The organism is Clostridium sp. 10cd* (assembly GCF_044336395.1).
GTDB classification, from domain to species: Bacteria; Bacillota_I; Bacilli_A; order Erysipelotrichales; family Erysipelotrichaceae; genus Clostridium_AQ; species Clostridium_AQ innocuum.
Genome location: NZ_CP172347.1, coordinates 2,245,785 through 2,303,455 on the forward strand (window position 1 = coordinate 2,245,785; position 57,671 = coordinate 2,303,455).

The 57,671-nt window shown below is 45.7% G+C and carries 52 protein-coding genes (2 of these 52 cut by a window edge); 40 read left to right on the forward strand and 12 right to left on the reverse strand.

Going from position 1 to position 57,671, the window contains the following annotated elements:
- The 15 genes from ileS to pheT all read left to right on the forward strand — a co-directional run.
- A protein-coding gene (ileS, locus tag ACG3M1_RS11120) for an isoleucine--tRNA ligase (RefSeq protein ID WP_008817425.1) crosses the window boundary here: on the forward strand, positions 1 to 1,097 show its end. It extends 1,630 nt beyond the left edge of the window; 1,097 of the gene's 2,727 nt are visible here — the last part of the coding sequence; the start codon falls outside the window, past its left edge; the stop codon is at positions 1,095 to 1,097.
- 197 nt (positions 1,098 to 1,294) lie between these two features.
- Entirely contained in the window at positions 1,295 to 2,026 is a 732-nt protein-coding gene (locus ACG3M1_RS11125) for a TrmH family RNA methyltransferase (RefSeq protein ID WP_008817424.1), read from the forward strand.
- A 384-nt stretch (positions 2,027 to 2,410) separates the two neighbouring features.
- On the forward strand, positions 2,411 to 2,746 hold the full coding sequence (locus tag ACG3M1_RS11130; protein ID WP_008817423.1) for a prepilin-type N-terminal cleavage/methylation domain-containing protein: 336 nt from the start codon (positions 2,411 to 2,413) through the stop codon (positions 2,744 to 2,746).
- 183 nt (positions 2,747 to 2,929) lie between these two features.
- Positions 2,930 to 3,697: a prepilin peptidase gene (locus tag ACG3M1_RS11135; RefSeq protein WP_395815397.1), complete on the forward strand. Its 768-nt coding sequence runs from the start codon at positions 2,930 to 2,932 to the stop codon at positions 3,695 to 3,697.
- A 24-nt stretch (positions 3,698 to 3,721) separates the two neighbouring features.
- On the forward strand, positions 3,722 to 4,918 hold the full coding sequence (locus ACG3M1_RS11140) for a type II secretion system F family protein (RefSeq protein ID WP_002608803.1): 1,197 nt from the start codon (positions 3,722 to 3,724) through the stop codon (positions 4,916 to 4,918).
- A gap of 12 nt (positions 4,919 to 4,930) precedes the next feature.
- On the forward strand, positions 4,931 to 5,842 hold the full coding sequence (pilM, locus tag ACG3M1_RS11145; RefSeq protein ID WP_008817421.1) for a type IV pilus biogenesis protein PilM: 912 nt from the start codon (positions 4,931 to 4,933) through the stop codon (positions 5,840 to 5,842).
- 10 nt (positions 5,843 to 5,852) lie between these two features.
- Positions 5,853 to 6,590: a hypothetical protein gene (locus tag ACG3M1_RS11150; RefSeq protein ID WP_008817420.1), complete on the forward strand. Its 738-nt coding sequence runs from the start codon at positions 5,853 to 5,855 to the stop codon at positions 6,588 to 6,590.
- A gap of 37 nt (positions 6,591 to 6,627) precedes the next feature.
- Positions 6,628 to 7,185, forward strand: coding sequence for a hypothetical protein (locus ACG3M1_RS11155; RefSeq protein WP_233104994.1), 558 nt, complete (start codon positions 6,628 to 6,630; stop codon positions 7,183 to 7,185).
- An 18-nt stretch (positions 7,186 to 7,203) separates the two neighbouring features.
- Complete coding sequence (locus tag ACG3M1_RS11160) at positions 7,204 to 8,247, forward strand: hypothetical protein (RefSeq protein WP_008817418.1); 1,044 nt, start codon at positions 7,204 to 7,206, stop codon at positions 8,245 to 8,247.
- A 17-nt stretch (positions 8,248 to 8,264) separates the two neighbouring features.
- Positions 8,265 to 9,194: a type II secretion system protein gene (locus ACG3M1_RS11165; protein WP_395815400.1), complete on the forward strand. Its 930-nt coding sequence runs from the start codon at positions 8,265 to 8,267 to the stop codon at positions 9,192 to 9,194.
- A 21-nt stretch (positions 9,195 to 9,215) separates the two neighbouring features.
- Complete coding sequence (locus ACG3M1_RS11170) at positions 9,216 to 10,706, forward strand: type II secretion system protein (protein WP_009269195.1); 1,491 nt, start codon at positions 9,216 to 9,218, stop codon at positions 10,704 to 10,706.
- 23 nt (positions 10,707 to 10,729) lie between these two features.
- Positions 10,730 to 12,403 carry a GspE/PulE family protein gene (locus ACG3M1_RS11175; RefSeq protein WP_009269194.1) on the forward strand — a complete coding sequence of 558 codons (1,674 nt, stop codon included), beginning with the start codon at positions 10,730 to 10,732 and terminating at the stop codon, positions 12,401 to 12,403.
- A gap of 11 nt (positions 12,404 to 12,414) precedes the next feature.
- Positions 12,415 to 13,470 (forward strand): type IV pilus twitching motility protein PilT, encoded by a 1,056-nt coding sequence (locus ACG3M1_RS11180; RefSeq protein ID WP_009269193.1) that lies wholly within the window; start codon positions 12,415 to 12,417, stop codon positions 13,468 to 13,470.
- Positions 13,471 to 13,784: 314 nt separating this feature from the next.
- Entirely contained in the window at positions 13,785 to 14,825 is a 1,041-nt protein-coding gene (pheS, locus tag ACG3M1_RS11185; RefSeq protein ID WP_008817413.1) for a phenylalanine--tRNA ligase subunit alpha, read from the forward strand.
- Positions 14,826 to 14,837: 12 nt separating this feature from the next.
- On the forward strand, positions 14,838 to 17,240 hold the full coding sequence (pheT, locus tag ACG3M1_RS11190; protein ID WP_395815403.1) for a phenylalanine--tRNA ligase subunit beta: 2,403 nt from the start codon (positions 14,838 to 14,840) through the stop codon (positions 17,238 to 17,240).
- 365 nt (positions 17,241 to 17,605) lie between these two features.
- On the opposite strand, the gene ACG3M1_RS11195 is transcribed toward pheT, so the two are convergent.
- The 3 genes from ACG3M1_RS11195 to def all read right to left on the reverse strand — a co-directional run bounded on the left by ACG3M1_RS11195 (position 17,606) and on the right by def (position 21,122).
- Positions 17,606 to 18,481 carry a metallophosphoesterase gene (locus ACG3M1_RS11195; protein WP_009269191.1) on the reverse strand — a complete coding sequence of 292 codons (876 nt, stop codon included), beginning with the start codon at positions 18,479 to 18,481 and terminating at the stop codon, positions 17,606 to 17,608.
- Positions 18,482 to 18,559: 78 nt separating this feature from the next.
- Positions 18,560 to 20,398, reverse strand: a complete 1,839-nt coding sequence (rnjA, locus tag ACG3M1_RS11200; RefSeq protein ID WP_002608816.1) for a ribonuclease J1 — start codon at positions 20,396 to 20,398, stop codon at positions 18,560 to 18,562.
- 169 nt (positions 20,399 to 20,567) lie between these two features.
- Positions 20,568 to 21,122 (reverse strand): peptide deformylase, encoded by a 555-nt coding sequence (gene def / locus ACG3M1_RS11205; RefSeq protein ID WP_008817411.1) that lies wholly within the window; start codon positions 21,120 to 21,122, stop codon positions 20,568 to 20,570.
- A 139-nt stretch (positions 21,123 to 21,261) separates the two neighbouring features.
- On the opposite strand from def, the gene ACG3M1_RS11210 reads away from it, so the two are divergent.
- The 3 genes from ACG3M1_RS11210 (at position 21,262) to coaD (ending at position 23,659) form a co-directional block, all read left to right on the forward strand.
- Positions 21,262 to 22,494: an FtsW/RodA/SpoVE family cell cycle protein gene (locus ACG3M1_RS11210; RefSeq protein WP_008817410.1), complete on the forward strand. Its 1,233-nt coding sequence runs from the start codon at positions 21,262 to 21,264 to the stop codon at positions 22,492 to 22,494.
- A 128-nt stretch (positions 22,495 to 22,622) separates the two neighbouring features.
- Complete coding sequence (gene rsmD / locus ACG3M1_RS11215) at positions 22,623 to 23,192, forward strand: 16S rRNA (guanine(966)-N(2))-methyltransferase RsmD (protein ID WP_227761503.1); 570 nt, start codon at positions 22,623 to 22,625, stop codon at positions 23,190 to 23,192.
- A complete protein-coding gene (coaD, locus tag ACG3M1_RS11220) occupies positions 23,189 to 23,659 on the forward strand; it encodes a pantetheine-phosphate adenylyltransferase (protein ID WP_008817408.1) in 471 nt (156 codons plus the stop codon). The genes rsmD and coaD overlap by 4 nt, the downstream gene beginning before the upstream one ends.
- 401 nt (positions 23,660 to 24,060) lie before the next feature.
- On the opposite strand, the gene ACG3M1_RS11225 is transcribed toward coaD, so the two are convergent.
- Positions 24,061 to 25,719 (reverse strand): hypothetical protein, encoded by a 1,659-nt coding sequence (locus ACG3M1_RS11225; protein ID WP_009269190.1) that lies wholly within the window; start codon positions 25,717 to 25,719, stop codon positions 24,061 to 24,063.
- A 324-nt stretch (positions 25,720 to 26,043) separates the two neighbouring features.
- On the opposite strand from ACG3M1_RS11225, the gene ACG3M1_RS11230 reads away from it, so the two are divergent.
- A complete protein-coding gene (locus ACG3M1_RS11230; RefSeq protein WP_008817406.1) occupies positions 26,044 to 26,919 on the forward strand; it encodes a hypothetical protein in 876 nt (291 codons plus the stop codon).
- A gap of 102 nt (positions 26,920 to 27,021) precedes the next feature.
- Here the strand turns inward: ACG3M1_RS11230 and ACG3M1_RS11235 are convergent, their stop codons facing one another.
- The 3 genes from ACG3M1_RS11235 to ACG3M1_RS11245 all read right to left on the reverse strand — a co-directional run bounded on the left by ACG3M1_RS11235 (position 27,022) and on the right by ACG3M1_RS11245 (position 29,373).
- Positions 27,022 to 27,414, reverse strand: coding sequence for an HIT family protein (locus ACG3M1_RS11235; RefSeq protein WP_002608825.1), 393 nt, complete (start codon positions 27,412 to 27,414; stop codon positions 27,022 to 27,024).
- A gap of 68 nt (positions 27,415 to 27,482) precedes the next feature.
- Complete coding sequence (locus ACG3M1_RS11240) at positions 27,483 to 28,361, reverse strand: peptidyl-prolyl cis-trans isomerase (RefSeq protein ID WP_008817405.1); 879 nt, start codon at positions 28,359 to 28,361, stop codon at positions 27,483 to 27,485.
- A gap of 13 nt (positions 28,362 to 28,374) precedes the next feature.
- The gene (locus ACG3M1_RS11245; RefSeq protein ID WP_008817404.1) at positions 28,375 to 29,373 is read right to left on the reverse strand and encodes a peptidylprolyl isomerase; all 999 of its coding nucleotides are present in this window, start codon (positions 29,371 to 29,373) and stop codon (positions 28,375 to 28,377) included.
- A gap of 280 nt (positions 29,374 to 29,653) precedes the next feature.
- Between ACG3M1_RS11245 and sufC the strand changes: the two genes are divergently transcribed.
- The 12 genes from sufC to ACG3M1_RS11305 all read left to right on the forward strand — a co-directional run bounded on the left by sufC (position 29,654) and on the right by ACG3M1_RS11305 (position 41,467).
- Positions 29,654 to 30,469 (forward strand): Fe-S cluster assembly ATPase SufC, encoded by an 816-nt coding sequence (gene sufC, locus ACG3M1_RS11250; RefSeq protein ID WP_009589108.1) that lies wholly within the window; start codon positions 29,654 to 29,656, stop codon positions 30,467 to 30,469.
- A 1-nt stretch (position 30,470) separates the two neighbouring features.
- Complete coding sequence (locus ACG3M1_RS11255) at positions 30,471 to 31,259, forward strand: SufD family Fe-S cluster assembly protein (protein ID WP_008817403.1); 789 nt, start codon at positions 30,471 to 30,473, stop codon at positions 31,257 to 31,259.
- Positions 31,252 to 32,484 (forward strand): aminotransferase class V-fold PLP-dependent enzyme, encoded by a 1,233-nt coding sequence (locus ACG3M1_RS11260; RefSeq protein ID WP_002608830.1) that lies wholly within the window; start codon positions 31,252 to 31,254, stop codon positions 32,482 to 32,484. Before ACG3M1_RS11255 ends, ACG3M1_RS11260 begins: the two co-directional genes overlap by 8 nt.
- 12 nt (positions 32,485 to 32,496) lie before the next feature.
- Positions 32,497 to 32,946: a Fe-S cluster assembly sulfur transfer protein SufU gene (gene sufU / locus ACG3M1_RS11265; protein ID WP_002608831.1), complete on the forward strand. Its 450-nt coding sequence runs from the start codon at positions 32,497 to 32,499 to the stop codon at positions 32,944 to 32,946.
- Entirely contained in the window at positions 32,939 to 34,339 is a 1,401-nt protein-coding gene (gene sufB, locus ACG3M1_RS11270) for a Fe-S cluster assembly protein SufB (protein WP_002608832.1), read from the forward strand. Before sufU ends, sufB begins: the two co-directional genes overlap by 8 nt.
- Positions 34,323 to 34,850, forward strand: a complete 528-nt coding sequence (locus ACG3M1_RS11275; RefSeq protein ID WP_008817402.1) for a 5-formyltetrahydrofolate cyclo-ligase — start codon at positions 34,323 to 34,325, stop codon at positions 34,848 to 34,850. Before sufB ends, ACG3M1_RS11275 begins: the two co-directional genes overlap by 17 nt.
- A gap of 228 nt (positions 34,851 to 35,078) precedes the next feature.
- The gene (locus ACG3M1_RS11280) at positions 35,079 to 35,822 is read left to right on the forward strand and encodes a GDSL-type esterase/lipase family protein (protein ID WP_009269189.1); all 744 of its coding nucleotides are present in this window, start codon (positions 35,079 to 35,081) and stop codon (positions 35,820 to 35,822) included.
- Positions 35,819 to 36,277, forward strand: a complete 459-nt coding sequence (locus ACG3M1_RS11285; RefSeq protein ID WP_009269188.1) for a DUF4358 domain-containing protein — start codon at positions 35,819 to 35,821, stop codon at positions 36,275 to 36,277. Before ACG3M1_RS11280 ends, ACG3M1_RS11285 begins: the two co-directional genes overlap by 4 nt.
- Positions 36,278 to 36,284: 7 nt before the next feature.
- Complete coding sequence (locus ACG3M1_RS11290) at positions 36,285 to 37,667, forward strand: MBOAT family O-acyltransferase (protein WP_008817399.1); 1,383 nt, start codon at positions 36,285 to 36,287, stop codon at positions 37,665 to 37,667.
- A gap of 12 nt (positions 37,668 to 37,679) precedes the next feature.
- Complete coding sequence (locus tag ACG3M1_RS11295) at positions 37,680 to 38,822, forward strand: DHHW family protein (protein ID WP_009589094.1); 1,143 nt, start codon at positions 37,680 to 37,682, stop codon at positions 38,820 to 38,822.
- Between the two features lie 58 nt (positions 38,823 to 38,880).
- A complete protein-coding gene (locus tag ACG3M1_RS11300; RefSeq protein WP_008817397.1) occupies positions 38,881 to 40,284 on the forward strand; it encodes a GntR family transcriptional regulator in 1,404 nt (467 codons plus the stop codon).
- 556 nt (positions 40,285 to 40,840) lie between these two features.
- Positions 40,841 to 41,467: a GDSL-type esterase/lipase family protein gene (locus ACG3M1_RS11305; protein ID WP_008817396.1), complete on the forward strand. Its 627-nt coding sequence runs from the start codon at positions 40,841 to 40,843 to the stop codon at positions 41,465 to 41,467.
- Positions 41,468 to 41,602: 135 nt separating this feature from the next.
- Here ACG3M1_RS11305 and ACG3M1_RS11310 read toward each other — a convergent pair whose 3' ends face one another.
- Positions 41,603 to 43,144, reverse strand: a complete 1,542-nt coding sequence (locus tag ACG3M1_RS11310) for a nitrite/sulfite reductase (RefSeq protein WP_008817395.1) — start codon at positions 43,142 to 43,144, stop codon at positions 41,603 to 41,605.
- A 182-nt stretch (positions 43,145 to 43,326) separates the two neighbouring features.
- On the opposite strand from ACG3M1_RS11310, the gene hemA reads away from it, so the two are divergent.
- The 9 genes from hemA to ACG3M1_RS11355 all read left to right on the forward strand — a co-directional run bounded on the left by hemA (position 43,327) and on the right by ACG3M1_RS11355 (position 53,769).
- Complete coding sequence (hemA, locus tag ACG3M1_RS11315) at positions 43,327 to 44,538, forward strand: glutamyl-tRNA reductase (RefSeq protein WP_009269186.1); 1,212 nt, start codon at positions 43,327 to 43,329, stop codon at positions 44,536 to 44,538.
- A gap of 2 nt (positions 44,539 to 44,540) precedes the next feature.
- Positions 44,541 to 45,440 carry a hydroxymethylbilane synthase gene (hemC, locus tag ACG3M1_RS11320; RefSeq protein WP_008817393.1) on the forward strand — a complete coding sequence of 300 codons (900 nt, stop codon included), beginning with the start codon at positions 44,541 to 44,543 and terminating at the stop codon, positions 45,438 to 45,440.
- A complete protein-coding gene (cobA, locus tag ACG3M1_RS11325; RefSeq protein WP_008817392.1) occupies positions 45,437 to 46,897 on the forward strand; it encodes a uroporphyrinogen-III C-methyltransferase in 1,461 nt (486 codons plus the stop codon). Before hemC ends, cobA begins: the two co-directional genes overlap by 4 nt.
- Positions 46,890 to 47,861, forward strand: a complete 972-nt coding sequence (gene hemB / locus ACG3M1_RS11330; protein ID WP_008817391.1) for a porphobilinogen synthase — start codon at positions 46,890 to 46,892, stop codon at positions 47,859 to 47,861. The genes cobA and hemB overlap by 8 nt, the downstream gene beginning before the upstream one ends.
- A 1-nt stretch (position 47,862) precedes the next feature.
- Positions 47,863 to 49,152, forward strand: a complete 1,290-nt coding sequence (hemL, locus tag ACG3M1_RS11335; protein WP_009269185.1) for a glutamate-1-semialdehyde 2,1-aminomutase — start codon at positions 47,863 to 47,865, stop codon at positions 49,150 to 49,152.
- Positions 49,149 to 50,393 (forward strand): precorrin-2 dehydrogenase/sirohydrochlorin ferrochelatase family protein, encoded by a 1,245-nt coding sequence (locus tag ACG3M1_RS11340; RefSeq protein WP_008817389.1) that lies wholly within the window; start codon positions 49,149 to 49,151, stop codon positions 50,391 to 50,393. Before hemL ends, ACG3M1_RS11340 begins: the two co-directional genes overlap by 4 nt.
- Positions 50,394 to 50,694: 301 nt before the next feature.
- Positions 50,695 to 52,128: an aspartate ammonia-lyase gene (locus ACG3M1_RS11345; protein ID WP_008817388.1), complete on the forward strand. Its 1,434-nt coding sequence runs from the start codon at positions 50,695 to 50,697 to the stop codon at positions 52,126 to 52,128.
- Positions 52,129 to 52,342: 214 nt separating this feature from the next.
- Positions 52,343 to 53,530, forward strand: a complete 1,188-nt coding sequence (locus ACG3M1_RS11350; RefSeq protein ID WP_008817387.1) for a D-alanyl-D-alanine carboxypeptidase family protein — start codon at positions 52,343 to 52,345, stop codon at positions 53,528 to 53,530.
- A 77-nt stretch (positions 53,531 to 53,607) separates the two neighbouring features.
- Positions 53,608 to 53,769: a hypothetical protein gene (locus ACG3M1_RS11355; protein WP_002608849.1), complete on the forward strand. Its 162-nt coding sequence runs from the start codon at positions 53,608 to 53,610 to the stop codon at positions 53,767 to 53,769.
- A 786-nt stretch (positions 53,770 to 54,555) separates the two neighbouring features.
- Here the strand turns inward: ACG3M1_RS11355 and ACG3M1_RS11360 are convergent.
- The 4 genes from ACG3M1_RS11360 to ACG3M1_RS11375 form a co-directional block, all read right to left on the reverse strand.
- Positions 54,556 to 55,140, reverse strand: a complete 585-nt coding sequence (locus tag ACG3M1_RS11360; protein ID WP_008817385.1) for an ANTAR domain-containing response regulator — start codon at positions 55,138 to 55,140, stop codon at positions 54,556 to 54,558.
- Between the two features lie 28 nt (positions 55,141 to 55,168).
- Entirely contained in the window at positions 55,169 to 56,380 is a 1,212-nt protein-coding gene (locus ACG3M1_RS11365; RefSeq protein WP_008817384.1) for a glutamine synthetase family protein, read from the reverse strand.
- 18 nt (positions 56,381 to 56,398) lie between these two features.
- Positions 56,399 to 57,121 carry a glutamate synthase gene (locus ACG3M1_RS11370; RefSeq protein WP_002608852.1) on the reverse strand — a complete coding sequence of 241 codons (723 nt, stop codon included), beginning with the start codon at positions 57,119 to 57,121 and terminating at the stop codon, positions 56,399 to 56,401.
- 112 nt (positions 57,122 to 57,233) lie between these two features.
- Positions 57,234 to 57,671: the 3' portion of a glutamate synthase-related protein gene (locus ACG3M1_RS11375; protein ID WP_008817383.1), read on the reverse strand. 1,068 nt of this gene lie beyond the right edge of the window; only the last 438 of its 1,506 coding nucleotides appear in the window; its start codon lies off the right edge, out of view — the gene reads right to left on this strand; its stop codon occupies positions 57,234 to 57,236.

Consider the following 57,671-nt stretch of genomic DNA (forward strand, 5'->3'; position numbering starts at 1 on the left):
GCTATCCTGCCGATCTGTATTTCGAGGGCAGCGATCAGTATCGCGGATGGTTCAATTCCTCCTTGATCATCGGTACAGCTGTGCATGGACACTCTCCTTACAAGCAGGTACTGAGCCACGGCTTCGTTATGGATGGCAAGGGTGTGAAAATGAGCAAATCACAGTGGAATGCGGTAGCACCGGGAGAAATCACGAAGAAATACGGTGCGGATATCCTGCGTCTGTGGGCGACAAGTGTCGATTACCAGGCAGACTGCAGTATGTCGGATGAGATTTTGAAGCAGATCAGCGAGCAGTACCGCAAGGTGCGCAATACGTTCCGCTTCATGCTTGCCAATGTCAATCCGGAAGAGGATTTCACAAAAGAGGACCTTGTGGATATCAACGAGCTGCCAGAGCTGGACAAATATATTCTGGTCCTGTTGAATGAAGTGAATGAAAAAGCAATGAAGGCATATAAGGAATACCGTTTTGCGGATATCACCAATATGCTGAGCAATCTGATGACGAACGAGCTGTCTGCCTATTACATGGATTATACAAAGGATATCCTGTATATTGAGAAAAAGGATGCGCCTAGACGTCGTCAGGTACAGACGGTGCTGTGGCATGCGGTCAATACGCTGGTTCGCCTGTGGGCACCCATCCTCGTGCACACCTGTGAGGAGGTCAACGACTTCTTCCATACCGAAGCAGAAAGTATCCATCTGGGAAGCTTTGCACAGGCACTGGATGTACAGGGTGCTGATACAATCAAAGCGGATATGGAACGCATGATGGCAATTCGCCAGGATATTTTCAAGGCCCTGGAGGAAGCACGTGCGGAAAAGGTGATTGGTAAGTCTCTGGAAGCACATGTGATGATCAATGTGAGCGATGAAGACCGTGCACTGATTGAGAAGCTGTGCGGAAATCATTTCAACCAGTGGCTGATCGTTTCCAAGGTCAGCTTCTCCGTGGATGAATTGAAGCAGTATGAAGTGTGTCAGGTAGAAGTTGAGAAGTGTGAAGGCAAGGTTTGTCCAAGATGCTGGAATATTACGGATTCCCATGCGGAGGATGGCCTGTGTGATCGCTGTGCAGAGGTGCTGAAATAGCTTACGACGTAAGTTTGGATAATTATGGAATGTTGACGACAGATGAACAGCAGTTTGTCTGTCATTTTTCATGCTTTTATAAAAAAGTTGCTGTTTTCTATGGAAAAGACATAAGAAATACAGTAAAATAACGGGGTGATTAAACAAAGGGAAGCCATACATGTATCGTACGGTGATTCTGATATAAGGAGAGCATTATGGAAATAACATCACTGACCAATGCAAAGGTAAAACAATGGGCAAAATTAAAGGAAAAGAAATATCGGGAAAAGGATCAGCGATTTCTGGTAGAAGGGGAACATCTGATTGAAGAAGCTGCGAGAGCCGGCTTGGTCGAGGCTGTACTTGTGGAGATTGGAAAAGCACATACATTTGTGGAATATCCGGTGTATGAGGTCACAAAGGACATTCTGCGGAAGCTGGAAAGCAGTGTATCCGGAACCTGGATTATGGCTGTATGCCGTATGCCGCAATACCATGATGCAGAATTTGGTAAACGGGTTATCGTACTGGATGATGTGCAGGATCCGGGGAATGTCGGAACCATTATTCGAACTGCCGTATCCTTTGGATATGATGCAGTCCTGCTATCTGCACACAGCTGTGATGTATACAATGAAAAGGTGATACGTTCCACACAGGGAGCCTTGTTTCACATTCCGGTGATTCGAGGTGATGTGCAGGCTATGCTGATGAGTTTGAAGCAGAAGGGTAACAGAATTCTTGCGACTTCTCTGCACAATGCCTCGGCACTTCGTGAAATTGCAGTGCCTGATGCATTTGCACTTGTGTTTGGCAATGAAGGAAAGGGTGTCAGCGAGGAGGTTCTGCGGTTGGCGGATACTCATGTGTTTATCGAGATGCATACCTTTGAATCCCTGAATGTTGCTGTTGCGGCAGGAATCTGCATGTATGCGTTTAAAAAATGAGGAACGCAGCTAAAATAATCGTTTTGGAATCGGAAGAGGTGTATGGTAATTATCACATCAGTATCACACGAAGTTTTAGTTTGAATGCTTATAGCTGAAAAATAATATAAAAATATGACAAAAAAAACTTTCCCTGTTTCTTCTATTAATATAAACGTTAAGATTTTGGCAATGCAGAAGGGCTTTTGTGGAAATTTGGCTGACTTTTCATACCTTAAATGTCTATGAACCTGAACTATTATGGAATGGGGGATTAGCATAATTCACAGGTGAGAATGGAGTTTTCTGCATATCCTGCATAGAAAACAGCTGATTATGAAAATTACCTGTTTCATAAAGTATAACTTGTGAAGCATTGCCTGCTGAAAAAAGGAGAAGAGAAAAATGAATGTTAAGAAATTGAAGAAGAACAAGAAGGGATTTACGCTGGTTGAGATCATCGTGGTTTTGGTAATCATCGGTATCCTGATGGCGCTGGCAGTACCGGCTGTTATGAAGTATATCAATGAGGCAGCAGATACAAAAGTGCAATCTCAGGTAAGAGCAGGTTATGTTGCAGCTCAGTCTTATGCGACAAGCCAGATTGGTGAAAATCCAGGTATTTCAAATGATGATTTGACAACAAAAGTTAATAATGCTGATGCCATTAATGGTGAATTAGGTCTTTCTAAAACCGGTGAAGGCGACGATGCTAAATATCCGGAAGGTGCTGTTAAATAGATTACATGTACGCTGACAGAAAAGAAGATAGATAAGTGTGAGATTCAAGTTGAAGGGTCTAATGATACGTACACTGCTACGCAAACAAAAATTGAAAAAGCTACAAAATAATCAAGTAGAATATAAAGCCTCTTCCAAGAGGCTTTATATTTACACTTTTAATTAAAGAAGGATGGTGAATAAATGGACGCTTTACTATTACTGCTATATCTATATGCATTCCTTATTGGAATTTGTATCACCAGTTTTTTGAACGTGGTAATATGGAGACTTCCTCAGGGCTTATCCTTTGTAAAGGGGAGATCCTATTGCCCTTCATGTCATCATAAGCTGCAGTGGTATGATTTATTCCCGGTGTTCAGCTATCTGTTTCTAAAAGGGAAATGCCGATACTGTGGTAATAAGATTTCAGCTCGTGAAACGGTACTGGAGTTTCTTGGAGGCTGTATCGGGATGTTTTGCTTTTATACCTATGGGTTTTCCTGGGATACTGTTCTTGTGTTTGCAGTATTCATGATTCTTTTCACAATTACCATGATTGATTTTGATACTATGACAATACCAAATGGTTTAATTATATCTTTAATTGTTCCTGTTGGCATTTTCACAGTATTGCATCCGGAAACAGCGTTAATGACAAGAGCTATCGGCTTTTCCATTGTCAGTCTTCCGATGTATCTGCTGACGCTTCTGATTCCGGACTGCTTTGGCGGCGGGGATATCAAGCTGATTGCTGTAGCCGGTTTTCTGCTGGGATGGAAGCTGACACTCCTTGCGTTTTTTATCTCCGTACTGATAGGAGGAAGCTATGCGGTATATCTGCTTTTGTCAAGAAAAACACAAAAGGGAGCACATATCGCCTTTGGACCGTATTTATGTGCAGGGATTATGATATCATTACTTTATGGTGAAACTCTGATACAGGGGTATCTATCGTTATTCGGATTATAAAACAGGCTTGGAGGGAATACAGATATGGCGGTTTATAAATATACGGCGAAGGATATAAATGCCAAAAGGATAACCGGAAAAATGGAAGTAAACAGCAGGAGTGAGCTTGCTGCTTTTCTGCGTTCCAGGGATCAGTATCTGATTGACTGTAAGGATGTGACAAACACACAGCAGAATACATATAAACTGACTCTGAAGGAGCTGTCTGATTTCTCTCGACAGCTGGGAGCGATGATTGGCTCCGGTGTCAGTCTGATACGTGCAATGTCTATTCTTGTACAACGAGAAAGCAAACCGAAAATCAAAAGTATTTATACGGATATGTACCGTAAGCTGCAGCAGGGACAGACACTGTCAATGGCTATGGAATCTGAAGGAAAGGCGTTTCCGGAGCTTATGATCAATATGTATCGAACCGGAGAAAGCAGCGGACAGATGGAAAAGGTTGCTATGACGATGGCTTTGCAGTATGAGAAGGATGATCATATCAAGCGAAAGATACGCAATGCCATGATTTATCCGATTATTCTGTTATGTGTAACCGTTTTTGTTATCATTGTTGTATTTACTTGGATTATTCCAAGCTTCTCGAGTGTGTTTGAAGGAATGGAGCTTCCGTTGATTACGAAAATTGTAAATGGTCTTTCGCAGATTATGATACATTATTGGTACTGGCTTCTGATTGGCATCTTATGTATATTTGCGTTCATCACAACGCTGCTTCGCATAGAGAAGGTTCGGTATCGGTTTGATAAACTGAAGCTGAATGTTCCGAAAATCGGTAAGCTGCTGTGTATCATTTATACAGCGCGCTTTGCCAGAAATATGTGCTCGCTTTATACAAGTGGTATTTCCATCATCAACGGTATGCAGATCATACGCAATACGATCGGGAATAAGTATATAGAATCTCAGTTTGACGGAGTCGTGAATATGGTGAGAAACGGAACCTCACTGTCACAGAGCATACAGAAAATTGACGGCTTTGATCCAAAGCTCGCAAGCTCCATTTACATTGGAGAAGAAAGCGGACGTCTGGAAACAATGCTGACATCTCTGGCAGATGATTTTGATTATGAATCCGAGGCTGCATCTCAGCGTATGGTCACACTATTGGAGCCGGTAATGATTATAATTCTGGCATTGATCGTATTGTGTGTCATGCTGGCGGTATTGCTGCCAATCTATCAGATGTATCAAAATCCAACGAGTCTAAAGTAAAGGGAGAAGCTTATGGCAAAAGAATATGTATTATTTATATCATCACATGCCGTACAGATGATTTACGGGTCATGTGATAAAAAAGATATGGTAAAGGTAGAAGCCTTTCATGAATATCCTCTGGAAGAAGGCGCAATGATCAATGGTGTGATTACCGATGACTCCTCCATCCTTGACATTTTGAAGGAGCTGCAGGAAAACGGCTTAAAGGAAGCCCGGTTTGTAATCGACAGCGGGCAGATTCTTGTGAAAAACATACGGGTTCCCCAGCTTTCAAGAAAGGAGCTGCTGAAGGTCGCAAAGGATGAATTAGCCGATATTGATGGCAGCTATGAGGATCTGATTTACGATTACAGTGTATTGCAGTCATCGTTTGAAGAGGAAGAGAAAAAGGGCGGAGAGATTTTATGCTGTGCTGTTGAAAGAAAATTGCTTACCAGCTATATTGAACTGTTTGATGCCACAGGTATCAGGCTGAAAAGTGTTGATATCTCCATTAATGCCTTGCATAAGCTAACGCAGGAGCTGGCAGATTTGAATGGAAAAACCTATATTGTATCGGTTCTGGACGGTAATAATGTATCCTCTTATCTGTTTGAGAAAAACCACTATACCTTTTCTAACAGAACAAGGCTGTTCTCAGAGCGGGGAACGCAGGCTTTTATTTCTGAAATGAACAGTAATATATCCCAGCTGATCCAGTTCAGCAAATCCAAGCAGAGTCCGTACCCTATTGAGAGAGCATATTTCTGCGGTCTGGATGATGCGGAGGAGCTGATGGTTTTTGAAAGTATACGTAGCAATCTGAATTTGCAGGCGGAACAATTTCCGGATTCCAAGATTGTCTATGTAACCGGGGATCACTATAAGGATTTCCATTTGCATGATTATGTGTTCCCCGTAGGGTGTCTGATCAGAAAGTGAGGTGCAGGAGATGTTTCAAAATGGATTGAAAAATAAAGATATTGATTTACTGAAGGTCTATAAACAGAAAAAAGAAGCCTCTCCATATGTCGGCACCTTGAAATATTTGGTGTTTCCCATCAGTGCAGCTGTTATCCTGATATCCTGGTTTGGTATTGTGACCTATCAGAACCATGCATTGGACTCTGATATTGCAGCAGCAAAAGCAGAATTGAAGCAGGTGCAGAAGCAGATTGCAGAGGATCCCAATTTAGAGAAATACCAGTCCTTGCAAAAGGCGATGAATGATGTAGAAAAGTATAAGACGCTGCATAAGGATATTCAGTCTTATCCGCAGCTGAGTCAGAATACATTCGATCAGATATTGATTGCTTCCGATGTGAATACTTCCATTGTATCATTATCTTATCAAAGAGAAACACAGGTGGTGACATTACAGGTGGAGTCGCTTACAGCGGAGGATACGGAGAAGTTTGTCAGAAGACTGAAAAAGAGCAAGACCTTTGAAACCGTTGATTATGCAGGATATGCGCAAACAGAGAAGACAACAAAGACTGCGGAAGCAAATGAAAAAGCTGCAGAAAATGTAAAAGATAATACAGAAAAGAATACGGATACAAAAACAGATACAGAATCCGCAGCACAGCAGCTGCTGGATTTATTGAATAAGACAAATGAAACGAATACACAGGCGGATAAGCAGACAACGACAGTATATTCGGCTACGGTCCTTTGTAAACTGAAGTAGGTGAAAGTATGCGACATTAACGAAGAGAGAAAAAATATTGCTGTATGTATTATTGTGTATTGTTGTTTTTGCCGGAGGGCTGTTCTGGATGCTATTGCCGGCATTGGAAAAGCATAACACACTGAAGGCGGAATATGATACTGCCCAGCTGGAGCTGCAGTCAGTGAAGGCATCGATGATTGACTATGGTGATTTGGATAAGCAGCTGAAGGAGACTTCGGAGGAGCTAAAGAATATCAAGAATAAATTTTATGAAGAAATGAATAAGGAAGATGTTGATAATCTTATCACCTCCATGACGATTGAGCATGGACTGACGCCTGTCAGCCTGAGTATCGCCGAGGCTGATCAGGAAAACATTCTGAGCTATACCGAATATCAGCTGCAGCAGAAAAAAGGTTCTTCCTCCAAGAACAAGGATGGAAAACTGAAGGTTTATAATGTGAATCTGAGTGTGTCCGGTGCAATTACGGATGTTCAGACACTTGTAGATGATGTGAGAACGACAAAGTCATTAAAAGTATCCGGTATTACATATTCGGAAGAGGATGATGAAAAAACAACAACGATTACATTTAAGCTGTTCATGATATAAAGATAGAGAGGTGAGAATATGAGAAGAAATCAGAAGGGATCGGCTTTGCTGTGGGCCATCACTGTCATCATGATTTTGATGATAACCGTTGCAGCTGCACTGGGTATTTCATATTCTTACTATAACAGAAGTGTAAACAATAACAGCAAGCGCCAGGCTTATCTGACCGCAAAGGGTGTTATTCAGAATTTTGTAGAGAAAATCGAGCTGGACAACAGTGATTATATCGCTATGATACCAGAAGAGGAAAACCAGTCAACACCATTGAATATAGATATTCCGGAAGCGTCCAATATCGGAAAGGTGACGGAAGCGAAAATTTCCCGTGTTGCGGTGGATAAGGATAAAGATATACGTGGCAAAATTACGATATCGGTTACTGTGGATTATGCAGAGCAGACAGAGACTGTGAATGCCGATATGCAGCTGGGAAGAACCGGAGATTTGAAAAAATGGCAGTTGTTAAAATACTATAAAGGACAGGGTGCTGAGGTACAGGAAAATATCAATATCAAGAATGCGAAGATTATGATGTCGCATTTAACACCTTTATATGAAGCAGCGTGCACAGGTAATAAAGTCATGCAGGAATATGTGAAAAGCGATGCTGAAATATATGAAAGAATGATTGCAGAGTATGGAGAAACATGGGAAAAATATGCCAACAATGGATATTATAGCAACGATCGTATGAGAGAATATCTTTACACAGGTGTTTATAACAGCAGCATACCGAAATTCGATAATAGTGCAGCATCAAATTTTCCGGAAAAATTTGAGGGTAAAACATTTTATATGAAAACCTATTGCTCGGATGGCAAGAAATTGTCATTTGTATATGCGAATGAAAAAAGCACTATGAATAATGGCGATTGGGAAGCTTCTATGATATTTAATGTTGAGGATGGGCATTGGTATGATGTAACGGAACTCAATGGCAATAAAATTATACCGCTTAAAATTTTAGGTGAGCTGGTAGATGGTAAAGAACCTGAAAATGAATTGCTTAAATGGGAAGCGTTTAAAAAGAAGTATTTTATACCGGAACGATGTGTTGATTAAAGATAGAGGTGATGGAAATGAATAAAAGGGGTATGACTTTAATTGAAATGATTGCAGCTCTAGCGATTCTTTCCATAGCCAGTTTAACGCTATTTGGAGGATTTTCTGCAGTATTAAAAATTATGGGGAATTCAAGCACAATGAAAAACAACAGTGATATGCTTCTTTCTTATGCAGAAGAAACAATGAACAATGATGTGCGAGATAATATTCAAATAGATACAGATAAAGTAACCTATACGATTTCATCTGATCGTGTAAGTGTACCTGTCGCTAGAAATATAGCAATACTGAATGTAAAGGACGATGACAGAGTACATCTAAAGGCACTGGAAGAACCGGGTAATCAGGAAAAAGTAAGGGATACATCCGTTTATAAAGAATTTAAATCAAATCTTGATGAATTTTATAAGTCAATTAAGAAAGCAAGAGAAGCACATGAAGAAATGGAAAACGGGGACTCCTATAACGCTTCTTTGAAAAATGTGCATATTCTGATGTCATCTAATTGGATACAGTTTCCAAAAGAGCTTCTTCCGGTAAGTTATCGCTCAAAGCTTGGAGCACAGGATGTTTACATTTTTCCATATTATCCATGGGAGATAAAAAAAGGCGATTTACAGCACGATCATGGTGGTCTTATAATCATGTTAAATCCAAGGAATGAATTAGTAGATACAGATATAGACTTCGATGATTATCTTTATATGATTTATGATTATGATAATGAACGCTGGTATTATTGTGATCAGGACACTTATAGAATCAAGGTTGTTTTTTCCTCTTCAGATGGAAAAGTGCTGTATGATGTGAAAAATAATGGCTATATCAAATCTTGGACAGATATGAAAGACATTGTTAAGAATCCGAAAAATGGATGGAAAGTATTGGATATCGATGCAGAATATAATACGAATACAGATTCTATGTGGAAGAATGTAAGCTGATGATGGAAGGAGGCGGCAGGTATGCACTTGAATAAAAAGGGAATGACGTTGATTGAAGTAATTGTAGTTCTGCTGCTGTCCTCCATTTTAATGGTAATTGCGGGTGGTCTGCTTTTGAATAGTATGGGGTATTTTAATCGTACGGCACAAAGCAATTATGAGAAGCAGGCTGTGGATGCTATTTCATCCTATGTAAGGGGGCAATTGGTTTATGCCAGTGAAGTACAGATTGCCACGCAGAAACCGGATAAATCTGATGACTGGCATTGGATTTCAGTAAATGACGATAATCGCCTGATGAAGGATGATACGCAAGTATACAATGCTGATTTTTATAGAGGAAGGAATTTGAAAATCACTGCAAAATGTTATAGTGATAATTATCGTTTGGATTTATCTTTCGCGTTTACTGATAATGAGAAGCAGGTTTATAAAACTGCTTCTACACTGGAACTAGTGAATATTAAAGCAAAGGATAAAAAAGGAGAAGCTATTGCTAATGCAGGAATAAAAGGAAAACAGGTGGATATTTCAGATCACGATCAGGCAGAAGCAGGCTATAAAATCTATTATAAAATAAATGGGGCATTGAAGATCGTGGATGATCCGGATTATCAATATCCGGATATCGATTATGATGATCCTGTATTTGAAGGTACCGTATACGATGAGCTGATGTGTAGAGATGCTTCCATTACCAAGCCGAATGAGGCAGGGAACAATAAGGGAACATGGCTTGCAAATCATGATTATAAAAAAGGGGAATTTGTTGATTATCTGGGTATGACATATCGTGCAGTAAAGGATGTTAGAAATGGAAATGATCCCTTGACGAATCATGGAAATGCATGGAAACCGGTAAATCCTCCATATTGGGTGAAGGGTGCCAGCTATGAAGCAGGGGATGTTGTTATATACCAAATCACAAACACATATTATCAAGCAACAGTGCAGATTCATAATAGCGTGGAGTCACCGGATAACGATAAGCAGAAATGGCATAGGTTAAATACGGCGGAATTGAATGAGATTATAGAAGAACATAAGAGTAAAGATTTTTGTGATATAGATAATAAAGATGAAGGCGATTGGACTGTCGGGGGAGAGAAAGCAAGATGCGATGCACCAGAAAAACAATGGAATGTTGGGCAGGTAATTGAGCCTGGAGATTATGTAGAAGACCCAATGAATCCAGGTCAGTGGTATCGTTATGTATATTCATCACCTTTACAGCCTAATGCTCAAGAAGATAACGCTTGGGCTCCAGGAGGCGTTGCCAGAAATTATTGGAAGAAAATTGATGAAGCTTGGAATACGAATGGAACATATTTTAAAGGAGATATAGTTTCATACACCGTGAATGGAAAAAAGTTATTTTATCAAGCTCTTCAACGAATAGATGGTGTTTGGAATCCTTCTACTATAAATGCTGGATGGTCCAAAGGTTTTGAAAGTATTGAAGAGTTGCTTGGAAATACTAATATATCTGTGACTTGTCAGACATATAGTTAATTTAAAAAGGATGTGTAGAAAATATGAAAAATATACCAATAGGTGAAGTGCTGAAGGATTACGGTTATATCAATGAAGAACAGCTGCAGCGGGCACTTGCAGAACAGAAAAAGGATCGTTCCAAACGGCTTGGACAGCATTTGATTGATTTAGGCTTTATCAGTGAGAATCAGATGCTGAAGGCACTGAGTGATAAACTGAATGAGCCGATGGTTGATTTGAACGAAGAAAAAATCGAAGTGGATGCTGTTGCGAAGATACCGAAAGCACTGGCGCAGAAATATAATTTGATTGCCATCAGCGAAAACAACGGGCGCCTGACGGTAGTAACAAGTGATCCTTTGAATTTCTACGGAATCGAGGATGTACGTCTGGTGACCGGCATGAATATATCCGTATGTCTGTGTGAAAAGGCGGCAATCGACCGTGCCATTGATTACTACTATGCGGAAATCAAAGCCAGAGAAGCAGCCAATGTGGCAAATGAAAACGTTGTATCCTTTGAATTCGATGATACCGAGCTTTATAACTCGGAGGAGGATGACACACCCGTTGTTAAGCTGTTCAACAGTCTTCTGACAAGAGGCTACAATGCCAATGCCAGTGATATACACATAGAGCCGTTTGAGGATAAGACAATGGTTCGTATGCGTATTGACGGTATGATCGTGGATTATGTGCAGCTTGCGAAAAATCTGCACCAGTCGCTGATTGTCCGAATCAAAATTGTAAGCAATATGGATATTGCTGAAAAGCGTGTTCCTCAGGATGGACACTTTCTAACCACGATTGAGGGAATTCGTATGAACCTTCGTGTCTCTGTGATTTCAACTGTATATGGTGAAAAAGCTGTTCTGCGTTTTCTGAACAGCAATACGCCGATTCTGAATGAAAAGCAGTACGGCATGAATACGGATAATTATGCGAAAATGTGTCGTATGATGGAGATGCCGCATGGAATCATCTATATTACAGGACCTACCGGAAGCGGTAAAACAACAACACTGTATATGATTCTGGAAACGCTGGCAAAACGGCAGGTGAATATAGCAACCATTGAGGATCCCGTGGAGAAGAATATCGAACGCGTGAATCAGATGCAGATCAATACCATGGCGGGACTGACCTTTGAGCGCGGACTGCGGGCATTGCTGCGGCAGGATCCGGATATTATTCTGGTCGGTGAAACACGTGATGCGGAGACGGCATCCATTTCTGTACGAGCTGCCATTACCGGACATCTGGTATTGAGCTCTCTGCATACCAATGATGCAATCAGCTCGATTGTCCGTCTGGAGGATATGGGAATTGAACCATATCTGATTGCGAATTCACTGGTTGGAAGTGTTTCACAGCGACTGGTGCGTACGATTTGTCCGCATTGCAGAGAAAAGCTGAAGGCGACAGAGCTGGAACGTCAGGTGCTGGGAAAAGAAATAGAATATGTATATCGCGGTGCAGGCTGTCATCATTGTAACCAGACAGGCTACAAGGGAAGAACGGCTGTGCATGAAATCATACTGATAGATAAGGAAATGCGGAGAATGATTTCTTCTCACAGAGATATTGATGATATCTATGCCTATGTGAAGAAATCACAGCAGCTGCATACCCTGAAGGATGAGGCTGTGGAGCTTGTAATCAATGGACAGACAACGATGGATGAACTGTATAAGATTACGGCTTACAGCGATTAGGAGGTCTGTTTATGAACGATTTACTGGAAGGTATGATTGCCTATGCCAGAGAGCATAACTGCAGTGATATCCATTTGAATGTCGGTGGTCCCGCCATGATTCGGGCAAATGGCGTGCTGCGGGAATATCCCGCATTCATCAAGGATACACAGACGACAGAGATGATCCTTTCTATGGTGGATGAGCGGTTGATGGAGGATTTTAAACAGGGGAAGGATCTGGACTTTACCTATGTCAGCAAGGGAGAGAACCGGCAGAGAGTGAATGTATACCGCCAGCAGGATAAGCTCTGTGCAGCGATTCGTATCATCAATAATACGATTCTGACACTGGATGAGCTGCTGATGCCGGATATTTTGAAGCAGCTCGCTATGGAGCCGCGCGGTCTTGTACTGGTGACCGGACCTACCGGCAGTGGTAAATCCACGACGCTGGCAGCTGTTATGGACTATATCAATGAACGCAGAAACTGTCATATACTTACGATTGAGGATCCGGTGGAATACGTGTATCAGCGTAAGCAGGCGCTTATTCATCAACGGGAAATCGGTCGGGATGTGGACAGCTTTGATACAGCGCTTCGCAGTGCCATGCGTGAGGATCCGGATGTCATTCTGGTGGGAGAGATGCGTGACTATGAAACAATTGCAGCCGTCGTTACACTGGCAGAGACCGGACATCTGGTGTTTTCCACTCTGCACACCATCGGGGCAGCAAAGACAATTGACCGTATCATCGACGTATTTCCACCTCACCGTCAGGAGCAGATCCGTATGCAGGTTTCCGGTATACTGAAAGCTGTAATTACGCAGCAGCTGCTTCCAAAACGTGATGGCAGCGGACGAATTGCCGCGCTGGAGGTTATGATTGGAACAGATGCGATCAGCAGCATGATTCGAGAGAATAAGGTCCATCAGATCAATTCCATAATACAGACAGGGATGCGTGAGGGAATGCAGTCTTTGAACTTTGCTTTGGCACGTCTGGTGCGAAACGGCATGGTGACAAGGGAAGTGGCAGAGAAATACAGCGATGATCCGCAGGAGCTGAAGCAGTATCTGCAATAGAATCCGGTTTCAGCAGTGCACAAAATAAAAATCAGACTTGTAAACAACGTGCAAGTTCTGTATAATAATAAAAGAAAACGTTGAGCAGGAGTAGTAGTTTGGACACCGCAGGACAGGGAGAGCTGATGACGCACTGAGAGTCGGCACACTGCAGGACCTTATGAATTCACCTGTGAGTGGGTTTAATACACCCCCGTTCCATGACGGTTATCCATGACAGAAAGTAAGTGTGTCGCATGACGAAACAGGATGGTACCGCCCGCAAGGGTTCCTGTGTCTTGTGGCTTTTTTTATAAGCAGAAAGGAAGTTGAATATGGAAAAGCTAACGAGTATCAAAGAAGAAGGTCTTTCCCAAATCGAAGCATGTGAGGACCTTGCCCAGCTGCAGCAGCTGCGTGTGCTGTATCTTGGTAAAAAAGGGCCGATTCAGGAAGTGATGAAATCCATGAAGGATTTGCCGAAGGAGGAGCGCCCGGCATTTGGTCAGCTGGTAAATGAGGTTAAGACCCTGTTTGCGAATGCGATCGAAGAACGCAGGGCAGTTTTGGAAGTCGCAGAAATGGAAAAGAGGATTGCGGAAGAAAAAATTGATATCACCCTGTCCGGTCAGAAGCCGAATCTGGGCAATGCACATCCACTGATGATCGTACAGCAGGAAATGGAGGATTTATTCATCGGTCTGGGCTACACGGTAGAGGAAGGCCCGGAAGTAGAGATGGATCTCTATAACTTTGAGCGTGCCAACATACCAAAGGATCACCCGGCCCGGGATATGCAGGATACCTTTTACATAAATGCGGAAGAGCTTCTGCGTACACATACGACAGCCATTCAGACAAGACAGCTTGAAAAATTTGCTCAGGAGGGCAAGGAGCTGATCAAGGTCATCTGTCCCGGGAAGGTATATCGCCGTGACGATGACGATGCAACCCATTCCCATCAGTTTATGCAGTGTGAGGGGCTGGTTGTCGGTGAACACATCACGCTGTCCGATTTAAAGGGGACGCTGCAGTTTCTGGCACAGAAGATGTTTGGGGAAGAACGTGTGATACGGTTCCGTCCAAGCTATTTCCAGTTTACAGAACCAAGTGTGGAGGTTGATGTCAGCTGTCATGTATGTGGTGGCAAGGGCTGTCCGGTCTGCAAGGGAACCGGCTGGATTGAAATTCTGGGTGCCGGCATGGTGCATCCGAATGTTCTTTCCATGGCAGGATATGATGCGGAAAAGCTGAGCGGTTTTGCTTTCGGTATCGGAATTGAACGAGTGGCAATGCTGAAATACGGAATTACGGATATCCGTAATTTCTATACTAATGACATTCGTTTCTTGAAGACATTCAACCGGTTTGAGTAGGAGGACGCTGACATGAAAATAAGTAAGAAATGGCTAAGCCAGTATATGGACTTATCCGATATGAGCATAGAGGAAATTGCGGATAAAATAACGTCTGCCGGTCTTGAGGTAGAGGGCATTGTAAAAATGAGTCAGGGAAGCAATCTGGTCATCGGTAAGGTGATAAGCTGTGAGGATCATCCGGATTCCGATCATCTGCATGTATGCCAGGTTGACCTTGGAGATAAAATTGAACAAATCGTATGCGGTGCGCCAAATGTGACAGCCGGACAAAAGGTAATTGTGGCTCGTGTCGGTGCGAAGCTTCTGGGTGGTGACATCAAGGCAGGTGTTATCCGTGGACAGGAGTCCAATGGAATGATCTGTTCCCTGCTGGAGCTGGGCGTTGATCCGCATCAGCTGAGTGAGGAAAGCAAAAACGGCATAGAGGTGCTGGATGAGGATGCACCGGTGGGGAATGAAAATCCGCTGGGCTACCTCGCTCTGGATGATGAAATTCTGGATGTGGGATTAACACCGAATCGAAATGACTGTATGGCTGCGTGGTCCATGGCACTGGAAACAGGTGCGATTCTGCATAAGGAAGTGAATATCCCATATGTAGAGGGTGCTTCCAATGTAGGGGAAGCAAGCAGGCTGATCGTTCGCAGTGAAACAGAGAAATGTCCGCTCTTTTTGGGAAAGGTCATCAATTCCGTAACCATTAAGCCTTCACCGAAATGGATGCAGGAGCTGTTGATGGCAGCCGGAATGAAGTCAATCAACAATGTTGTTGATATCAGTAATATTGTTATGCTGGAAACAGGGCAGCCGCTGCATTTCTATGATCTTGATGCTATTCCGGCACAGGAAATCACAGTGAAGGATCAGCAGCGGTTTGATTACACAGCACTGGATGGAGAAAGCTATCACATTGAAGAGGATGATATCGTCATTACGACAGAGGGGAAACCAATCGGTATTGCCGGTATCATGGGAGGTGATGATTCCAAGATTGAGGAAACGACAAAGGGAATCATTATCGAGGCAGCAATCTTCCATCACGTATCCATCCGAAACACCAGCCGCCGTTTGAATCTTGGCACGGATGCCAGTGTCCGCTATCAGAAGGGTATCGAGCCGATGGCTACCTTCAAGGCTGTGGATCGTGCAGTGCAGCTGCTGATTGAATATGCAGATGCAAGTGGATTGGAAGAAACCAAGCAGTATGGCAGCAACGGCTATACACCGTTGGAATTTGATGTGAATCTGGATCGCATCAATGTTCTACTTGGCACGGATTTCCAGCAGGAAGAGGTTATGAAGGTACTGGATGATCTGCATCTGGAGCCGTCTGTTAACAATTCGGATATTCATGTGAAAATCCCAAGCTATCGAATGGATCTGGCAATCGAGGCCGATATCGCAGAGGAAATCATCCGCATTCTGGGATATGACCGTCTGCCAAGTACAATGCCGAAGATGCCTTCCACTGTCGGAGCGCTGAACAGCCGCCAGCAGCTGCGCAGAAAATACAGAAATATGCTTTCTGATCTGGGCTACAATGAAGCGGTTACCTATTCTCTGGTTGGGAAAAAGGAAATCGAGGATGCAGTCATGCCGCACAAGGACATTGTCGAGCTGGCAGCTCCGATGAGTGAGGATCACAAATATGTACGGGATTCCATTCTGCCGAGTCTGCTGGAGTGTGTGGCTTATAATCAGGCGCGTTCCATCAAGGATATTGCATTGTTTGAAATCAGCAATGTCTATGGATTGGGACACGTGGAGGAACGTCTGGCTGTGGCAGCAAGCGGTGCTCTGCAGGAAAACCGCTGGCAGAAATTCCGCATGGAGGTGGATTTCTATACCGTCAAGGGACTGGTCGAGGCACTTCTGGAGAGTATCGGTTATCAGGGAAGCCGTGTAGTGTTTAAGGAAAATCATACCGATATTGTACATTTCCATCCATATCGCAGTGCAGAGGTGTATCTTGGAAGAGAGCTTCTTGGACTGGTTGGTCAGATTCATCCGAAAATGGCGCAGGCCTATGATATTACAGAAACACTTGCTCTGGAAATCAATCTGGAGGTTCTCTTGAAGAACAAGCCGGGAAAGGTGAAGTTCACTGAGGTAAGCAAATATCCATCCATCAGCCGCGACCTTGCATTTGTCGTGAAGGAGGATGTTAAGGTAGCGGATATCATTAGCAGCATTAAGAAAAACGGCAAGCTGGAGAAAGAGAATATTATCCAGAATGTGGAGGTGTTTGATGTTTACACCGGAGAACATGTGGAGAAGGGAAGCAAGTCTATCGCGTTGAGCATTGTTTTCCAATCTGCACAGCGTACGCTGAAGGATGCGGATATCAATGAAATCCACAACAGGATTCTGGAAACACTGGAGAAGGATCTGCACGCACAGCTGCGAGCATAACCACCTGTTTCAGGAATACCGATAATTTATAGAAAGAGATGACAGGCATTTCGCACATGTCATCCTTTTTTTATATCTGCTTTCAGAATCAGGATGCCATGTAGAATCCAATGGCAGCGTACATAAAAAACATGGAACGGTTGCGAAAGAAACAACAGAAACAGCCTTATTCTTTTGATTTCCCTGTTATAAGGAAGGCAATAAACGAAGCTGATATGCAAAAGGGCTGTACCGGTTTGATTGCGCATATAATCCCTATCATGCCGCAATTCTATATGCCTGTAAAGGAAATAAAAAAACGCCTTTACTCTACATTATATAGAGAAAATGCGTGTTTATGCTGAGACGGCTGTTTCCCATCCTCTTTACTTCTTTCCGGACTCATGCTGGAGACGGAATACAAGAATTTGCGGAGGAGCCAGCAGGCGCATGTCGATATCCTTGGTTCCAAGACCATTGGATACATACAGACTGGTACCATTGATATCATAGGAGCCGTGATTATAGGTTGCAGCTCCTTCCATGGTATGCAGCGGTCCTAATAGCGGCAGATAGATCTGTCCGCCCAAAGAATGCCCTGCGATGATCAGATTGAGATATTTTGTATTGATTCCGCTTGTTTTTACAATATCGGGACAGTGCGTCACCAGAATATTAAATTCGTCCTCACTGACCTTTTTCATAGCCCTGTCCGGCTGCGGATCGCCGTTCAGCATATTGTTTAAGCCGATCAGTGATATGCTGGAATCGCCCTTGTTTCTGAGCCGTATACTGGTATCACTCAGAATTTCAAAATCGCCGTCATATAAAATCTGAGAAACGATCTTCTTTGTCTTGTCATTCGCCAGATCCTCATCACCGAGAACGGCGAACTTGCCAAGGGGTGCATCGATGCTTTTCAGGATGGTTGTCAAATCCTTGCTCATCTGAGAATCCGGAGCCTTTGTCTGCGGGTTGGAGAACATGTCACCACCGAAAATCACAACATCGGCACCGGTTGTATTCAGCTTGCTGATCATACTTGTAAGACGTTCTTTGTTCATGTATTCATTGTATTTGATATCGCTGATGAATGCGATTTTCAAATCGTTCATATCTTCCGGTATCTTGCTGGAGGAAATCGTCTGATAGGAGAGGTTCACACGGTCTACGGAAATATAGATGGAGTAGAAGAAGACTCCGGCGACGATCAGAGCAAGAAGTATCAGGACAGAAACGATTTTAAGTAGTTTTTTTACCATTGCCGACACCTCATATTCCTTACTATTCTATCATAAATTGCGGTGCATTGCCATAAGAAAAGACAGTCGTTTAACTGTCTAGGATTGTGCGTTCTGCGGTTCCTTCTTTTTTGCCGGACGCTTGGTTGCTCTGGCAGCTCTGGCCTGTGCCATGGCAGCCATTGCCGTCTTGGAATTGATAATGACAGGGATGACGATTGGATTACGATGCGTCTTGTTATACAGGAACGGCTCCAGTGTCGAGCGCACACAGTTCTTCAGCTCGGAGAAGGTGGTGCGTTCCTTCATTTTCTCATTTAAAGCCGCATACACGATCTGCTCAGCTTCGCGCAGCAGACCCTGTGAATCCTTGATGAAGACAAAGCCCCGGGAAACGATGACCGGCTTGCACAGCACCTTGTTTTCCTTGGAATCTATCGCAATGATAGCAGCAACCAGACCGTTGTCAGCCAGAATGGTTCGGTCCTTTAGGACGGCTGTGGATACACCGCTGATGTCATTGCCGTCAACATATATATCATCCGCCTGAATTCGCCAGCTGCTTTCAAACACCTGATGATTGCGCAGTATCAGAACATCACCGTTTGCACAGGTGAAGATGTGATCATCCGCCAGTCCGGTTTCCTTTCCGGTTTCCTTATGCTGCACCAGCATTTTGTATTCGCCGTGAATCGGCATAAAGTATTTCGGCTTGATCAGCTGCAGCATCAGCTTCTGTTCCTCCTGAGAGGCATGTCCAGTTGTATGCAGATTGCTCAGGATGGATTTTGTCAGTACATTGGCACCGGCGCGAAACAGCTTGTTGACCACCTGATTGACGCTTGCACCGTTGCCCGGAATCGGACTGGAGGAAAAGACAACCGTATCGCCTGGAATCAGCTTGATGTAGCGGTGGGTTCCATTCGCAATCCGTGACAGGGCGGCCAAAGGCTCTCCCTGACTTCCGGTACATACGATACAGGTTTTGTTTGCCGGTGTGCGTCCCAGCTGATCCGGACTAAGGAAATGCTGCTCGCCAACCTTGATTTTGCCCATTTTGCGTCCAATCGTCACGACATTTTCCATGCTTCGTCCAAAGATGATCACCTTTCTTCCGCAGGCAACTGCAGCCTCCAGAATCTGGGATACACGGTATACATTGGAAGCGAAGGTTGCGACGATGAGCCGTCCGCTTGTTTTTTTCATCGTATCGAGAATTTCCGCTGCCACCTTTTTCTCGGAAATGGAGAAATCCTCCACACCGGAATTGGTGGAATCGCTCAGCAGCAGATCAACACCGATCTGTCCCATATACGCCATGACCTGATAATCGGAATTGGTGCCGACCGGGGTCAGGTCAAATTTGAAATCGCCGGTATGAACGATGCGTCCGTTCGGCGTGTTGATCAAAATTCCCAGAGAATCGGGAATGGAGTGTGTCGTATTGAAGAAGCCGCATGTGAAATGCTGCATCTTAACCGAGCTGCGATCATTGATTTCAATGATTTTCACACTGCGCAGCATTCTGCGCTCCTCCAGCTTTTTGTTGATCAGTGCCACTGCAAAGGCAGGGGCATAAATTGCCTCAATATCCACGCTTTTTAACAAAAACGGGATCCCGCCGATGTGATCCTCGTGACCATGGGTGATGATCAGAACCTTTCGCTTGCGGTTATTTTTTACCAGATAGTTGTAATCCGGAATGACATAGTCAACACCGAGAAGGTTTTCCTCAGGAAAACGAACACCAGAATCGATAATCAGTATCTCATTCTCGTGTTCAAAGCAGTACATATTTTTACCGACTTCGCCCAGTCCTCCCATAGCATAGATGAGAGTATCTCCGCGTTCCGTATTGATTTTATTATAACTGTTCTTTGTATTCTCCTGATTGTTTCTCGGTGCAGTGTTTCGATTATTTCGATGATTGTTATTCATAAATAACTCCTTTCTTACATACCAAATTTGAATCTGCACCTGATATCTTTTACTATTATAGCATACTTTGAAAAAAATAAACGTGTTTTGCTGCTAATTTTCCCATGTAAGCGCATGTCTTTTTCATATAGCACCTTTTCAGTCATAAGAAAATGCTCATTTCTGAGCATTATTCAATGACGATTGCTGTTGGATCCTCCCGCCATGGATCCTGTTTGTTTATGCGGTCATAAAACAACGTTCCTGAAAAATGATCGATTTCATGCTGAAGGACAATGGCCAGATAATTCTTAGCCTTTATCGTTATTTCCTGCTTTTGCAGAAGGTCATATCCCCTTACGGTGATACGCGCTGCTCTGGGTACGATACCCTCATGCTCATTTTCAACAGACAGACAGCCCTCTCCGTTTTTCAGATAAGCGCGCTGTACGGACTCGGATACGATCCGCGGGTTGACAAGCGCATATTCGTCAATTCCTTCCTCATTGGGCACAACCACAGCCAGCATTCTTTTTGGAACACCAAGCTGTATGGCAGCGATACCCACCGCAGGACGAAGATTCTCTTTCTCAGCGATTTCTGCATCCTGTGAGCTGCGGACATAGGTCAGCATGTCCTGCAGCAGTGCTTCGTCCTCAGCACCGAGGGGAAGCGTAACAGGCTCACTTTTCGTACGAACGATTGCATCTGTATCTTTTACAATATCATCATAGTTCAAACTCATATGCAAACTCCTTTTCTTACGATACTATTTTAAACGCTTTTCTCTGAGAATGGAAGTGTTTTGCGAAATTATTGTGAAAAAACATGGAATCTATGATATTATAAAAGATACATGAGAAATGAAAAGGAGAGGAATACGCATGCGAATAAAAAATGTAGTCTTAACGTTGAAGATGCCGAAAAAATTTGATTTTCTAATGCAGTTTGCCGTGCTGATTCTAATCCTGTTCGGTACCCTGATGATCGTATCCACCAATGTCGGCAATACGACGAAGGATCCCTATATCATACCAAAGGTTCTGGCAAAGCAGCTGTTTTTTATCATTGTATCCTATGTGCTGATGACCTTTTTTGCGAACAACTTCACAATGAAGCGTGCACAGAAGCTGTTTCCTGTCTTTGGTATCGGTATTATCATCGCACTGTTTTCCACACAGCTGTTTGAAGGTGTGCTGGGAAGTAAGGCATGGATTCGTATTCCGATACCCGGTCTTGGCGAAATGACGATTCAGCCGTCAGAGTTCGCAAAGGTTTATATGGTTGTCGTGATGGCGGTATTTGTAGAGCTGACGGCCCGAAGGCGCAAGTTTAAGTTTTGGACGATTGTCCGTATTCCGGTATATTTTTTCATGGTAATCGTAGCCGCTATCCTGCTGCAGAAGGATTTGGGAACTCTTTTTGTTCTGGTTCTGCTGTGTGCCATCTGTTTTCTGATACCCTCGCATATCAGCTTGCGCAAGCAGCAGCGATGGGTGCGTCTTGGATTGATCATCGGATGTATCAGCATTGTATTTATCATGAGTGAGCCTGTTATTGATTTCCTGAACGGCATCGGACCTTTGCAGCATGTTGCCGTCCGTATCGAAAATGCGCTGAATCCGTTTACGGACCCGCATAACAACGGGTATCAGCTAATCAACGGTCTGTATGGCTTTGCCCGCAGCGGCTTTACGGGAGTCGGACTGGGAAATTCCATTCAGAAATACGGTTATCTGACACAGTCGGACAATGACTTTATCCTGTCGATCATCGTTGAGGAGCTGGGGATTTTCGGACTTATGGTCGTTGTGCTTGGCTATGTGGTCATTTTGCAGCGGCTGTTCTATTATGCCTTTCACACGAAGAGTGAGGGCTATAAGGTCATACTGGTAGGAACCGCCATGTATATTTTCATTCACTTTGCACTGAATGTCGGCGGAGTGAGCGGCCTGATTCCGCTGACCGGGGTACCGCTGCTGTTTATTTCCAGCGGAGGGTCCTCCCTGATGTCCATCATGACGGCAATCGGTATTTCCCAGTCTGTCATTTCCAGAATACGAAGACAGGGCAGTGTGGCAGTCAGTGCGGCAGCCAAGCAGCTGCCGCATACATAAAAAAGAGCCCTAAGGGGTAAAGGGCTCTTTAAGAAAGGGAAGAGGAGAAACAAAGATTGGGGGGTAACAGCCGTTTTACCGGCTGCACTATTATACTTCCCCTATGCATTTGCTTTATACATGAGGAGTTGAAAAAAATGAGAATTGTTGCAGGTGAATTTCGATCCCGTGTGATTTCAGCGGTCGAAGGCAATACGACACGGCCTACAACGGATAAAATCAAGGAAGCTGTTTTCTCCCGTATCGGGCCCTATTTTGACGGAGGAAACATGCTCGATCTATTTGGCGGCAGCGGGAATATGTCTTTGGAGGCGATTTCCCGCGGTATGGAGCATGCGCTTGTTTGTGATGTCAGTCATGCAGCTGTATCAACTATTCATAAAAACGTGAAGACGCTGGATGTTGCCTCACGGGTGACCATCTGGAAAATGGATTATCGTCAGGTGCTTGCCAAGGCTTCACAGGAACAAAGAACCTTTGATCTGGTCTATCTGGATCCCCCGTACAAGAAGCAGCAGATTTTGCATATTTTGCAGTATCTCGATACGCATGATCTGGTGAATGAGCTGGGAGATATCGTCTGTGAGAGTCTGAAGGAGGATGAATTTCCTGATCAGGTAGGTGCTTTGCATAAGGTAAAGGATGTCACCTATGGAATTACCCGCATAACGTATTATCGAAAGGAGTGCATGGAATGAAAGCAGCAATCTTTCCCGGAAGCTTCGATCCTGTTACACTGGGGCATCTGGATATCATTGAGCGCGCCAGCAGATTGTTTGATCGCCTGATTGTCGTTATTCTGGAAAATTCAGAAAAACATGCCACCTTTTCCATGGAGGAGCGTTTGACATTCCTGCGCAGCAACACAGCGCATCTTTCCAATGTCGAGGTAGCCGCTGATCACGGCCTGACGGTTGATTTTGCCAGAAAGCAGGAGGCGGTTGCTATCGTGCGCGGTGTGCGGAGTGTGAAGGATTATGAATATGAGCTGGATATCGCCAGTGTGAATCAGCATATTGCGCCTGAGGTGGAAACTGTACTGTTGTACGCATCCCCGGAATTTTCCTATGTGTCCAGCTCTATCATACGGGAGCTGGTGAAATACGGACAGGATATTTCTGCTTATGTACCGAAGGATGTAATGGAGGCCTTTGTGAATAGATAAAAAGCAGGGAAGGGAAAAGCAGCGGATAAGTGTATCATTCCTAACGCTTGAATACCGGTATAAGCTGTTTTAAATTAAAGAATGAAATTCCTAATATACCGATATCAGAGAGAGACGTTTAACAGTAACGGGAAATATTGAAAATGAATGAAGAAAAGGAAGATGACGCGGCCTAAATGCCTGATCATCTTCCTTTTCATGCTTCTCAATCAGCTCCGCAACCTGCGTGTGGCTCTTTTTTTATGGCAACATGAATCTCAGTATCTGCTGGAGCTTAACAGCGTCTGCATAATCGAATGATCTCTGCCGTAAGAGAAAGAAATCCCTGTCTCGTAACGCTGCCACACCCATGTCACGTAGTTCTTTGATAGCTGCAGGGCTTCTATATGAGCTTTGAGACATCATTGGCTTGTGCCCGGTACCGCCTGTGCATCCTCTTCAACAGTGTCCGGCAGATAGTATTCATATTGTTCCAGTATCTGTGATTGCGTTAGCCTTCGATATTTTATAAAACGATAGCATAGAAGAATCACTCTTGCGGCTTCCACTGATAAGATCAGGATCAACAGCTGACACAGGGCAGTCAGAAAGCCTCTTCTTATCATTTTTATCAGTGTTGAAATCAGGTAAAGCAGAAATGCAGCAACAAAATAATTGTGTGTTTTATGCTCGGCTTCTTGAATTGCAGCTTCCAGCTTTCGCATATAGACAGGGAAGTGAAACAGCTCAATAAAGAAAAACAAGGCGCTGATCAGCCACAGAGTGGAGATGCTTTGCTGCATGAGCTGTGCGACAGCTGTCTGCAGACTGGAAGAGCATAACACGAAAATCGAAGAGGCGGTAATGAAAAGCATGTGCAGAAGTGTTTGTATATTCAAAAAGGTGAAGGCATGATAGGTAATCACCATGCTGTTTTTGGACATCCAGTTGATTGGCCGATACAGATTAGCCGGAAACAGCATACAAAGGATAAGACCTAAAATGGAGAAATCCGACAGACGTCTACGCTGCGCTGCACTTTCATACACGATTGCGCGTCTATGGATATCTGCCGGTGGAATGCCTGCATAGTCTTCCTGCGAATACGGCTCCCAGCTGCCTCGGCGAAACCGTTCTACCTGAAAGGGAACAGCTTCAAACTTCAGGCGCTGCAGAAGAATATGCAGCAGCGTAGGGTCTTGATGACGTCCCGCAGAGAAGGTGGCGATGCTTCTGTTCGCCAGAATTGCATCGAGTACCTCTTTTCGATCAAAGCCGAATTCCTCCAGGATGTCTGCGGCAGTCATCGTGGCTGCTGTATTCCGTATGGTAAGCCGCTCTTTGATATCCGCATCATCCGTAAAGGCATCCTCGTCATAGACCATTTGCTCGAATTCTACAAATTCTTCCCTTCTGCGATAAAACAGTCGGTAAGCGGTTAGAAAGCGACATCCCAAACCGGTAAGGGTGAATGCCGGAACAGCAAGCAGCACCATATACAGCAATGGCTGCAGTCGCTCGGGTAACAGCAGCTGGAGGAGGAGCATGCACAGAACAAAGATGCCCAGAGCGCGTAAGAATGTTTTCTGCAGAAGGTTCGCCGGGTGATAGCTTTCCTTTTTTATTCGATTCATAAGAAAGCATCGCATGCATGCATAGCAGGGAATACAGGCAAGCAGCACGAGCATACAGATATCCATGAGGTCTGCGGACGATGCCACATACATCAATATCATATACCCGGGTATCATCGTCAGAAAAAGGATGCCCCAATATAAACTCCTTTGTATGAGCGCTGCATGCGTATGCCATTGCAGAAGGTAATACTGTATCATGACTACAATGGATATCAAAGCGGCCAGTGTGCAGCAGCCATACATGAACAGGGTGGACAGATAGGAGGTTCTTTGCTCAGCTGCAATATATTGCAGTGTGGCAAGAAACCATGAAAGGTTTGTAACAACAAAAAAAGTGGACATTGCGGTGCATACGGCTGCCAGCAGCAGAATCGCATTTGCAGCCTGGCTGCTTTTGGTAACGGTGATATGCTGTTTTACATAGGAAGTAATAGGATCGTACATGTGAAACACTCCATTTCTTTTAAAGTTTATCATACATTTGAGAAAGAGCCAACGATGCCTGATGGTTATGTGGAAAATTCGATAAACTGAAAAAGAAGCTATACGGTATTCAGGAAGAGAAGCATGATTCCTGGACATACATGCACCTTATAGGATGATATTTTACATACCCCGAAATATGCGATGCTGTACAGCTTTTGTTATCGCCCTTTCAAGATCCGCAGGGCCTTCTTTATTTTGTAAGTAAATATTCAGATTGGGCACATAGCATTTCAGGTCAAAGCATGGTATAATTACAAGGATATTGCAGAAAGGATGAACCGTATGAGTTCGATGCATTTTCAGCCGCCGAGTCAGGATGCGGTTAAAAATAAATTTATTACGTCCATGAGCATGCTGCTCATTGTTGTTAGTCTTTATGTTACCTGCTATATGCTGTTCTTTCGCACCGTAGAGGTGGATGTGACAAAGGATGCAGGTATCGAATACAGGGGAGAGGATGGTTCCGCCAGTGTGCGGGTAATCAATCGAAACCAGAATTACAATCAGCGTATACAGGAGTTTATGGATTCCATCACCTATGAGGTGAAGCCGGCGAAAAAGCTGAAAAACGGTGATGAGCTGACCATAACCGCCCGATATGATGAAACGCTTGCCAGCCGTTACCATGTAAATCCGATTCAGACTGTTCGCAGAGTGAAGGTGAAAGATCTTCCGGAGCGGTTTGCGGATGTAAATGAAATCCCTGCTTCGTTTCTTTCTACGCTGGATGATCGAACCAGGAGCTATCTCAATAAAAATATGGAACAGATATTAAATGAGGATTTCACCTCATTCTTCATCCGTTCCCAGCCGGAGCTGGTCAATCAGAAGCAGATGTACCGTGTCTTTCTGGATGGAAAGAAATCCAGTGCAAAGGATAAAATCATCGATATTTATGCAATAACGGCAAAGGGTGAGGTCAACACCTCCAGCAAGAAGGAGACACTGGAGATGAAGGAGGATACCATTTATTATATGATTACATATAATGAAATCAATACATCCTTACGTATACTGGATGAGAACGTGTATGGAGAAAAGCTGATTATCTCCGAATCTAACGATTTGACGAAGGAAACGCAGTTTACCAGCTTTATGAAGAGCAAGTACAAGAGCGCATATGAGGTTCAGATCATGAAATCCGAAGCAAACAGCTGATATACCGGATATGGATTACATAAGGAAGTATAGTTCTTTAAACACACACAACGAAAGGCTGTCTGCACTGTTAGACAGCCTTTCATTGTGTGAAAAGCGGGGCTATTTCAGCAAGGTGCCAATCGCATCCAGATCCTGCGGGTCACTCTTGTCAAAGCGGATCACGCAGGCATCCTGCTCGCTGTAGCGGGGAATCAGGTGTACATGAAAATGCATGACGCTTTGTCCTGCCACCTCATGGATATTGCTTAATACATTCATTCCCTCGGCATGGGTACGCTCCATAATGCGTTTTGCGAGCATCTGTGCAACCTCCATGACATGCTTCATCAGCTCCGGCTCACAGCTCATGAAATTCTCTGTATGCTGCTTGGGGATTACGAGCGTATGTCCCTTTGTCACCTGTGAAATATCAAGAATGGCAAGCACGGTATCATCCTCATAGATGCGGGTTGCGGGAATTTCACCTTTTACGATACTGCAGAATATACACATAAAAATCCTTCCTTTCCTTTTTACGTATTATAGCAGAAACAGGCAAAAAGAAAAAGAGCACGAAGCTCTTAATCCTGAACGATATAGGATTCATTGGTGGATTTGATACCGTCATATATATCCTTATCGTAAACTGTGAAATCATATTTTTTCAGATAATAAGCGGTTGCGGCCGGCTCGATATCGGTAGATGCTTTCTCAACGATGCTGTTGATGGCATCCTCTTCAAAATCCTTCGGTGTTGCGTTTGTGACCTTCACAACATAGTATTTCTTGCTGGATGTATCCTCCATCACACTTTCAATCAGACCCTTTTTATTAGTGGATTTGATCTTGTCAAACACCGTTGTCGGCAATCCGCTTTTGGAGTTATAGATTTCCTCTGTTCCCTTGTAGGTGGTTGTTGATCCGTATTCCTTCACAACAGCCTTGAAATCCTTGCCGTCCTTGAGCGCCTTCAATGCATTTTCCGCTTTCTTTTTGGAATCAGCCTCCAGAATCTGTGCCTTAACAGGATAATAGCTGTCAAACATGGCTTTTTCCTTAGCTTTTACATACTTCTTGTTTAATTCCTTCTGCTGCAGTCCAGGATAGATGCTTTTTTCCTTATACTGCTCCAGATTATCAAAGCCGTACTGCTTTAGTGTGTCCTGCAAACTGTCACCATACATGCTCTTCAAGGATTTTACAGACTCCTCTGCTTCCTTTTTCATGGCGTCTGAGACTTTGATATTTTCCTTCTTGTAGATCTGTGTCTTGATCAGGCTCAGCGTTTCGTTTGCTCCTGCGCTGGTTTTGATCAGACCGTAAATATCCTCGTTGGTTATTTTGTTGCCTTCGATGGTGATCAGTGCTTCGCTTCCGTTTGAAATTCCTGCCGTGGCATCCTTACAGCCTGCCAGAGTGAACAGCATCATAGCGGCGAGCAGTGTACAAAGCTTTTTCATATCTCTCGTCCTCCTATTCCTTTACGTCCAGGATGTCCATGATCTGTTTTTTGACATCATCATTCGCATATTTGATATCCAGCTTCTTTGCAGCTTCCCACAAATACGTGTTGGACAGGTTTTCCGTACCGTTGGCAATCGCCTTGTACAGGGAATCCTTTGCCTTCTTGTCTTTTTCCAATTTCGCTTTATCCGTTTCTTCCACCTTGATCAAGTGCCAGCCGTTGTAGCTGTCATTGCTTTCCTTGACCCAGTCACTGGTTTCTTTGGCCTTCAGCTTAAAGGCGGCATTCTTGAAGCTGTCCACATAAGAGGTGTCGGAATCCATATAGCCCAGATATCCGCCATCACTCGCACTTCCGTCATCACTGTATTTTTTAGCGACATCCGCAAAGCTGTCACCCTTCTTTAATGCGTCCTCAACCTTCTGCACCTTTTCCAGTTCCTTCTTGGTCGGCTTGTTTGCATCCTCCATCTTAATCAGGATATGGGAAACCGTACGGGATTTCTTTTCCTTGTAGATTGGTGTAAACAGCTCATCCAGATGCTTGGAAATGTAGTCATTCTGCATTTTTTCCATTTTTGCCACGGTCATGCAGTAGTCATACAGCTGGTCGGAGGTAAATCCGTATTGTGCGATGTTCTGCGAAATCAGAGCCTCTGCATCGGTACCGCTGCTGGCTGCCTGACTTTCCGCACTCTGCTTGATATTGGATTCATACTCCTCCGCCGTCTTTTTCAACTCATCCGTAGTCTTGATGCTGCTGTTGATAACCTCTGCCTGAAATTTCATGAACAGCATACTTTTTCCATACGTTTTACTCAGATTTTTATACAGTTCATCGGCAGTGATATTGACATCACCCTTCAGTCCTGCAACCACATCTTTGCCATCGACACTTTTTCCGGGAAGCTTTCCCTTGTTGGTGTCATAGACGCTGAATATCGCAAAGCCGATAAAAATCAGCGCAATCAGTACGACAAACCATTGCTTTTTCAGTATCTTGATCATAATGTCCTCCTAAATGAATACCGTAATATTATAGTGTATTTGCCTTTCAAATGCAATTTTTTGGAAGTCTTTCCTGTAATTTCACACAAAAGTTCAGAAAGAAATCACATGGCATTCGGTATATGTCACAGAAAGGTTGAGTTTTGTAAAATCGGGGTTTTGCGGCTGTTTTTTATACAATTCCTATTTCTTTTGTATGAAATACAGCGAAATCAATCGTTTGAATTGTGAATTGCAGGAAAATTTGGTATGATAATAACCGGACGAAAGGATGATAATGATGAGTTGTTTACGTATTAAGGATCTGCACGTCAGTGTAGATGGAAAAGAAATTTTAAAGGGGCTGTCCCTTGATATACATAGCGGAGAAACCCATGCACTGATGGGACCCAACGGAAATGGAAAATCCACCCTGCTTGCGGCCATTATGGGCAATCCCAAGTTTCAGGTGACCGGTGGAAGCATTACACTGGATGATCAGGATGTTTTAGCCATGGAGGTAGATGAGCGCAGCAAGGCCGGTCTGTTTCTGGGAATGCAATACCCAAGCGAGGTCAGCGGTGTTACCAATTCTGATTTCCTGCGCGCTGCCATCAATGCCCGCAGGGAGCGGCCGATTCCACTGTTTTCCTTCATTCGTGAAATGGAAAAGACGATCAGGGATTTACAGATGAAGGAGGATCTTGCGCACCGCTTCCTCAATGAGGGCTTCTCCGGTGGAGAAAAGAAGCGCAATGAAATCGTCCAGATGAAGCTGTTGAAGCCGTCAATCGCCATGCTGGATGAAATTGATTCCGGACTGGACGTGGATGCTTTGAAAATCGTAGCCGAGGCTGTTGCGGCTATGCAGAGGGAACAGAATATGGGGCTTGTGATCGTATCCCATTATGCCCGCTTTTATGAATTGCTGAAGCCGACCCATGCGCATGTTCTCGTGGATGGACGCATCGTTGTCAGCGGCGGAAGCGAGCTGGTGGAGAAAATTGATCAGCAGGGCTATGACTGGATTGAACAGGAATACGATGTGCAGGTTGTCAGAGAGGAAGAAAAGAAAGTCGAGCTGCTTGGCTCCTGCGGCGCAAGCAGGGGTGCATAATATGGAATATAGCGTACACAGCGGCTTTGAAACGCTGGCTCTTTCACCCCGGAATACGGAAAAGCTGAAGCTTGTGGTGGACGAACGCATAAACGCTTCTCTGCTTGTGACATACAGTGGAACGTGGGAGTCTTTACAGGTGGAGGTTATCGCTTCTCCATACAGCTCATTAACGCTCATGCTGAAAAACGATGGCAGTGAGGATGTGGTGCTGCAGGTAAGCGGCAGTGTCCACCGTGACGCCTCCCTGACACTGGCTCTGTGTGAGCTGAATGCAGGCAATACCCAGGCCAGGGTTACCCTTGATTTATGTGAAGAGGGGGCTTTTGCCATGCTGCGCAGCGCATGCATTGCCGCAAGCCGCAAGCAGTTTCACATGCAGTGCAATCATTTGCAGGCACATACGGAGGGTCTCATGGAAAACTATGCCGTCGTGGAAGAAGGCGGACAGTATCGCATGGAGGCCACCGGAAAAATCATCAAGGGTGCCAGGGAAAGCAATTCCCATCAGAAGACAAGAGTGCTGACGATGAGTGAGCGGCACAGCAGTGAAGTGGTGCCTGTGCTGCTGATTGATGAAAATGATGTGAAGGCAAGCCATGCGACAACGCTTGGACAGCCGGATGAAAATCAGCTGTATTACCTGCAGACACGCGGGCTTTCCCGCCGGCAGGCTCTCGGTCTGCTGACCGTCGGCTATATCATGCCGATCACGGAGCTGTTTGATCAGGAAGAAGTACGTACTGCATTGAAGGACGAAATCGAAATGAAGGTGGGTCTACATGCTTGACAATGCAAATATCAGAAAAGATTTTCCTATGCTGCAGAAAACCATGCAGTCACATCCGCTCGTTTATCTGGATAGCGGGGCAACGACCTTAAAGCCCCGGCAGGTAATCGATGCGGTCGTCAACTATTATGAGAATTACGGTGCCAATGCGCACCGCGGAGATTATGATCTGAGCTATTTTGTGGATCAGGAATATGAACAGACCCGCAAGGATGTCGCAGCCTTTCTGCATGCGGCGGATGCACGGGAAATCGTTTATACAAGCGGAGCCAGCTCTGCTTTGAATCTGGTGGCATACGGCTATGGCCGCAAGTTTCTGCAACGGGGCGATATCATTTTGACCAGTGTGGCGGAGCATGCTTCGTGCGTGCTGCCGTGGATGCGTGTTGCACAGGAATGCGGAGCTGTTGTTCAGTATGTGCCGCTGGATGCGCAGGGACGCATCACCCTGGAGGCAGTTGCTTCCATGATGAATGAGCGTGTGCGTGTGGTTGCACTTGCACACATCAGCAATGTGCTTGGCTATCTGGCACCGATGCGTGAAATATGCGAGCTTGCACACCGCTATGGAGCCGTGGTTGTCGTGGACGGTGCGCAGAGTGTGCCGCATATCCCGCTGGATGTTGTCGCTATGGACTGTGATTTTCTGGCGTTCTCTGCGCACAAGATGTGCGGACCGACCGGAATCGGAATACTCTATGGCAAGCTGGAGCTGTTAGATGCCATGGATCCGCTGTATCTGGGCGGGGACAGCAATGCACGCTTTGACATGTGCGGAAATATTCAGCTGAAAAACGCACCCTATAAATTTGAGAGCGGCACACAGCCGATTGAAGGCATCTTCGGTCTGCATGCAGCCTTACAGTATATCCAAAGCATCGGACGAAAGAATATCCACGCATGGGAAATGGAGCTGCATGACTATGCGATCCGTGAGCTGCGCAGGCTGGATAATATTGAGGTATACAATCCGGATGCAGACACGGGCATCATTACCTTTAATGTAAAAAATGTATTTGCACAGGATGCGGCGACCTTCTTCAATGCGAACGGGATTGCCGTGCGCAGCGGACAGCACTGTGCCAAGCTGTTAAACAACATGCTGGATACGTCCGCAACCATCCGGGCAAGCTTTTATCTGTATACATCCTATGCGGATGTCGATCGGTTTCTGGATGTATGCCGCAGAGCAACCATGGAAGCCTGTCTGGATGTCTTTTTTTAGGAGGTAGTAAAAATGAGTGACTTAATGAAGGATCCGATGATTTTGCGTTCCATCATCATGGATCATTATGAATACCCAAGAAATCATGAGCTGACAAAGGAGGACGGCTATGTGCAGAAGCATATGGCCAGTGAATCCTGCATTGATGATATTTATGTACAAAGCAGAATACGGGACGGTGTTGTGGAGGACGTGCGCTTTGACGGTGTGGCATGCACGATCTCCACTGCCTCCACCTCCATCATGAGTGAGCTGCTGAAGGGAAAACGCGTGGAAGAGGCAAAGGACATCATCGCCAATTATTTTCACATGATCGATCAGCGGGACTATGATGAGGAGAAGCTGGAGGAGGCGGTGGCATTCCACAATGTGGGAAGTCAGGCCAACCGGATCAAATGCGCCACCATCGGCTGGAAGGCGATGGAGGAAATGATCGAGGAAAGCGAGGAGCGTCATGAGTGAAACCAGAATTCCGGTAAATGAAGAATATAAATACGGCTTCCATGACGAGGATGTCAGTATTTACAATACGGGAAAGGGACTGACCAGAGATACGATTCTGGCAATCTCTCATAAAAAAAAGGAGCCGCAGTGGATGCTGGATTTCCGTCTGCGTGCCTTTGAACAGTTTGAAAGCATGGATATCCAGACCTGGGGTCCGGATGTGACCAATCTGGATTTTGATGATTATACATACTACATCAAGCCAAGTGATAAAACGGAGAAAAGCTGGGAGGATGTTCCGGATACGATCAAGGATACCTTTGACAAGCTGGGGATACCCGAAGCGGAAAAGGAGTTTCTGGCCGGCGTAACCACGCAGTATGATTCCGAGGCGGTGTATCACAATATGCTGGAGGAGGTGGAATCCAAGGGCGTCATTTTTCTGGATACTGATACAGCCTTAAAGCAGCATCCGGATCTGTTTCAGAAATATTTCGGCAGGCTGGTACCGTATACTGACAATAAATTCGCAGCCTTAAACAGCTGTGTGTGGAGCGGGGGAAGCTTTATCTATGTACCAAAAGGGGTAAAGCTGGAAAAACCGCTGCAATCCTATTTCCGTATCAACACGGAGCGGATGGGGCAGTTTGAGCGTACGCTGATTATCGTGGATGAAGGCGCGGATGTGCATTATGTCGAGGGCTGTACGGCACCGACCTATTCCAAGGATTCGCTGCATGCGGCTGTCGTGGAAATCTTCGTGCATAAAAATGCACGCTGCCGCTATTCCACCGTACAGAACTGGAGCGATAACATCATCAATCTGGTGACCAAGCGCGCCAAGGTGTTTGAAAACGGAAGTATGGAGTGGATCGATGGAAACATCGGTTCTCAGACGAATATGAAATATCCGGCCTGTATTCTGGCAGAGCCGTATGCAAAGGGAACGTGCATTTCCATTGCCGTTGCAGGGAAGCATCAGATACAGGATGCCGGAGCCAAGATGATTCATCTGGCAGACCATACCTACAGCAATATCGTATCCAAATCCGTTTCCCGAAACGGAGGCGAGGTCAATTACCGCGGTCTGGTGCTGCATGGTCCCAATGCCGCCTTCGCGAAAAGCAAGGTGGAGTGTGATACGCTGATTTTGGACAAGCAGTCCCGCAGCGACACCATACCGACCAATATTTCCAAAAATATGACATCGCAGATCGAACATGAGGCAACCGTTTCCAATATCAGTGAGGAACAGCTGTTTTATCTGATGAGCAGGGGATTAAGCCGCAGTGCTGCGACCGAGATGATTGTAATGGGCTTTCTGGAGCCCTTTACCAGAGAACTGCCGATGGAATATGCGGTGGAGCTGAACCAGCTTCTGAAGCTGGATATGAGTGACTCCATTGGATGATGTCAGAGCGCGTGCGCTGAAGCGCAGGAATGCACTGAGCAGGGAAGAACGCATACAATACAGCCGCAGAATCTGTGAACGTGTACAGCCATTGCTGCACGGTATCGTTGCACTGTATCGTGCTGTGGGCAGTGAGGTTGATCTTTCCTATCTGAATAAAAGCGGTCTGCATCTTTGTCTTCCGGCATGCAGCAATGCGGATATGCGCTTTTATCACATTGATGAATCAACTGAATATCGGAAGAGCAGGTTTGGTATCTGGGAGCCGGTCCATGCACTGCCTGCCGAAGCATCGCAACTGGACATTGTTCTGGTGCCGCTGGTAGCCTTTGATGAAGCCTGTAACCGCATGGGACATGGCTGTGGCTATTATGACCGCTATCTGCCGGTGTGCAGAGCAACAACAATCGGTATCGCCTTTGAATGTCAGAAGGACATCCTGCAGCTTCATGCGCATGACGTGCCTCTGGATATGATTGTGAGTGAACAGCAGATGTATCGTAGAACGTGAACCGAATGTGTGTCCTGCACATTCGGTTTTTCTTTCGATTATACAAATGGTAACATTATAAGAAAATAAGTTTGGGCATATGATAAACTTTTTTAGACTGACCTTCGTCTAAAGAATGTAAGAATTCAGGATTTCTTCAAACACGCTGCTTTTTTGGCGGAAGCCTTTTGATATCCTGTATAATTCTAACGGAATACACAAAAGCTTGTTGAAGATGGGAGAGATTATATGAAGTACAAAACACCAGTTTCCCTTGTGCTTGCGGCCTCGGCCTTGCTTATGCTGGGCGCTGTGCTGCCCTCGGTGGCAGCTGATGGACAAAGCACACAGGTCAAGAAGGGACATGCGGTCATGGAAAAGCTCGCCAAGCAGAGCGTGGCTTCTGTGGATAAGAAGATAGCTGCCCAGGAGCAGAAGGAGCGTCTGCAGAAGCTTTCCTCGCAGCCGCTGTCGCTCCGGTTTCAAAATGCATTGATCATGGGAGATTCTCTGGCTGAGGCATTTGGTGATTATCAGCTTGTTAGCAGCAGTAATCTTCTTGCCACACGGGGGCGGCGTACGGATAATATCGATCAGGAAATAGCAACTGCGATATCACTGGCACCGCGTACGATCTTTCTGTCCTACGGCATGAACGATCTGGAATACTGCCGGGGAAATGCACAGCGGTTTATCCGACAATATAAGAAACAGATCCATAAGCTGAAAGAGGCCTTGCCAGATACGAAAATTTTTATCAATTCACTCATACCGATGGATGCGGCAGCAATTGCCCAAGTACCCGTATATGCCAGGTATAAGGAGTTTAACGAGGCCTTAAAACAGATGTGTGAGGAAGAACAGATCACCTATATCGATAACACGGCTTTGATGGACTGGTCACCTGCCGTGTATGAAATCGACGGTGTGCATCCCAAATATTCCTACTATCCGATCTGGCTGGCACATATGGCAAATGAGGCCGGAATATGAAACGCAATATGATATACGTACTCTGCATGCTGCTGGCTGCTTTCGCATTTGCACTGCCCTTTGCCAGAGGCAGCAGGGAAATCGATCTGGATACATTGAAGAAGCCGCTTGCCCCCTATGTGACAGATATGGAGAAGAAGGATGCCGCATGGTTACGCAAGCAGTACCATCTGGATAGTGCCGCATATGAGCAGGCGCTGGTTTACGGTGCAGCCTCTGCGATGGAGGTCAATGAAATCGCAGTATTTAAGCAAGCGGACAAGACGAAGCGGGAAGCGCTTCAAAAGCTTTGTCAGGAGCGTACAAACCGGCAGCTGAAAAGCTTTCAGGGTTATGCGCCCAGACAGAGTGCACTATTGGAAAAAGCCGCCGTTTACGAGGATGGGCGTTATGTCGTTGTCCTGATTCATCCGCAGCAGTCCCGGCTGCGGCAGCTGTTGAAGAAGGCCTGGTAACCGTGCTATGACATTTCCATCCCTGATATTCCTGTTTCTGTTTCTACCCTGTGCACTGGGACTGTACATCGTGGTGAAGCCGAAGGTCAGGAAGGTATTGCTACTGCTGTTCAGCCTGTTTTTTTATGCATGGGGCGGGATTGGCAATGCCTGCTTATTACTGCTGTTTGTTTGCATGGTTTACGCTCTTGGCCGCTATATCGGAGCGGTTGAGAAAAAGCGGCGTGCACGACGGTTAACAGAAAGCATACTGCTGCTGGTAGTGCTTCTGTTTTATTATAAATATTACGGCTTTTTTCTGGATACTCTGTTTGCGGTCTTATCCGTACCCATATCCTATGAGGTGCTGCCTATGCCGCCCGGGATATCCTTTATCACCTTTACAGCAATGGCATATCTCATCGATATCCGTCGCGAAGTCATACGGCCTGCCTCCTTTTTACAGGTTGCGGTCTATCTGACATTTTTTCCAAAGCTGATCATGGGACCGATTGAACGCTATGATGTATGGGCAGGGCAGCTGAAAAACACCTGGCAGCCTGCCATGCTGGAGGAAGGGGCCATCCGCTTTCTGATGGGGCTTTCTCAAAAGCTGCTGCTGGCAGATGCACTGGCACCGCTTTGGTCCTATACAAGCACGCACAGCGTATCCATGGCCAGCGCCTGGCTGGGCCTGCTTGCATACACCTTTCAGATCTATTTTGATTTTCAGGGCTATATGAATATGGCAATCGGACTGGGAAGGATGTTCGGTATTCGTCTGCAGGAAAACTTTGATCATCCCTATACATCGACCAGCATCACGGACTTCTGGCGCCGCTGGCATAGGACTCTGGGAAGCTGGTTTCGCGATTATGTGTACATTCCACTGGGAGGCAATCGAAAGGGCTTGTGGCGGACCCTGCGAAATCTGATGCTTGTATGGGGGCTTACCGGATTCTGGCACGGTGCAAGCTGGACCTTTCTGCTCTGGGGACTGTATTACGGCATATTGCTCATACTGGAAAAATTCGTGCTTCATCCCTACCTGAAGCGGCTGCCGTCGGCTGCTCGCATGATGCTTACCTTCGCTATGGTGATGCTGGGCTGGGTGCTCTTTGCCAGTGACGGACTGTCCCAGGCGGTCGTGTACTACAGACAGCTGTTTACGACAACCCATGGAGTCGTCGATAGGCAGACACTTTCCCTGCTTGTGAATTACGGCTTCTGGCTGTGTGCGGCAGCGGTGTTCTCCACCCGTGCTCCGCTTGTAGTAAGCAGTAATCTCATGTATGCCCTGCGTGAGCAGCAGTGGTTTTTGAAGCCGGTGCTGACCATTGTCGTGCTTGTCATTCTGCTGTCCTGTCTGATGTCTGCAGGATACCAGTCATTTCTGTATGTGCAGTTTTAAGGAGGTATCGCTATGAAAATCAGGAATGCTCTTCGCAGCTATGGTGTCATCTCGACGATGCTGCTTTGTATGATCGGCTTTATCCTGCTGCATCTTGGACATCGGGACCTTGCCTTTTCAGAAAAGGAAAACCGTGTTTTACAGCAGCGCCCCGCTGCGGATATGGCAGCCGTATTCCATGGCAGCTTTCAGAAGGAGAGTGAAGCATGGCTCCGGGATCAGTTTGATCAGCGCTTTGCACTTGTACAGCTTCACGCCAACCTGAATTATATACTTGGGAAGCGAGAGCTGCAGGATGTTATTATCGGCCAGGACGGTATTCTGTTTCAAAAGCAGGAAAAACCAAATCAAGAACGGCTTCAGACCAAAGCAGGGCAGCTGCGGTCATTCGCAAAGCGGCATGGGGATAAGAAGCTGTCCATGCTGCTTATCCCCAATAAGTCGGCAATCTGGAAAGAGAAACTGCCAATGTACGAGCAGGGGGAGGACCAGCTGGAAACGTTAAAGGATTTTCATAAAAAGCTGCCGGCTGCCATTACCTGGATCGATGCAGCAGCACCGCTTTGGCAGCACCGGGGTGAGGTGCTGTATTATGCCAGTGATCATCACTGGACGACGCGGGGGGCAGCCGTTGCCTTTGATGCATGGTGTGCAGCGGAAAAGAAGAAGAGAAAAACAGACTATGAGGTATATACGGTAAACGATCAGTTTTACGGTACACTGGCAAATGCCAGCGGCTATTATCGCGGTAAAAAAGATCATGTGGATATTTATGTGCCAGAGAAATCACAGGAGCTTGTGGTCACCTATGTACAGGAGCAGCGAAGGACTGCGACTGTATTTGAACGGGACAAGGCGGCATCCGCAAATCCGTATGATGTATTCTTTGGCGGCAATCATGGTCTGATGCAGCTGGATACAGCGCAGAGTGGCAAACGGCTGCTCGTTATCAAGGATTCCTACGCCAACTGCTTTCTGCCGTTTCTGATACCGTATTACAAAAGCATCACCGTTGTTGATCCGCGTTATTACTATGATGATCTGGACAAGCTGATCGAAGAGCAGGGAATACAGGAAATTCTGTTTCTATATAATGCAAATACCTTTTTCAGTGATGATTCCCTCAATGAGATACTGAAAAAAGAAGTGAAGTAAAAAAGAGTACCCAAACAGCGGCAGGTGCGGTATACTGTAGCTGTTGGAGGGTGATCGCATGGAACAGGAAGCAACATTATATCGGCAGATCAGTCGTCAGCTTCTGCAGGATATTTATAAAGGAACCTACCCCTATGGTACAAAGCTGCCTTCTTTGCAGGCACTGTGTGAGCAGTTCGGAGTCGGAAGAAATACGATTCGCGCAGCTCTAGCACTGCTGGAGAAGGATGGGGCACTGCAGCGGGAAAAGGGGAGCTGTGCCCGGGTAAGTCTGGATATACATCATCTCGAGAAGAATCGGTATTTTCTGTATCGCATGGCCTGTTCACGGGATGGAGTTGCTCATGTGTATGATGCTCTGGGGATGTTAATGCCGACAGCAATCCATGCAGCCTTACAGCACGCCGATGCACAGCATTTGGAGGAGCTGCAGTTCGGGATTCGTCAGCTGACGCAGAAGGAGCATACCCTGTATGAGCTGAACGAGGCTCTGCAGCAGCTGTATCTGAAGGTTTTAGGCTTTCTTGGAAACGCCTATCTTCTGGATTTGACAAAGCAGCTTCTTGATTTTCTGTATCTGCCCTATGCGAAGAAGGAGAATTCCGAGGAAGCGCTTGCGGATAATAAGGTGAAGCTCAGTGAAACACTTGCCAAGATTCTGCTCGTTGTCATGCAGAATAATCCATTCATGATGAAAAAGACGATACGCTATTTCTGCGAGACTACAAAAAAGGACAGCATGCGTTATCTGGAGCGGATCTGTAAGGGAATCCATCCGCAAGAGGGAATTGAATTTGAATGGTATACGGGGCGTGAGGTGTCCTTTCTGTATATGAAGACGGCGGGAAGCATCGTAAAGGATATTGCGGAAAACCGCTATCCGGATGGTCATCTGCTGAACCTGGAGCAGCTAAGCGAGCGTTATGCGGTATCCCTGCGCACGATACGCAGGACAATAAAGTTTCTGAATGATCTGCAGCTTGTGGAAACACGCAACGGACTGGGCAGCCGCATTGTATATTCTTCACAGCAGAAGATATCCTCTCAGCAGCAGGAACAGCTGCATCCCCTGCTGGATTATTACATCTGTATGCTGGAGCTGACAGAGCTCCTCGCCAAGGCAACCCTTTCCGTATGTATGGAGCGCTGTACATGGAAGGAGCTGGAAGGTCTTGCAAAGGAGATACAGGAGAAAAAGAGGTTGTCACCGGAATCGGTTCTGTTCATTATAAAGCATCATGAGAATCCGTGTATCTGCAATATCGCAGAGCAGCTCGAGGAAGCGGTAAGCGGCAGTATGCTGATCCGAACGCTGTTTGGACATGAAGCCGATGAACAGACACAGCAGGATATGAAAAGTCTGTGCCAAACACTGCGCAACAGAGAACGACGCAGGGCGATACAGCTTATGCAGTCCCTGCTGCATAATGAAACGGGCAGCTGGAAAATGAAGAGGTGCTAAAGGCGCTGTCATATTGCGGTCACGGTCTTTGCATACATGAGAAATGCAGCATACTACTACTTATCAGGAAAGATATTGCCTGGTAAGTTTTTTTATTTGGGCAGGCCTGTATACCGGATAAAAATAAAAGAAAGCTCATAAGCATACCTCTTTTATCTGTAGGAAATCTGGGGCAATCGAAGCAGAGCTTCGTGTAACTGCCTTTTCTCATTGCCTTTTTGCAGATAGCGGAAGTAAGCAAAAGCAGAAGATATGAATGCGGTATTTTTGCAGTTAAAGCATGTGCGATATAACAAGCAGAAAAGCAGCCGATAGGACAAATATCATCCTGATATGCAGGCGAAAAGGCTTTGCGGGTTAGCTGTGGCAGCCCTTGCTTTCATAATGACAGACATAGAAAAAATATAGCACCGGCTGAGTTCGCATCGCATATACATCTGATGAAATTCGTTGCTCTTACTGTTGAAATTATCACACATGCATCATATAATGATAAGTGGTACTACTACGGGCAAGGATCGTGTATAAAGGATTATGGAAATCCGAGGTGGATAGAATGATGACAAAATCAGATGCAGATGGACAAAACACAAGCCGCTACCGGATTTCAAAAAAGAAGCAGACACAGCCGATTTACGAGATGGTGCCCTGCTATGAGGAAGCAGTGATTCTGGGGGATTCACTGGCAGAATCCATACTGGATTTCCGCCTGCTTCGAAAACATAATGTTGTGGCAAAGCGGAACCGCTGCATCGACAGTATTCAGGGCGATTTGCTGTTTGCTATTTCCATGCAGCCCTCGGTGATTTTCATGGAATATGGAAAAAATGATATGCTCCGTTCCGGGAAAGATCTCAATGCCTTTATTGCCTGCTACCGAAGACAGATACAGATGCTGCAGAGTGCTTTGCCACAGACGGCAGTTTATATAAATTCCATTCTTCCGTTGAGAAGAGATGTCATGCAGCGCAATGGCGGGGAGCACAGGTATCATAGCTATAACCGGGCGCTTAAGGACATGTGCGATGCGCTTCAGCTCACCTTTATCGATAACAGCTCGCTGATGGAATGGGAGGATGAGGTCTATGAGTATGATGGCATACACCCGAAGTATCCCTATTATCCGAAATGGCTCCGGTATATGGCTGCCTGTGCGGGTCTGTTACCGAAAGAATCGGATTGACAGGGGCTTCTATGCATCATATATCAAAGAGAGTGCGGAAGCGAAAAAGAAAAGGTGCAGATGAACCTGCACCCTACAGACAGTGGTGACAGAAATACTCAGGATGAAGCTAAGCATTTCCATACTGTCGGATTCTTATTTTAAATATGTATTCAGAATGGCATCCAGCTGTTCTTTTTCTTTTTCCAGCCAGGTGTTGAAATCCATACCGGCTGCGGTTACGGCATCGGCAATGGCCGCTAAAAACAGACACATGTCCTCTTCCAGAACAACACCGGCAACATTTCCAAAGCGTTCGTGATACAAAGAATCACTGCCGGATACACTGAGGGTGAAGGCCGGATACGGCTTGCGGTCAATGACCTTTACCGTTCCCTGAAAGCCCAGCTGTCCAATCTGATTGGTTCCGCAGGAGCTTGGACATCCGGAAATAAATATTTTCGGCAATACATGATCTGCATAATTTTTTTCTCTGAGATAGAGGATGACATCCTTCAGCACACCCTGGGAATCGCGCAGCCCCACCTGACATGTGGAGGCTCCGATACACGCCGTACTTTCTTCAAAGGTATTGCGGGCACCATCCCCTGTGACAGCCAGTACACATTTGGCCTCGGCAGCGGTACAGTTGATGATGTAAACACCCTGCTGGGGAGTCAGACGCAGCTCTACAGCTTCCATATCCCGAATGCAGTCATAGATTTCCTGCAGCTTCTGCGGTGTCAGACTGCCGCCGATCGGGTGATAATAGACAGCATACAGCCCATGCTGCTTCTGGGCAAAGACTCTGCGATCGCTCAGCACTTGTGCATCACCTGTTTTCGTGATTGCCTCCTCACGGACAGCTATGGTAAGGCTTTGTCCCTGCAAAGCGCGTTTTAGACGCTCACGATAAGCATCCACAAAGCCCTCACTGCCAAGCGTTTCCTGCATATAACGGGTTCTTGCCTTGGCGCGGTTTTCATAATTCCCAAATTCCATGAACATCAATACCATCGTGGATACATAATATAGAATTGTTTCCGGTGCGACATGCTCACCCACACGTACACCCATGCGCGGATTGTTACCAAGTCCTCCTGCACAATATACATCAAAGGTATGATCCGGATTGGCAACAAAGCCCAGATCACGGAAGGTCGCATGTGCCTCGTTGCGCGAAGAGTTTGTAAACGCAACCTTCAGCTTGCGTGGCAGGGTGTACTTGTTTACGATGGACAGCAGGTATTCGCCGACACGCGCCGCATAGGGAAGGACATCGAAAGCCTCCTGCGGATCCACACCGCTCAGTGGGGAACACATGACATTACGCGGGAAATCACCGCCGCCCCCACGGCAGACAATGCCGTGATCCAGAGCATTTGACATGATACTGGGAATCTCCATACCGCTTAAATCATGCAGCTGGATCGTCTGGCAGGTCGTAAAATGCGCTCTGCTTACCCCATGCTCCTTACAGGTATCACATATGAATTTCAGCTTGTCCTTTGTCATGACCCCCTGATTCATACGAAGCCGCAGCATGAAGCTGGTGGCACCCCGCTGGGCATAGCTTCCAAAGCCTCCGGAATAGCCTTTAAATTCCTTTACATTCAGTTCCTTGTCCAGAAACCGTTTGGTCTGTGTACGGAAATCCTCGATTTCCGAACGCAGCTCTTCTCTCAGATCGTCGTTCATAAATTCCTCCTTGTTAAAATTGCACTCATGTATCATAGTAGCACGAATTTGGCACATCGACAAATTGTTCTGTGTTATAGGGGTATAAGGAATTCTTATACGGTTTCTATCCTGCCTGCTTGTATCTGCATCCTACAGCCTTTATAATATATCTGGTTGGATTTTTAGGAAGAGGTGAAGGCATGGAGTTCGGGATATACGGTGTGTCTTATAAGGAAGCCGATGCGGATGTGAGAGATTGTACTGCATTTTCCGATACACAGAAAATGGAGCTGTATAATCAATTGCTGGATGTGGATATCACACAGGCTGTGATTCTATCCACCTGCAACCGCAGCGAGCTGTATTTCATATATGAAAAGGAGGAACAGCTGGATCAGATAAGGAAGCTGTTTCTGGCGGCTGCCGGAAAGGCTGTTCCGCTGTTTTTGAAAACAGGCGTGACTGCTGCCTGTTATCTGTTTGAGGTTGCTGCCGGATATCATTCCATGGTGCTTGGCGAGGATCAGATTCTGGGGCAGGTACAGAGCTGCTATCAAATGGCCAATCAGTGTCAGGCGTGTGGAAAACAGCTGCATCGCATGTTTCAAAGCTGCTTTGCGGCGGTTAAACAGCTGAAAACAGCATATAAAATCAGTGAGCATCCGATATCAATTGCCTATCTGGCTGTGAAAAATATCCGCAATGCCATGTCTTTGCGCAATGCGAGTGTTCTGGTTATCGGGAGTGGAGAAATGGCTGCACTGATGCTGCAGTACCTGCAGGAAGAGGAGCTGTCCGCATTGTATGTGTGCAGCCGCAGCCGATACAAGGCCCGGCAGGTGATGTCAGCTGCTATGGAATACATTCCCTTTTCGAAGCGCTATGAGGTTCTTCCATACTGTGATGTGATCTGTTCCATGACAGCCTCCCCGCATCGGATTCTGCGCAGGGAGGACATGCCGCCGATTGATCGAAAACAGCTGTATGTGGACTTGGCGATGCCAAGAGATATCGATCCGCAGCTGGCACAAAGGGGGCGTGTGGTGATTGATATCGATCATTTACAGCGGGAGGCCGATGAGCAGCTGGAGCAGCGAAGAGCCCTGCTGCAGAAGGCTCACGCCATGCTGGAGACTGCGGCACAGGAAGCGTATGCCAGCCTGCATTCACAGGAGGTGGATCATCTGATTCAGTCTCTGCAGCAGCGTAGTGAGCAGATGGCTGCTGATACCTATGCCCTGCTCCAAACAAGGCTGCAGCTCAGCCCGCATGAGCAGCAGGTGCTGAAAAAGGTTTTGCACACCTCCTTTCTGCGAATGGTCAAGGAGCCGATGCTGGCCTTGAAAAAAGCGAAGGGGCAGGATCAGCAGCTGTATGCGCGGCTGCTGGAAACGATGCTGAAAGGAGACTGATCATGCATATACGAATGGGAACCAGAGGAAGTGCGCTGGCGCTGGCTCAATGCAACGAGGTAAAGGCACTGCTGGAAAAGGCGTATCCCCAGCATAGCTTTGAAATCTGTGTGATTACCACAAAGGGGGACCGTATCCAGCATGTGGCATTGGACCAGATGAAGGATAAGGGAATCTTTGTAAAGGAAATAGAGCAGCAGCTGCTGGAGCATACGATTGATCTTGCTGTACACAGCATGAAGGATATGCCTTCGGTGCTGGATGAGCGTCTGTGCTTTACCGAAACGCTTTTACGAGAGGATGCACGCGATGTCCTCGTACTGCGTAATGCAACATCTCTGGAGTCACTGCCCCTGCATGCCCGCATCGCAACAGGAAGCAAGCGACGCAGGTTTCAGCTTTTGCGGCAGCGTGAGGATTTGGAAATCGTCGGCATACGCGGAAATATCGAAACACGGCTGAAAAAGCTGGAGGATCAGCAGCTGGATGGTATCGTTCTGGCAGCTGCCGGATTAAAGCGGCTGCAGCTTGCACAGTATATAACTCAAACCCTGCCAGAGCATATCATGGTACCGGCGGTTGCACAGGGGGCGATTGCCATAGAGGTGCACAAAAAGAGGAATGACCTTGTGGAGCTTGTCAATGCACTGTGTACAAAGCGTGTGGATGAGGAGGTCTGTGCCGAGCGTGCCTTTCTACAGGAGCTCAACGGTGGCTGTCATACACCGCTGGGCGCCAGATGCATACTACATGAGGCTGATGCAGAGCTGTTTGCGGTCTATGGCAGTGAGGATGGAGCCAGGCTGTTTGATCTGCATGTGAGCGGACCAAGAGCACAGGCACAGGCGATGGCCATTGAAGCGGCGCAGCGCCTACGGAAAAAAGTGGAGGAAGGTCTATGATTTATCTTACCGGAGCCGGCTGCGGCACTTGGGAGCTGCTGACACTGCGTGCGATGCGGATGATTCAAAAAGCGGACTGCATTTTGTATGATCGTCTGCTGGATCCTGAAATCCTGACATTTGCACCAAAGCACTGTGACTGCATTTATGTTGGCAAAAAGGCAGGGAAGCATGCCATGGCACAGGAGGAGATTCAGCGTCTGATGATTGAGAAGGCGGCCCGGTTTGATACGGTTGTACGGCTCAAGGGAGGGGACCCCTGTGTGTTCGGTCGTGTCGGGGAAGAAGCACAGGCATTGGCGCAGGCCCATGTACCGTTTGAAATCATACCCGGAATATCCAGCGGAATCGGCGGTCTGGCATTTGCCGGTATTCCGATTACGCATCGCGATTATGCCAGTGGTGCCCGCCTGATGAGTGCACATGGCAAAGCGGGCACCATGAGCGACCTTGATTACGCAGGCATGGCACATACCCGGGATACGCTGATTTTCTATATGGGGCTGCAACAGCTGTCCGCAATCGTATCCGGACTTATGCAGGCAGGGCGTAATCCAAATACACCGATTGCACTTGTCAGCAATGCCGGCCGTGCGACACAGACGATGGTGACGGCAACGCTAAAGGATATCGAAGACAGAGATCTTTCCGCAATTGTTTCTCCCGCACTGATTGTTATAGGCGGGGTAATCAATTTGCAGGAGGAATTGAATTTCATGAAACGGCGTCCCTTGTTTCAAAAACGCTACCTGCTTCCTCAGTTTGCCGATGCGAAGCGAGAGCTGCAGCTTGAGCTGCAGGATTTGGGTGCTGCCGTTGATTGCATAACAACAGGAAGGATTTGTGCAAACCCAGCTCTTTTGGATGATGTCAATCTGCAGGAAACAGATATTCTTGTATTTTCAAGCCGCAATGCCATTGAGATTTTCTTTACACAGCTGGTGCAGCGCAGACAGGATGTACGTCAGCTTTCTACTGTTAAAATCGCCGTGGTGGGTGAGAAAAGCAGGCAGGTGCTGGCCCGCTATGGCATACAGGCGGACATACAGCCGCAGCAGGAGGACAGCGAGCATCTGGCACTGGAGCTGCAAAAGCATATTTCAAAAAATGACCGTCTCGTGCTTGTGAAGGCGGACAATGATAATCGTGTGCTGTTTGAGCAGCTGCAGGAGCATGCACATGTATCACTTTGCAAGGCCTATACGGTGCAAGAGCTGCCCTTTGACCTGCCGCAGCACGTTTATGACGGAGCGCTGTTCACATGCAGCTTCCATGTGCATGCCTGTCTTGGAAGGCTCATGGAGTGTCAGGATGTTACTGAGCTGAAGGTCTATTCCATGGGAGCACATACTACAAGAGCATTACGCAGCTATGGCTGTCAACATATTATCGAGCTGCCGAAAGCGGATAAAGGGCTGTTCGGCACCTGTATCATAGAGGAGGAAGCACATGTATAGAGGAAGAAGACTGCGAAAAAACCAGGTTATCCGTTCCATGATGAAGGAAACGGTACTGACGAAAAGAGATTTGATATATCCACTGTTTGTTGTGGAAGGCGAAAATATATGCCGGGAAATTGAAACACTGCCCGGGGTTTATCATTATTCCATTGATCGTCTGTGTGAGGCTCTGGATGAAATGAGAGGAGCGCAGGTTCTGTCCTGTATCCTGTTCGGTATTCCGAATCATAAGGATGCCTGTGGCACTCAGGCGTATGCACAGGATGGTATCGTACAGAGGGCGATTCGCTTTATCAAGTCGTATGCACCGGAAATCTATGTGATTGGGGATGTGTGCATGTGTGAATATACCGACCACGGTCATTGCGGCATTCTCAATGCCGAGGGAGATGTGATGAATGATGAAACGCTGTCCTATCTGAACCGCATTGCACTCAGCTATGCACAGGCAGGCATCGATATGGTTGCGCCAAGTGATATGATGGATGGTCATATAGCATCCATTCGACAGACACTGGACAGTGCAGGCTTTCAGAATGTTGCCATTATGGGCTATAGCGCAAAGTATGCCTCCAGCTTCTACGGACCGTTTCGAGCTGCTGCCAATTCTGCACCGAGCTTTGGGGATCGAAAGGGCTATCAGATGGATTATGCAAACAGGGAAGAGGCATTGCGGGAGCTGCAGGCGGATGTGGATGAGGGCGCTGATGTTTTGATGGTGAAGCCGGCGCTTGCCTATCTGGATATTGTCAGAGAAGCGAAGGAGCAGTTCTCCCTGCCGCTGGCAGTTTATAATGTCAGCGGAGAATATGCCATGCTGAAAATGGCGGTGGATCAGGGCCTGGTTCGCGAGGAAGCAATCTTTGAAAGCATTCTGGCAATGAAGCGCGCAGGTGCCGATTTGATCATCACCTATTTTGCTTTGTATCTCGCCCGTAAAATTGATGAGGGGGTGCAGTGATATGAAGCATACATCGAGTCTTGCCCTGTTTCATGAGGCCTGTGCGCTGATGCCCGGGGGTGTGAATTCACCGGTACGCTCCTTTTCCAGCGCCCATGCGGATTGTCTGTTTGCGGATCATGCCTATGGATCCCATATCGTGGATGTGGATGGCAACACCTATCTGGATTATATCGGTTCCTGGGGACCGATGATTCTGGGACATGCCCATCCGCTGCTTAGCGGGCATCTGGAGGAGGTTATTCAAAAGGGCATCAGCTTCGGCCTTTGCACAGCGCAGGAGGTGGAGCTTGCCCGGCTGATCACGGATGCCTATCCCGGTCTTGCCATGGTACGTATGGTGAATTCCGGCACAGAAGCAACCATGTCTGCCATACGGACTGCCCGCGGCTTTACAGGAAGAGATAAAATAATCAAATTTGAAGGCTGTTATCACGGACACAGTGATGGCCTGCTGGTGAAAAGCGGTTCCGGAGCATTGACATTCGCAACGCCTACCAGCCCCGGTGTTCCGGCGGATGTTGTAAAGCATACCCTTGTATGCAGCTACAATGATCTGGAGAATGTGGAGGCAGTAATCAAAGCGAATGAACAGCAGATTGCCGCAGTTATACTGGAGCCGATTGCAGGAAATATGGGTGTGGTGAAAGCAGAACCTCAATTTCTTCAGGGATTGCGCAGACTATGTGACGTACATGGCATCGTATTGATTTTTGATGAGGTGATCAGCGGCTTTCGTGTACGGTATGGCGGAGCTGCAGAGCTGTATGGAATCGTACCGGATATGGCCTGCTTCGGAAAAATCATCGGAGCCGGACTTCCGGTTGGTGCGTATGGCGGCAGAGCGGACATTATGCAATCGGTAAGTCCCAGCGGACCGGTGTATCAGGCAGGTACGCTATCCGGTAATCCGCTGGCGATGCACCTGGGCTGCCGTCTTTTGCGATATCTGAAGGAGCATCCCGAAACTTATACTGAGCTTGAGGAGAAGGGGGCGTATTTGAAGGAAGGTATGCAGACAATTCTACAGGAGATGAAGCTGCCGTATCAGCTTCATCAGGCGGGAAGTTTGCTGACCCTGTTTTTTACCCGACAGAGCATTCACAGCTTTACGGATGTGCAGACCTGCGATGTGACATTGTTCGAGCGCTATTTCCGCTATCTCTATGATCATGGCATTTTGATTGCACCATCGCCATATGAAGCAATGTTTCTTTCTACTGCCCATACGTATGAAGAACTGGATCATACCCTGCAGATTATGCGAGAAGCATTAAAACAGCTTATATGAGTCTGTGTGTACAGCTGTCGCTGCAGGGTGTAGCGGTTCTGGTCATCGGAGGAGGTCGCATCGCCTATCGCAAGTGCTGTCAGCTGGAGCAGGAGGGGGCAGAGCTTGTCGTTATCGCAAAGCAGTTTGATGCATGCTTTCAAGGGGCTGCTTATCCGTGCATAACCGATTCCTATCGCCCGCAGCAGCTGCAGGGGAAGATGCTGGTCCTTGCCTGCTGTGATGATTTGATCAGCAATAGGCAGATATGCGAGGATGCCAAGCAGGCAGGTATCTTTGCAATGAGTGTCCGGCAGAATTGCGGTGCCAGCATGCATGCCCTGGCTGTGGAGGAAACAGCGGAGTATGTGCTTGCGGCAGGGACAAAAGGGGCAAGTCCGCTGCTTGCCCGTCAGATGCTGAAGGAAATGAATGCTGTTGTGAAAAAGAACTATGCTTCCCGTATCGCCATGCTGCGCAAGCTGCGTCAATATATCCTGCAGCATATCCAGAAGGAGGAACGCCCGCAGCTGCTTTCCCGTCTGGTAAGACTGTCTCAGCGTGATCTGTATTGTATAGAGCAGGCCCTGCAGGGGAAAGGCCTGCAGCTGGTATGCTTTCATGGAGTGAAGGAGGATGTGTCTCAGGAACTGGAGAACTTTTGTGCCGCCATAGAGCACAGGAAAACAAATCTTGTAGCTGCAGCGGCATTTCTCTTCGAAGGTGTCAGTGATACATCGGCACAGCCGGTTGCGCAATGGCTGCAAATCGTTAAGTCCCTGCATATTCCGGTCACCCTGGTGCCGATGCTGTTTCAAAACGGCCGCTATTACAGCCGTCTTCTTTCCATAAAGAGTGAGAATGTACGGGTAAAGCCGCTTATGTTTCAAGAGCGCTCAGAGGTTTGGCAATGTCTGCAGGAGGTACGCAGGGAAAGCGGCTGTGCCAATCTGCTTGTTATCTATCATTCGTGTGTAGACGGAGCATTCAGTGAACTGCTGCAGGGACTTATGAAAGAGGATGTCCATTTCCATGCCGTTCATGAAAAGCAGACAATGGATTGCATACTGCCTTGGAGAGAGGAAAGCGTGGCAATTCTTCCCATGTACATGCTGCGGGGAAGTCATTACCGTAAGGATAGTGATGGCGGCTCTGCTTTGGTACAGAGCCTTCAGAAACAAAATTGCAGTGTGCATGTGTTGCAGGCATCCTGCATTGAGCTGAGAGCTTTTCAGGAGTTTATCATACAAAAAATGGAATGATACAGGCATTTCATTTTTTTGTATCTTTTGATAACATAGAAAGGAAAAGCATAGAAAACAGGAGCAGGGCGTTCATTAAAGAAACGGCATATACCGAAGCATGCAGGAGGTACCGGCCTATTTTAATGATTATAGGGGGATTCGAATCTGTGTATAAGCAGTGAATCAGAAATTTGGAACTTTGAAGCATGTATAAAGCGGCTTATTTTAGAAATTAGAAAATTTTATACGGGTAGCACAGGAAAATAAAGCGCTTTCGTAGTATAATAAAGATAAAGAAAATACAATGGAGATGGAGAATATGACGACACAATTTCGGATTGAAAAAGATTCCTTGGGGGAGGTGCAGGTACCCTGTGATGCATTATATGGAGTACAGACGGTGCGTGCAACACAGAATTTCCCCATCACACACCTGCGGACACATCCGGCGATGATTCGTTCGCTGGGCATGATCAAAAAGGCCTGTGCCATGGCCAATCACGAATGCGGGCATCTGGATGATGAGAGGACAGGGTATATCATAGCGGCCTGTGATGAAATCATTCAGGGAAAGCTCGATTGCTGGTTTATCACGGATGTCATACAGGGTGGTGCAGGAACAAGCACCAACATGAATGCCAACGAGGTTGTGGCAAACCGTGCCGCTCAGCTGGCAGGGAAGGCGCTGGGTGTCTATGATTACATACATCCCAATGATCATGTGAATTTCGGTCAGTCTACCAATGATGTATTTCCGACTGCCGGAAAGCTGACAGCCTTATTTCTGGTTGAAGACCTGTTGGAGGAGCTGATGCTGCTGCAGGAGGCACTGCTGGACAAAAGTATTGAATTTAATGATGTCATCAAGCTGGGACGTACACATCTGCAGGATGCGGTACCGATACGCATGGGACAGGAGTTTCATGCCTTTGCGACGGCAATTGTGCGTGACATCCGAAGGATCAAAGTGGCTTTTTCCAATTTGAAATCCGTAAATATGGGAGCAACTGCTGTCGGTACAGGCATCAATACGGATGAACGCTACAAACGCATCTGTGTAAAGCATCTGTGTGATATTACGCAGATTGAGCTGACGAGTGCACGTGATCTTATCGATGGCACCAGAAATGTAGACCCCTTTGTTTTTGCGCATGCTTCCCTGAAAACGCTCTGTGTTTCCTTATCAAAGATGTGCAATGATCTTCGTCTGATGGCCAGCGGTCCCAAAACGGGACTTGCGGAAATCGTTCTGCCGGCAAGGCAGCCGGGAAGCAGCATTATGCCGGGTAAGGTAAATCCCGTCATTCCTGAGGTATGCAATCAGGTCTGCTTTCAGGTATTCGGTAACGATGTAACAATTACGAAGGCTGCGGAGGCCGGACAGATGGAGCTGAATGTTTTCGAACCGGTTCTGTTTTTCAATCTGTTTCAATCCATAGACCTGCTGCGCAATGCCTGTCATACTCTGCGTATACATGCCGTTATGGGCATACAGGCCAATACGGAACATTGCAAAGAGGTCATGGAGAACTCCCTCGGTACAGCAACAGCACTGGCTCCTCATATTGGGTACGCACAGGCAAGCAGAATGGCAAAGCTGGCCCTGAAGGAAAATCGGAAGCTGAAGGAGCTGATTCTGGAAAATGGTCTGATGAGTAAGGATAAGCTGGAGGAAGTGCTTAATATTCGGGAAATGACGCGTGCCGGTATACCGGGCATGCATAAAAAAAGCAAGAAGCAGACCGGGCGTTAGCATATAGCTGCGAAACATCATTCACAAGAAAAGACGTGAATCGTATCCGTATATTCTGAAAAGGATGGCGATGCGTCTTTTTTTGTCTGGTTGTGCTGTCATCAAAATGAAATATGCGTGCTGTCACTGTTATAGAAAGCAGATCCTTCCTTTTTTCCTGTTCTTTTGACATAAGCCATCACTTTCCCCATATACTTTAGTGAGGTAGATGCAAATGAAAAAACTTATTGTACTGTGTCTGAGTATATGTCTTTGCATGGGTCTGCTTCCCCAGCAGATTCACGCACAGGATGACAAAACAAAACAGGAGCCTGCTCAGAATGCGCAGGATCTCGCACCGAGTGCCAAAGCGGCATATCTGGTCGAGAACACAACCGGCAAAGTGATCTATGCCAAGCATGAAACGGATAAGCTGTATCCGGCCAGCATGACGAAGATGATGGGTCTGCTGCTTATCTTTGAAGCACTCCATGACAAGAAAATCAGCTGGGATGAATCTGTATCGGCAAGCGAGTATGCTGCAAGTATGGGAGGCAGTCAGGTGTTTCTGGAGCCTGGAGAATCCATGAGTGTGCGCGATATGGTGAAATCCATCTGTATCGCCAGTGCAAACGATGCCATGGTGGCAATGGCGGAAAAAGTAGGCGGCAGCAATGATCATTTCGTGGCGATGATGAATGACAAGGCAAAGGAGCTGAAGCTGAGCAATTCACACTTCATGAATGCGACAGGATTGCACGATCCCGAGCATTATACCTGTGCAAAGGATATGTCGATTATCGCCCGTGCTCTGATTGCCGAGGGCGGGGAGGAGCTGTTGCGTATCACCTCCACCTATGATGCCTACATCCGCGAGAATACGGACAAGAAATTCTGGCTGGTCAATACCAATAAGCTGCTGAAGCAGTATGAGGGTGTGGACGGGCTGAAAACAGGCTTTACGACAGAGGCTATGTCCTGTATAACCGTAACGGCAAAGAAAAAGGACCTGCGTCTGGTGGCTGTAGCCATGGGTGAACCCAGCAGCAAGCAGCGCAATGCGGAAATCAAGCAGATGCTGGACTATGGCTTTTCTCAGTATGCACAGGGACTGCTGTATCCGAAGGGAACAAAGCTGAAGACTTATACGATGGAAAACGGCAAGCCCTCCAGTGTCAATCTGGTCACCCTGAAGGATCTTGTCTATGTATTTGAAAAGGGAAGCGAACCAAAAGAGCAAAAGAAGGAGATCACGATTACCAAAGACACGCCTCCCTATAAGGCTATGGAAGCTATCGGAACGGTGAAAATCACGATGAGTGACGGCTATACGATGGAGGCTCCAGTCGGTGTTGATCAGGACGTGGAGCAGCTGAATTATCTGGATATCTTTATGAAGGCGTTTAGCGATACACTTGCCTGATTGCCAGAACTTGGCGTGTAAACGAACGCATGACTTCTGCATAGACACATACAATAGAAGCAGAAAAGAGGGATATGATGACAAGTGTACTATGGATCGTAGGTATTGCAGCTGTCTTCTTCCTGTTCGTTCTGCTGTATGCCTTGTGCAGAGTCAGTGCAGACGCCGATGAACAGGCAGGCTATATGGAAGAATACAGCAGTGATCTGGATGAAGGATTTGATGAGGAAGAGTTTTAGCCAATGTCATTAAGTTAAAGGAATAAAAAAGATGCATTTATACAAAAAGTGGTTCTTAATTGATTGTTCGTAAATTAGAAGTTGAAAATTTGCAAGCTTAAGTAAGAATCCAAAAAGTATAAATGTCTTTTTTTCCTCAGGATTGACAAAATTTGAATCATCGTGCGCTCCATTACCCTTCGTGCTTTAAAGGGGTAGGTGACCGTATATGATCCCTCGTAATAAATCCAACGCTTGCCCTACGTTCATATTTGATAAAAAAGTTGGCTCTAGGTGATTTAGGTAAATATTTTCGGATAAGGATTTAAAATATAAAGATATGAACAGAATTAGGAAATTGGGACAAGTATGTAAAAAATGATAGAATGAGTATATTAAATCAGCTTCTTATCAATTCAACGATTTAAACGGCTCCAACTAGAGAAATATTGAGGAAAATATTGCAAATGCTATACATTTTGTGATCAATCAAATCAGCATCAAGGCAACACGAGGTAAAAAATGAGAGTTCAGGGTAGAGAAGAAGGCGTTCAAGCTCGGTGTATTTTATAAATAAAAACAGAAAGGTAAAATTGTGAAGACAATGAGTTCGTAGAAACAACTTAGATCTTCTGAATATTGTTTTTGCTTTTTATTTATCCCTGCTTCTGTTTAAAGTTGATATATTCCATAGGAATGCGCATTATCACATTAAGGATAAGAATAATGTATTGAATCCGTCGATTAGGATGGCATAGTAAAAAAGTCCAATAGTAAGAAAATCACTATACTTTGGACTTTGTTGATCTAAGAGTAGGTTTTAATGATATCCTCTGCAATGCTTCTTTTTGTTATACATTGATCCATCGCCTGTTTTTCTATGTAACGATGAGCATCTGATTCGCTCATTTTCAATTCGCTGATTAATAGCCATTTTGCTTTATTGACAATACGTATTTCTGCCATTTTTTCCTCAATAGAGACTGATTTCTTCTCAAATTGTCTTAGACGTTCACGCATACTTTCCATCCAGTAAAGTGCTTGTATTAAAATCGCTTTGGAGGTTGGTTTTGGTAATGTAAACACACCGTGTTCAGCAACTTTATCGTGAATGGTGGCATGTATATCGGCCTTTACTAAGAGCAATACAGCGGTATGCTTTAGAGTGCATGTGTCAATTGCAAAACGTGTCCCAATATCATCTGATAATGGAGAATTGATAATAACAAAATCGTAGGATCGCTCAGCAATCATTCTTTTCGCCACATTGATAGTGGTTGCGTTATGTATAGGAGTATATCTGGATTCAGGAAACAACACGCCGATGGCAGAAGTAAAACTATCTGTTGCTGATACGATAAGTATGCTATAGCAACGCTCTTTTAGACTCATGCTGCATTCCTCCTTCCACTTATTGATATTATCTATGACAGTATATTTCTAATATTTCATTGGGAATATGTTGTTTGATGAAATCACTGTTAAGGGCTGATTCACAGGCATCTCTTAATGAAGATGGTAACATTTTGAACTTTGAAAGTACATCTGCATTAGCTTTGTAAAGATTGATATCTGTAGGTTCTGCTAATTGCAAGTGATTCTGAATACCATAGAGTCCGGCATATATCATTAATGCAAATGCTAAATAACTATTGGCTGTCGGATCGGGGGAACGAAGTTCAGCTCGACGATATTTTCCTACTGCAGCGGGAATTCGTATCAGTTGCGAACGGTTTTCACTAGACCAAGAAATATACTGTGGTGCTTTATCGTTACCGAATCTTTGATAAGAGCAATTTAATGGATTTAGAAAAAGAGTCATATCACAAACTTTTGCAAGAATGCCCGCAATAATCTGGTGTAAATAATCTGAATTATCATCTGCCTTAGCTGAAATGTTAATATGAAAACCGTTGCCTGGTTTATCAGCTAGTGGTTTAGGGCTAAAATCAGCTATCAATCCATTACATCCGGCAACGGTTTTCACAACTGTTTGAAAGGTCATTGCATTATCTGCGGCTGTAAGTGGATCAGAGTAGCGAAAATCAATTTCGTTTTGCCCGGGACCTTGTTCATGATGAGAACGTTCGGGATAAATACCCATTTGTTCTAAAGTAAGACAAATTTCACGTCGAATGTTTTCACCTCGGTCATCCGGGGCAATGTCCATATATCCGGCATTATCATATGGGTTTTTTGTGGCTTCTCCAGTTTCACTTACTGTAAAAAGGTAGAATTCCTGCTCAGCACCAAAGTAAAAATGAATACCTGCCTTATCTGCAACCTGAATCGCTTTTTTCAGTATAGAGCGAGTATCACATTCAAACGCCCTTCCATCAGGATACGATATATTGCAGAACAATCGAACAACTCGTCCATGTTCCGGTCTCCACGGCAGAGGCATTAATGTATCTGCATCAGGATGAAGAAGTAAATCAGAATGTGTTTCATCGCCGAAGCCGGCAATAGCGGAGGCGTCAATGGCAATGCCATCCTCAAAAGCATGAGGAAGTTCTTCCGGCATAATGGATATATTTTTTTGTTTGCCAAATACATCACAAAAAGCAAGTCTTATAAATTTAACATCTTCTTCACTCACATACTGTAAAATTTCTTGTTTTGAATACTTCATAAGCGTACCTACTTTCTTTTAATTTGCTACATACATTTGCTTATATGGATTTTTGCTGTCAGGAGTAATGACGGTAAAAGAGGCATTTAATATAGTTTCTAGATCCTGTCCTAAATCAAGACAATATTCACAAAGGTATTCTTCGATTTCTTTCATATCATCTGAAGTTGCTACTTTGGCTGTAACCTGTTTTGGCAAGTTAATAGTATCATAATTCCCACGTAGATATATTTTACCACCATGCATGCCTGTACATGGGAAATGACCGACAATATGCTCAGTCTTAGAATTTAAGCCTAAAACAATAATGATTCCCCCTGCCTGATACTCACCTAAGAAACTTCCTGCAGAACCGCCGATGATCATGACAGGAATCTTACGTTTGTATGCCTTCATATGGATGCCGGCACGATAACCGGCATTGCCTTTTACATAGATTTTACCACCACGCATAGCATAGCCGGCAGCATCACCGATATTACCATGAATGATGATTTTTCCTTCATTCATGGTATCACCGACTGCATCTTGTGCGTTTGCATTTACTGTAATGACTGCGTCATTTAAATATGCACCGAGGGCATTTCCGGGAATCCCTAGTATGGTGATATTTTTATTAGACATACCGGCTCCGATAAAGCGTTGTCCACAGCATGCTTTTATAGTGTAGCTATCATCCGTTTTACGGATCATTTCATTTATTGTTTTGTAATCTAAACCTGTAGCATTTATCAATTGCATTATAGCATACCTCCCATCACATTTTTACGAGTTTCTTTAGAATGTCTTTTTAATGTCTCAAAATCGATGCTAACAGATGTATCATTTCTCTGTTAAAATCCAAATAAGCCGTTTATTCACCTGCATAGGAGATACCGAGAATTTCTAATTCTTTTTCGTTTAGACCAATTCCACGAAGCATCAGACGGTTACCACGCAGTGCTTCTATAGAATTAATTCCCATACCACCCATTAGTTCTTTGATTTCATGTTGCCATGCCTTCATTACGTTTACTAACCGTTTACTTCCAATTTCTGGATCGAGTCGTTTTACAAGATCAGGATTCTGCGTGGCAATTCCCCAATTACACTTACCACTTTGGCATGTCCGGCAAAGATGGCAGCCTAGGGCAAGTAAAGCGGCAGTGGCGATATAACATGCATCAGCACCTAATGCGATTGCTTTTACTACATCAGCGGCATTTCGGATACTACCACCGACCACTAAAGATACATTGTTGCGAATTCCTTCATCTCTAAGTCTTTGATCAACTGCGGCCAATGCCAGTTC

Bases quoted from the DNA above. Each gene is read 5' to 3' on its own strand.
- coaD (WP_008817408.1), top strand. From the start codon at position 23,189: ATGAAAGCAGCAATCTTTCCCGGAAGCTTCGATCCTGTTACACTGGGG.
- ACG3M1_RS11160 (WP_008817418.1), top strand. From the start codon at position 7,204: ATGAGAAGAAATCAGAAGGGATCGGCTTTGCTGTGGGCCATCACTGTC.
- ACG3M1_RS11310 (WP_008817395.1), bottom strand. From the start codon at position 43,144: ATGAACGACGATCTGAGAGAAGAGCTGCGTTCGGAAATCGAGGATTTC.
- ACG3M1_RS11125 (WP_008817424.1), top strand. From the start codon at position 1,295: ATGGAAATAACATCACTGACCAATGCAAAGGTAAAACAATGGGCAAAA.
- ACG3M1_RS11350 (WP_008817387.1), top strand. From the start codon at position 52,343: ATGAAAAAACTTATTGTACTGTGTCTGAGTATATGTCTTTGCATGGGT.
- ACG3M1_RS11170 (WP_009269195.1), top strand. From the start codon at position 9,216: ATGCACTTGAATAAAAAGGGAATGACGTTGATTGAAGTAATTGTAGTT.
- pilM (WP_008817421.1), top strand. From the start codon at position 4,931: ATGGCAAAAGAATATGTATTATTTATATCATCACATGCCGTACAGATG.
- ACG3M1_RS11345 (WP_008817388.1), top strand. From the start codon at position 50,695: ATGACGACACAATTTCGGATTGAAAAAGATTCCTTGGGGGAGGTGCAG.
- cobA (WP_008817392.1), top strand. From the start codon at position 45,437: ATGATTTATCTTACCGGAGCCGGCTGCGGCACTTGGGAGCTGCTGACA.
- ACG3M1_RS11235 (WP_002608825.1), bottom strand. From the start codon at position 27,414: ATGTGTATATTCTGCAGTATCGTAAAAGGTGAAATTCCCGCAACCCGC.
- ACG3M1_RS11150 (WP_008817420.1), top strand. From the start codon at position 5,853: ATGTTTCAAAATGGATTGAAAAATAAAGATATTGATTTACTGAAGGTC.
- ACG3M1_RS11175 (WP_009269194.1), top strand. From the start codon at position 10,730: ATGAAAAATATACCAATAGGTGAAGTGCTGAAGGATTACGGTTATATC.
- ACG3M1_RS11285 (WP_009269188.1), top strand. From the start codon at position 35,819: ATGAAACGCAATATGATATACGTACTCTGCATGCTGCTGGCTGCTTTC.
- ACG3M1_RS11340 (WP_008817389.1), top strand. From the start codon at position 49,149: ATGAGTCTGTGTGTACAGCTGTCGCTGCAGGGTGTAGCGGTTCTGGTC.
- hemL (WP_009269185.1), top strand. From the start codon at position 47,863: ATGAAGCATACATCGAGTCTTGCCCTGTTTCATGAGGCCTGTGCGCTG.
- ACG3M1_RS11305 (WP_008817396.1), top strand. From the start codon at position 40,841: ATGATGACAAAATCAGATGCAGATGGACAAAACACAAGCCGCTACCGG.
- ACG3M1_RS11290 (WP_008817399.1), top strand. From the start codon at position 36,285: ATGACATTTCCATCCCTGATATTCCTGTTTCTGTTTCTACCCTGTGCA.
- ACG3M1_RS11165 (WP_395815400.1), top strand. From the start codon at position 8,265: ATGAATAAAAGGGGTATGACTTTAATTGAAATGATTGCAGCTCTAGCG.
- ACG3M1_RS11260 (WP_002608830.1), top strand. From the start codon at position 31,252: ATGCTTGACAATGCAAATATCAGAAAAGATTTTCCTATGCTGCAGAAA.
- pheS (WP_008817413.1), top strand. From the start codon at position 13,785: ATGGAAAAGCTAACGAGTATCAAAGAAGAAGGTCTTTCCCAAATCGAA.
- ACG3M1_RS11225 (WP_009269190.1), bottom strand. From the start codon at position 25,719: ATGTACGATCCTATTACTTCCTATGTAAAACAGCATATCACCGTTACC.
- sufB (WP_002608832.1), top strand. From the start codon at position 32,939: ATGAGTGAAACCAGAATTCCGGTAAATGAAGAATATAAATACGGCTTC.
- ACG3M1_RS11230 (WP_008817406.1), top strand. From the start codon at position 26,044: ATGAGTTCGATGCATTTTCAGCCGCCGAGTCAGGATGCGGTTAAAAAT.
- rnjA (WP_002608816.1), bottom strand. From the start codon at position 20,398: ATGAATAACAATCATCGAAATAATCGAAACACTGCACCGAGAAACAAT.
- ACG3M1_RS11360 (WP_008817385.1), bottom strand. From the start codon at position 55,140: ATGAGTCTAAAAGAGCGTTGCTATAGCATACTTATCGTATCAGCAACA.
- ACG3M1_RS11245 (WP_008817404.1), bottom strand. From the start codon at position 29,373: ATGATCAAGATACTGAAAAAGCAATGGTTTGTCGTACTGATTGCGCTG.
- ACG3M1_RS11210 (WP_008817410.1), top strand. From the start codon at position 21,262: ATGCGAATAAAAAATGTAGTCTTAACGTTGAAGATGCCGAAAAAATTT.
- ACG3M1_RS11135 (WP_395815397.1), top strand. From the start codon at position 2,930: ATGGACGCTTTACTATTACTGCTATATCTATATGCATTCCTTATTGGA.
- hemA (WP_009269186.1), top strand. From the start codon at position 43,327: ATGGAGTTCGGGATATACGGTGTGTCTTATAAGGAAGCCGATGCGGAT.
- ACG3M1_RS11140 (WP_002608803.1), top strand. From the start codon at position 3,722: ATGGCGGTTTATAAATATACGGCGAAGGATATAAATGCCAAAAGGATA.
- sufU (WP_002608831.1), top strand. From the start codon at position 32,497: ATGAGTGACTTAATGAAGGATCCGATGATTTTGCGTTCCATCATCATG.
- ACG3M1_RS11240 (WP_008817405.1), bottom strand. From the start codon at position 28,361: ATGAAAAAGCTTTGTACACTGCTCGCCGCTATGATGCTGTTCACTCTG.
- ACG3M1_RS11280 (WP_009269189.1), top strand. From the start codon at position 35,079: ATGAAGTACAAAACACCAGTTTCCCTTGTGCTTGCGGCCTCGGCCTTG.
- ACG3M1_RS11355 (WP_002608849.1), top strand. From the start codon at position 53,608: ATGACAAGTGTACTATGGATCGTAGGTATTGCAGCTGTCTTCTTCCTG.
- hemC (WP_008817393.1), top strand. From the start codon at position 44,541: ATGCATATACGAATGGGAACCAGAGGAAGTGCGCTGGCGCTGGCTCAA.
- ACG3M1_RS11180 (WP_009269193.1), top strand. From the start codon at position 12,415: ATGAACGATTTACTGGAAGGTATGATTGCCTATGCCAGAGAGCATAAC.
- ACG3M1_RS11300 (WP_008817397.1), top strand. From the start codon at position 38,881: ATGGAACAGGAAGCAACATTATATCGGCAGATCAGTCGTCAGCTTCTG.
- sufC (WP_009589108.1), top strand. From the start codon at position 29,654: ATGAGTTGTTTACGTATTAAGGATCTGCACGTCAGTGTAGATGGAAAA.
- ACG3M1_RS11255 (WP_008817403.1), top strand. From the start codon at position 30,471: ATGGAATATAGCGTACACAGCGGCTTTGAAACGCTGGCTCTTTCACCC.
- ACG3M1_RS11130 (WP_008817423.1), top strand. From the start codon at position 2,411: ATGAATGTTAAGAAATTGAAGAAGAACAAGAAGGGATTTACGCTGGTT.
- hemB (WP_008817391.1), top strand. From the start codon at position 46,890: ATGTATAGAGGAAGAAGACTGCGAAAAAACCAGGTTATCCGTTCCATG.
- def (WP_008817411.1), bottom strand. From the start codon at position 21,122: ATGAGTTTGAACTATGATGATATTGTAAAAGATACAGATGCAATCGTT.
- ACG3M1_RS11370 (WP_002608852.1), bottom strand. From the start codon at position 57,121: ATGCAATTGATAAATGCTACAGGTTTAGATTACAAAACAATAAATGAA.
- ACG3M1_RS11295 (WP_009589094.1), top strand. From the start codon at position 37,680: ATGAAAATCAGGAATGCTCTTCGCAGCTATGGTGTCATCTCGACGATG.
- ACG3M1_RS11195 (WP_009269191.1), bottom strand. From the start codon at position 18,481: ATGGTAAAAAAACTACTTAAAATCGTTTCTGTCCTGATACTTCTTGCT.
- pheT (WP_395815403.1), top strand. From the start codon at position 14,838: ATGAAAATAAGTAAGAAATGGCTAAGCCAGTATATGGACTTATCCGAT.
- ACG3M1_RS11365 (WP_008817384.1), bottom strand. From the start codon at position 56,380: ATGAAGTATTCAAAACAAGAAATTTTACAGTATGTGAGTGAAGAAGAT.